This window comes from Methylomonas sp. MgM2 (assembly GCF_054172045.1).
Genome location: NZ_JBSYXO010000002.1, coordinates 286,552 through 330,704 on the forward strand (window position 1 = coordinate 286,552; position 44,153 = coordinate 330,704).

The 44,153-nt window shown below is 53.5% G+C and carries 42 protein-coding genes and 1 riboswitch (1 of these 43 running past the window's edge); of the genes, 19 read left to right on the plus strand and 23 right to left on the minus strand.

Annotated elements, in window-relative coordinates:
- From ACW73I_RS02995 to lpdA, 4 genes are all read left to right on the plus strand, one after another.
- Positions 1-56, plus strand: partial view of a protein adenylyltransferase SelO gene (locus tag ACW73I_RS02995; protein WP_458027725.1) — the final stretch only. 1,540 nt of this gene lie to the left of the window's left edge; only the last 56 of its 1,596 coding nucleotides appear in the window; its start codon lies beyond the left edge, outside the window; it ends in the stop codon at positions 54-56.
- 77 nt (positions 57-133) lie between these two features.
- Complete coding sequence (aceE, locus tag ACW73I_RS03000) at positions 134-2,806, plus strand: pyruvate dehydrogenase (acetyl-transferring), homodimeric type (protein ID WP_458027726.1); 2,673 nt, start codon at positions 134-136, stop codon at positions 2,804-2,806.
- A gap of 13 nt (positions 2,807-2,819) precedes the next feature.
- Complete coding sequence (gene aceF / locus ACW73I_RS03005) at positions 2,820-4,112, plus strand: dihydrolipoyllysine-residue acetyltransferase (RefSeq protein WP_458027727.1); 1,293 nt, start codon at positions 2,820-2,822, stop codon at positions 4,110-4,112.
- Positions 4,113-4,222: 110 nt separating this feature from the next.
- On the plus strand, positions 4,223-5,638 hold the full coding sequence (gene lpdA, locus ACW73I_RS03010) for a dihydrolipoyl dehydrogenase (protein WP_458027728.1): 1,416 nt from the start codon (positions 4,223-4,225) through the stop codon (positions 5,636-5,638).
- Positions 5,639-5,707: 69 nt separating this feature from the next.
- Here the strand turns inward: lpdA and ACW73I_RS03015 are convergent, their stop codons facing one another.
- Positions 5,708-6,358 (minus strand): glutathione S-transferase family protein, encoded by a 651-nt coding sequence (locus ACW73I_RS03015; protein WP_458027729.1) that lies wholly within the window; start codon positions 6,356-6,358, stop codon positions 5,708-5,710.
- 110 nt (positions 6,359-6,468) lie between these two features.
- On the opposite strand from ACW73I_RS03015, the gene ACW73I_RS03020 reads away from it, so the two are divergent.
- Both ACW73I_RS03020 and ACW73I_RS03025 read left to right on the plus strand, forming a co-directional pair.
- Positions 6,469-7,065 carry a TetR/AcrR family transcriptional regulator gene (locus ACW73I_RS03020; protein ID WP_458027730.1) on the plus strand — a complete coding sequence of 199 codons (597 nt, stop codon included), beginning with the start codon at positions 6,469-6,471 and terminating at the stop codon, positions 7,063-7,065.
- A gap of 42 nt (positions 7,066-7,107) precedes the next feature.
- Entirely contained in the window at positions 7,108-7,584 is a 477-nt protein-coding gene (locus tag ACW73I_RS03025; RefSeq protein ID WP_458027731.1) for an MEKHLA domain-containing protein, read from the plus strand.
- 447 nt (positions 7,585-8,031) lie between these two features.
- On the opposite strand, the gene ACW73I_RS03030 is transcribed toward ACW73I_RS03025, so the two are convergent.
- Together ACW73I_RS03030 and ACW73I_RS03035 are read right to left on the minus strand one after the other, a co-directional pair.
- Positions 8,032-9,291: a DUF3570 domain-containing protein gene (locus ACW73I_RS03030; RefSeq protein WP_458027732.1), complete on the minus strand. Its 1,260-nt coding sequence runs from the start codon at positions 9,289-9,291 to the stop codon at positions 8,032-8,034.
- Positions 9,278-9,493: a DUF4266 domain-containing protein gene (locus ACW73I_RS03035; RefSeq protein ID WP_458027733.1), complete on the minus strand. Its 216-nt coding sequence runs from the start codon at positions 9,491-9,493 to the stop codon at positions 9,278-9,280. Before ACW73I_RS03035 ends, ACW73I_RS03030 begins: the two co-directional genes overlap by 14 nt.
- 913 nt (positions 9,494-10,406) lie before the next feature.
- Here ACW73I_RS03035 and ACW73I_RS03040 point away from each other — a divergent pair.
- From ACW73I_RS03040 to ACW73I_RS03070, 7 genes are all read left to right on the plus strand, one after another.
- The gene (locus ACW73I_RS03040) at positions 10,407-11,315 is read left to right on the plus strand and encodes an FAD:protein FMN transferase (protein WP_458027734.1); all 909 of its coding nucleotides are present in this window, start codon (positions 10,407-10,409) and stop codon (positions 11,313-11,315) included.
- A gap of 270 nt (positions 11,316-11,585) precedes the next feature.
- Positions 11,586-14,540 (plus strand): CheR family methyltransferase, encoded by a 2,955-nt coding sequence (locus ACW73I_RS03045; RefSeq protein ID WP_458027735.1) that lies wholly within the window; start codon positions 11,586-11,588, stop codon positions 14,538-14,540.
- Positions 14,537-16,384, plus strand: coding sequence for a PAS domain-containing sensor histidine kinase (locus ACW73I_RS03050; protein ID WP_458027736.1), 1,848 nt, complete (start codon positions 14,537-14,539; stop codon positions 16,382-16,384). Before ACW73I_RS03045 ends, ACW73I_RS03050 begins: the two co-directional genes overlap by 4 nt.
- Positions 16,365-17,003, plus strand: a complete 639-nt coding sequence (locus tag ACW73I_RS03055; RefSeq protein ID WP_458027737.1) for a response regulator transcription factor — start codon at positions 16,365-16,367, stop codon at positions 17,001-17,003. The genes ACW73I_RS03050 and ACW73I_RS03055 overlap by 20 nt, the downstream gene beginning before the upstream one ends.
- Before the next feature lie 686 nt (positions 17,004-17,689).
- On the plus strand, positions 17,690-18,283 hold the full coding sequence (locus ACW73I_RS03060; RefSeq protein ID WP_458027738.1) for a hypothetical protein: 594 nt from the start codon (positions 17,690-17,692) through the stop codon (positions 18,281-18,283).
- Positions 18,284-18,641: 358 nt separating this feature from the next.
- Entirely contained in the window at positions 18,642-19,601 is a 960-nt protein-coding gene (locus ACW73I_RS03065; RefSeq protein WP_458027739.1) for a thiamine pyrophosphate-dependent dehydrogenase E1 component subunit alpha, read from the plus strand.
- Between the two features lie 11 nt (positions 19,602-19,612).
- Positions 19,613-20,572, plus strand: coding sequence for an alpha-ketoacid dehydrogenase subunit beta (locus tag ACW73I_RS03070; protein WP_458027740.1), 960 nt, complete (start codon positions 19,613-19,615; stop codon positions 20,570-20,572).
- Positions 20,573-20,767: 195 nt separating this feature from the next.
- Here ACW73I_RS03070 and ACW73I_RS03075 read toward each other — a convergent pair whose 3' ends face one another.
- The 16 genes from ACW73I_RS03075 to ACW73I_RS03150 form a co-directional block, all read right to left on the minus strand.
- Positions 20,768-21,154: a cytochrome-c oxidase gene (locus ACW73I_RS03075; protein ID WP_458027741.1), complete on the minus strand. Its 387-nt coding sequence runs from the start codon at positions 21,152-21,154 to the stop codon at positions 20,768-20,770.
- A 123-nt stretch (positions 21,155-21,277) separates the two neighbouring features.
- Positions 21,278-22,627, minus strand: a complete 1,350-nt coding sequence (locus ACW73I_RS03080) for a GAF domain-containing protein (protein WP_458027742.1) — start codon at positions 22,625-22,627, stop codon at positions 21,278-21,280.
- Positions 22,615-23,112 carry a hypothetical protein gene (locus ACW73I_RS03085; protein ID WP_458027743.1) on the minus strand — a complete coding sequence of 166 codons (498 nt, stop codon included), beginning with the start codon at positions 23,110-23,112 and terminating at the stop codon, positions 22,615-22,617. Before ACW73I_RS03085 ends, ACW73I_RS03080 begins: the two co-directional genes overlap by 13 nt.
- Before the next feature lie 744 nt (positions 23,113-23,856).
- Positions 23,857-26,127, minus strand: coding sequence for a cytochrome c peroxidase (locus ACW73I_RS03090; RefSeq protein WP_458027744.1), 2,271 nt, complete (start codon positions 26,125-26,127; stop codon positions 23,857-23,859).
- Complete coding sequence (locus tag ACW73I_RS03095) at positions 26,124-27,059, minus strand: hypothetical protein (protein WP_458027745.1); 936 nt, start codon at positions 27,057-27,059, stop codon at positions 26,124-26,126. The genes ACW73I_RS03090 and ACW73I_RS03095 overlap by 4 nt, the downstream gene beginning before the upstream one ends.
- A gap of 228 nt (positions 27,060-27,287) precedes the next feature.
- Positions 27,288-28,175, minus strand: coding sequence for a hypothetical protein (locus ACW73I_RS03100; protein WP_458027746.1), 888 nt, complete (start codon positions 28,173-28,175; stop codon positions 27,288-27,290).
- 87 nt (positions 28,176-28,262) lie between these two features.
- Entirely contained in the window at positions 28,263-29,030 is a 768-nt protein-coding gene (locus ACW73I_RS03105) for a YkgJ family cysteine cluster protein (RefSeq protein ID WP_458027747.1), read from the minus strand.
- A 134-nt stretch (positions 29,031-29,164) separates the two neighbouring features.
- On the minus strand, positions 29,165-29,935 hold the full coding sequence (locus ACW73I_RS03110; RefSeq protein WP_458027748.1) for a DNRLRE domain-containing protein: 771 nt from the start codon (positions 29,933-29,935) through the stop codon (positions 29,165-29,167).
- A 142-nt stretch (positions 29,936-30,077) separates the two neighbouring features.
- Positions 30,078-30,848 (minus strand): hypothetical protein, encoded by a 771-nt coding sequence (locus ACW73I_RS03115; protein WP_458027749.1) that lies wholly within the window; start codon positions 30,846-30,848, stop codon positions 30,078-30,080.
- Positions 30,849-31,123: 275 nt separating this feature from the next.
- Complete coding sequence (locus tag ACW73I_RS03120; RefSeq protein ID WP_458027750.1) at positions 31,124-31,942, minus strand: DUF6923 family protein; 819 nt, start codon at positions 31,940-31,942, stop codon at positions 31,124-31,126.
- A gap of 25 nt (positions 31,943-31,967) precedes the next feature.
- Positions 31,968-32,885 (minus strand): VPLPA-CTERM sorting domain-containing protein, encoded by a 918-nt coding sequence (locus ACW73I_RS03125; RefSeq protein WP_458027751.1) that lies wholly within the window; start codon positions 32,883-32,885, stop codon positions 31,968-31,970.
- A gap of 41 nt (positions 32,886-32,926) precedes the next feature.
- Entirely contained in the window at positions 32,927-33,736 is an 810-nt protein-coding gene (locus ACW73I_RS03130) for a VPLPA-CTERM sorting domain-containing protein (RefSeq protein ID WP_458027752.1), read from the minus strand.
- Positions 33,737-34,063: 327 nt separating this feature from the next.
- Entirely contained in the window at positions 34,064-35,089 is a 1,026-nt protein-coding gene (locus ACW73I_RS03135; RefSeq protein ID WP_458027753.1) for a hypothetical protein, read from the minus strand.
- Between the two features lie 57 nt (positions 35,090-35,146).
- The gene (locus ACW73I_RS03140; RefSeq protein ID WP_458027754.1) at positions 35,147-37,006 is read right to left on the minus strand and encodes a methyltransferase; all 1,860 of its coding nucleotides are present in this window, start codon (positions 37,004-37,006) and stop codon (positions 35,147-35,149) included.
- A gap of 16 nt (positions 37,007-37,022) precedes the next feature.
- Complete coding sequence (locus ACW73I_RS03145) at positions 37,023-37,430, minus strand: group III truncated hemoglobin (protein WP_458027755.1); 408 nt, start codon at positions 37,428-37,430, stop codon at positions 37,023-37,025.
- Positions 37,431-37,606: 176 nt separating this feature from the next.
- On the minus strand, positions 37,607-38,500 hold the full coding sequence (locus ACW73I_RS03150; RefSeq protein WP_458027756.1) for a hypothetical protein: 894 nt from the start codon (positions 38,498-38,500) through the stop codon (positions 37,607-37,609).
- A gap of 362 nt (positions 38,501-38,862) precedes the next feature.
- Positions 38,863-38,942: riboswitch (cyclic di-GMP riboswitch) on the minus strand.
- Positions 38,943-40,079: 1,137 nt separating this feature from the next.
- On the opposite strand from ACW73I_RS03150, the gene tnpA reads away from it, so the two are divergent.
- Together tnpA and ACW73I_RS03160 are read left to right on the plus strand one after the other, a co-directional pair.
- On the plus strand, positions 40,080-40,487 hold the full coding sequence (tnpA, locus tag ACW73I_RS03155; protein WP_458027757.1) for an IS66-like element accessory protein TnpA: 408 nt from the start codon (positions 40,080-40,082) through the stop codon (positions 40,485-40,487).
- 147 nt (positions 40,488-40,634) lie between these two features.
- Positions 40,635-40,874 (plus strand): transposase, encoded by a 240-nt coding sequence (locus ACW73I_RS03160; RefSeq protein WP_458027758.1) that lies wholly within the window; start codon positions 40,635-40,637, stop codon positions 40,872-40,874.
- Between the two features lie 49 nt (positions 40,875-40,923).
- Here the strand turns inward: ACW73I_RS03160 and ACW73I_RS03165 are convergent, their stop codons facing one another.
- The 4 genes from ACW73I_RS03165 to ACW73I_RS03180 form a co-directional block, all read right to left on the minus strand.
- A complete protein-coding gene (locus ACW73I_RS03165; RefSeq protein ID WP_458027759.1) occupies positions 40,924-41,154 on the minus strand; it encodes a DUF1902 domain-containing protein in 231 nt (76 codons plus the stop codon).
- A 95-nt stretch (positions 41,155-41,249) separates the two neighbouring features.
- A complete protein-coding gene (locus ACW73I_RS03170) occupies positions 41,250-41,411 on the minus strand; it encodes a type II toxin-antitoxin system VapC family toxin (RefSeq protein ID WP_458027760.1) in 162 nt (53 codons plus the stop codon).
- Positions 41,402-41,635, minus strand: coding sequence for a type II toxin-antitoxin system VapC family toxin (locus ACW73I_RS03175; protein WP_458027761.1), 234 nt, complete (start codon positions 41,633-41,635; stop codon positions 41,402-41,404). Before ACW73I_RS03175 ends, ACW73I_RS03170 begins: the two co-directional genes overlap by 10 nt.
- Entirely contained in the window at positions 41,632-41,859 is a 228-nt protein-coding gene (locus ACW73I_RS03180) for a hypothetical protein (RefSeq protein WP_458027762.1), read from the minus strand. The genes ACW73I_RS03175 and ACW73I_RS03180 overlap by 4 nt, the downstream gene beginning before the upstream one ends.
- 266 nt (positions 41,860-42,125) lie before the next feature.
- Here ACW73I_RS03180 and ACW73I_RS03185 point away from each other — a divergent pair, with 266 nt between their 5' ends.
- The 4 genes from ACW73I_RS03185 to ACW73I_RS03200 all read left to right on the plus strand — a co-directional run bounded on the left by ACW73I_RS03185 (position 42,126) and on the right by ACW73I_RS03200 (position 43,913).
- Complete coding sequence (locus tag ACW73I_RS03185) at positions 42,126-42,755, plus strand: type IIL restriction-modification enzyme MmeI (RefSeq protein WP_458027763.1); 630 nt, start codon at positions 42,126-42,128, stop codon at positions 42,753-42,755.
- A 42-nt stretch (positions 42,756-42,797) separates the two neighbouring features.
- Positions 42,798-43,271 carry a hypothetical protein gene (locus ACW73I_RS03190; protein WP_458027764.1) on the plus strand — a complete coding sequence of 158 codons (474 nt, stop codon included), beginning with the start codon at positions 42,798-42,800 and terminating at the stop codon, positions 43,269-43,271.
- Between the two features lie 44 nt (positions 43,272-43,315).
- Positions 43,316-43,585 carry a hypothetical protein gene (locus tag ACW73I_RS03195; protein WP_458027765.1) on the plus strand — a complete coding sequence of 90 codons (270 nt, stop codon included), beginning with the start codon at positions 43,316-43,318 and terminating at the stop codon, positions 43,583-43,585.
- Between the two features lie 91 nt (positions 43,586-43,676).
- On the plus strand, positions 43,677-43,913 hold the full coding sequence (locus tag ACW73I_RS03200; protein WP_458027766.1) for a DUF2283 domain-containing protein: 237 nt from the start codon (positions 43,677-43,679) through the stop codon (positions 43,911-43,913).
- The last annotated feature ends 240 nt before the right edge of the window (positions 43,914-44,153 follow it).

Here is a 44,153-nt window from a genome sequence, read left to right on the forward strand (position 1 = left end):
GGCCCGACTGGGCCAAGCAGCGTCCCGGTTGTTCGATGTTATCGTGTAGCTCCTAAACAACAAAAAAACATGCCGAAAACGGTCATTTCGGGTATCCTTTTTGGGCTAATCCAACGATTTTCTAGGTTCCGTAATGAACAACAATACCGATATTGCCGCAAAACACGATATTGATCCTGCAGAAACTCAGGAATGGATGGAGGCACTGCAAGCGGTGATTGAAAAAGAAGGCTGCGAGCGCGCTAGCTTTCTGATCGAAACACTGCTCGAAACCGCCAGAAAAACCGGTCTGGACATTCCCTTTTCGGCCAACACGCCTTACATCAACACCATCCCGGTAGACAATCAACCCAAGTACCCCGGCAACTTCGATATCGAGCGCACCATCCGCTCCTACATACGCTGGAATGCGATCATGATGGTGTTGCGCGCCAACAAACATACCAATGTCGGCGGGCATATCGCGAGTTTCGCATCGGCTACCACCTTATACGATGTCGGACAAAATCATTTCTGGCACGCGGCGTCGGACAAACACGGCGGCGACTTGATATTCACGCAAGGCCACTCGGCTCCGGGCATGTACGCACATGCCTTTTTGCTCGGGCGTCTGAGCGAAGAACAAATGGATAATTTCCGCCAGGAGGTCGGCGGCAACGGTTTGTCATCCTATCCGCATCCTTGGTTGATGCCGGAATTCTGGCAATTCCCGACCGTTTCCATGGGCTTGGGCCCGATCATGGCGATTTACCAGGCCCGTTTCATGATTTACATGCAAGGCAGAGGCCTGGCGAATACCGATGGACGCAAAGTCTGGGCGTTCTTGGGCGACGGCGAGACCGACGAACCGGAAACCTTGGGCGCCATCGGCATGGCCGGCCGCGAAAAACTGGATAATCTGATCTTCGTCGTCAACTGCAACCTGCAACGCCTGGATGGTCCGGTACGCGGCAACGGCAAGATCATACAAGAACTGGAAAGCAATTTCCGCGGCGCCAACTGGAACGTCATCAAAGTCATCTGGGGCCGGCGCTGGGATCCTATTCTGGCGCGCGACAAAGACGGCCTGGTCGTCAAGCGCATGATGGAATGCGTCGACGGCGATTATCAAACCTTCAAATCCAAGGACGGCGCTTACGTACGCGAACATTTCTTCAATACGCCGGAATTGAAAGAATTGGTCAAAGACTATACCGACCGCGACATCTGGGAACTGAATCGCGGAGGGCATGACCCGATAAAGGTCTTCACCGCGTATAACGCGGCCGTTAATCATCGAGGCCAGCCCACCGTGGTTTTGGCGCATACCATCAAAGGTTACGGCATGGGAGAATCCGGCGAGGCCCAGAACATCAGCCATCAACAAAAGAAGATGAGCATGGAATCGATCACGGCTATCCGTAATCGCTACCAATTGCCGATCAGCGACGAAGAATTGCCGAACCTGCCCTATATCCGCATGGCCGAAGATTCCGACGAGTTGAACTATATGCGGCAGCGCCGCGTCGACCTGGGCGGTTATCTGCCGGCGCGAAGAACCAAGTCCTATCCGCTGGAAATCCCGGCTTTGTCGGCTTTCAAAGGCATGCTCGAAGGCACCGGCGAGGGTCATGAAATCTCGACCACGATGGCCTTCGTGCGTATGCTGAACGTCCTGGTCAAAGACAAACAAATCGGCAAGCGCATCGTGCCCATCGTGCCGGACGAATCGCGTACTTTCGGCATGGAGGGCATGTTCCGCCAATTGGGTATCTGGTCGCAGGTCGGCCAACTCTACACGCCGCAAGATGCCGAGCAATTGATGTTCTACAAGGAAGACAAGCACGGTCAAGTGCTGCAAGAAGGCATCAACGAAGCCGGCGGCCTGTGCGATTGGATTGCCGCGGGTACGTCTTATTCGACGCACGGCGTGCCGATGATCCCGTTCTTCATCTATTATTCGATGTTCGGCTTTCAGCGCGTCGGCGATCTGATTTGGGCGGCCGCGGACCAGCGTACCCGCGGTTTCCTGCTGGGCGGCACCGCCGGCAGAACTACCTTGAACGGTGAAGGTTTGCAGCATGAAGACGGCCATAGCCACTTGATCGCGGCGACGGTTCCGAACTGCTATTCCTACGATCCGACTTTCGCCTACGAACTGGCCGTCATCATCCATGACGGCTTGCGCCGTATGTATGTCGATCAGGAAGATATTTTCTATTACATCACGCTGATGAACGAAAATTACGAGCAGCCGGCCATTCCAGGGCCGGTGGAAGCCGATATCCTGAAAGGCATGTATCCCTTCAAAAAGGGGCCGAGCGGCAAAAGGCCTCGCGTACAGTTGCTCGGTTCCGGTACCATATTCATGGAAGTGATCGCCGCGGCGCAACTACTTCGCGACGATTGGGGCGTCGATGCGGACCTGTGGAGTTGCCCAAGCTTTACCGAACTGGGTCGGGACGGTCACGCCTGCGACCGCTGGAACCGTTTGCATCCGACCGAAGCGCAGCGTCTCGCTCACGTCGAGCGTTGCCTGAACGATGCTCAAGGGCCTGTCATCGCCGCGACCGACTACATTCGCGCGTTCGCCGAGCAAATCAGGCCTTGGGTCAAAAAACCGTACACGGTATTGGGCACGGACGGTTTCGGCCGCTCGGATACCCGCGCCAACCTGCGCGGTTTCTTCGAAGTCGATCGATATCACGTCACGGTCGCCGCCTTGCATGCCCTTGCGCTAGCCGGCGAAATTGACCTGTCCAAAGTCGAAGTTGCGATTGCCAAATATAACATCAACCCGGAAGCGACAGCCCCTTGGCTGATATAACGGAAAGCAAACGATGAGTTCTTTAATTGAAGTGAAAGTACCCGATGTCGGTAATGTGCCCGAAATCGACATTGTGGAAGTATTGGTTCATCCCGGCGACGTAGTCGAGCTGGAACAAACTTTGGCGGTCATGGAAACCGATAAGGCCACCATGGACTTGCCCTCAAGCGCTGCCGGCGTGGTCAAGACCGTGCATATCAAACCCGGCGATAAAGTGGCCGAAGGCACCTTGATCGTGACCGTCGAAGCCGGCGATGCTGCGCCGGCGAAACCGGCGCCTGCAGAGTCCGCTCCCGCTCCGGCACCGGCCGAACCGGAGCCCGTCGCGGCTGTCGAAGCGCCGAAAGCGGAAGCGGCGGCGTCGGCTCCGGCACCGGCAGTTTCGATGGTCGGCGGTGAAAACCATAAGCCGCACGCTTCTCCCAGCGTTCGTCTATTCGCTCGCGAGCTGGGCGTCGATCTGGGTAAAGTCTCTGCCGGCAGCGGCCGCAAAGGCCGGATCATGAAAGAGGACGTGAAAGCCTTCGTAAAGCAAGTCATGGCGACCGGAGCGCCGGTATCCGGCGGCGCGGGAATCCCGCCGATTCCGGCGGTCGATTTTTCTCAATTCGGTGAAATCGAGGAAAAACCGCTCAGCAAAATCAAACGTTTGACCGGGCAAAATCTAAGCCGGGTCTGGCTGAATTTACCGCTGGTGACTTATCACGACGAAGTCGCGATCGACGACATGGAAGCCTTCCGTAAATCCGTCAATGCGAGCCAAGGTAAAGACGGCGTTAAAGTCACCGGTTTGGTGTTCATCATGAAGGCGCTGGTTGGAGCGATGCAGCAGTTTCCGTCCTTCAACAGCTCGTTGTCTCCGGAAGGCGATAAGCTGTTCTTGAAAAAATATTTCCACCTCGGTATCGCAGTCGATACGCCCAATGGTTTGGTGGTTCCGGTGATTCGCGATGTCGACAAAAAGGGTATTTTTCAATTATCCAAAGAATTGGCCGATATCAGCGAACTGGCGCGCCAAGGCAAACTCAAGCCTTCGGATATGCAGGGCGGTTGCATGACCATTTCCAGTCTCGGCGGTATAGGCGGCACGGCGTTCACGCCTATCGTCAATGCGCCGGAGGTTGCCATTCTGGGAGTGACCCGCTCGAAAATGCAGCCGGTTTGGAACGGTTCCGCATTTGAACCAAAGCTGATGCTACCCCTGGATATCACCTATGATCATCGAGTCGTCGACGGTGCGGAAGGTGCGCGTTTTATGGAAGCGCTAAAGGCTAACTTAGCGGATATTCGCCGCTTGTTGTTGTAAGCAAGTCGAAAAAACCGTAGGCCGGAATTAATGCTAGCGTTTCCGGCGACTCAGTTGCCGGGGCGTGTTGTGTTTGTTCCGGCTCATACGATTTTTGGGAGTTAAAGGATATGAACAATTCAGTCACACACGTCGAAGTCTTGGTATTGGGAGGCGGTCCCGGCGGTTACACCGCTGCGTTCCGGGCGGCCGACTTAGGTAAACAAGTGGTCTTGGTCGAGCGGCATCCGGTACTGGGTGGTGTCTGTTTAAACGTAGGCTGTATCCCATCCAAGGCTTTGTTACATGTTGCGCAAATCATTCATGAAGCGGATGCGATGGCGGAACACGGCGTTAGTTTCGGCAAACCCGAAGTCGATTTGGAAAAGGTTAGAAGCTGGAAAGAAAGCGTCACTAAGACCTTGAATCAAGGCTTGGCAAAATTGGCCAAGCAACGCAAAGTCGCTGTGATTCACGGTACCGGCAAATTTGCATCGGCCAATAGTTTGGTGATAGATGGCGAAGAAGGTCCGCAAACCATTACTTTCGACCATGCCATCATTGCGGCAGGCTCTCAACCGACCAAAATCCCGGGTTTTCCGCACGACGATCCGCGGGTTTGGGATTCTACCGATGCATTGGCGTTGACATCGGTACCGGAAAAATTGTTGATCGTCGGCGGCGGTATTATCGGTCTGGAAATGGCGACGGTTTACCACGCCCTGGGCTCGAAAATCAGCGTGGTCGAGTTGATGGATCAAATCATTCCCGGCTGCGACAAAGATTTGGTGACGCCGCTGCAACGCAAAATTAAAAAGCAGTACGAAAATCTGTGGTTGAAAACCAGCGTCAAATCGATGGAGCCGCTCGATGCCGGTATCAAGGTCACGATGGAAGGCAAAGACGCACCGGAATCCGAGACTTTTGACGCAGTGCTTGTGGCGGTCGGCCGTCGTCCGAACGGCAAATTGATAGATGCCGAAAAAGCCGGCGTAAGCGTCGACGAGCGAGGCTTCATCCCTGTCGACAAGCAAGGCCGTACCAACGTCGGCCATATTTTTGCGATAGGCGATATCGTCGGAAATCCGATGCTGGCGCATAAAGCCACCCATGAAGGCAAAATCGCCGCGGAAACCATTGCCGGTCACAAAGCCGGTTTCGATGCTTTGACTATTCCATCGGTGGCTTATACCGACCCGGAAGTGGCGTGGATGGGGTTAAGCGAAACTCAAGCCAAAGAACAGGGCGTGGAGTTCGAAAAAGCCGCCTTCCCATGGGCCGCATCCGGTCGTTCATTGGCCTTGGGCCGTAACGAAGGCTTGACCAAAATCCTGACCGACAAGGCGTCCGGCCGAATTATCGGCGCCGGTTTTACCGGTCCGGGCGCCGGCGAATTGGTTGCTGAAGCAGTGCTGGCGCTGGAAATGGGCGCCGACGCCACCGATATCAGCCTGAGCATACATCCGCATCCGACCTTGTCGGAAACGTTTGCATTCGCGGCCGAGATGATAGACGGCACGATTACGGATCTGTATGTGAAGAAATAGTCAAGATTCCCTGGCTATCGACCGGCGAAAGAACGGCCGAACCGATTTTAGGCGGTTCGGCCCGGTTTTTTACCGATTTTTAAAAAACGCTTCCAATGCCGCGGCCCTGTCCTTGGCGACCTGCTGCGCATAGGGTCTGCTCTCGATGGTATCCATATAGCTCGCTATGCCGGGTATGTGTTCCGCAACCAAATTTTGCCCGTAAATCTGCTGGGTAGCGAACGAAACCAATTGCAAATGCGGCCAGGCCACGATGTCGGCTGCGGTAAAATGTTCGCCGAGTGCATAGGGCGATAGTTTCATCAAACGGGCCAAGCCCGTCAGACCGGCTTCAACCTTGGTTTTGACTTCATCTTTTGTTTCTTGAGATACCTTACCGCCGAAGATGGCTTCGCTGTAAATCCTTCGAGCAATCAGTTCGACGTTTAATTCGATGTGCTGAATGAATTCCCGGCATTTAGCGCGTTCGAATGCGTCGCTTGGGTAAAGCGGATGTTCGGGATATTGCTCTTCCAGATATTCCAATATCGCTTGCGATTCCGACAAATAGCCTTCTTCCGTTTTGATGAAAGGGATTTTACCCAGCGGAGAGCGTTTCAGCACCGCGTCGGATTGACCGGGAGGCAGCGCTTCTTCGACGAAACGGATATTCTTTTCAAACAGCGCGAACTTGACTTTGTTGTAATAGTTGCTGATGGCAACGCCGTACAGTGTAATCATGATCTTATCTCCGATGGCTAATAAATTGACGAACTATACAGACCAGTCTGTATGTTGAAATAATACATACCGGTCTGTATAGTTGCAAATTATTTTTAGCCTTCAACCGAATGTCACGAAACCTAGAAGCGCATATATTGGACGTAGCCTCGGATTTGTTTTACCGTCACGGCATCAAAAATACCGGTGTCGATACGATAGTCAAGGCCGCAGGCACGACTAAAATGAGTCTGTATAAATATTATCCTTCCAAGGACGATTTAATTTTGGCGCATTTGCGAAAAAGCCGGGAAGCGGTTCGGCAGCGCCTTATGCAAGGTATTGAAAAACACGCCGAGCCTAAACATAAGATCCTGGCGATTTTCGACGTTTTTACCGATATTCAAGCCAAGCCGACATTTCGCGGTTGCCCGTTTCTGAATGCGGCCGCCGAATTCGCCGATGAAGGCGGGCCGGTACAGCAGGCGGCAGCCGACTACACCGAGTCGTTTCGGAAACTGATCGCCGACCTGGCCCGTCAAGCCGGCATCGAAAAGGCGGATCAGCTGGCCGGCCAACTGGCTTTGCTGGTTGTCGGTGCGATGGCCGCGGAGCAAATGCAAAAGGGTTTGGGGGCGATGATCACCGCCCGTAAGGCGGGCGAAATTCTAATCGCAGCCTCCCAGGCGGAAGGCGGAAACCCGGCCGGTAAAGCTTGCGCCGATTAGCCCCGCGAAACTGCCACGATGACCGGACAAATCGAATCGCCCATGAATTTGCAGCAAGCGCCCTGTCCTGCCAACGGATACCACCAAAGTCACGCGGCCTTATTGCTCGAAAGTTATCAACGTCTGCTGAAACGCCCGCTATTTGAAGCATCAAGCGGGCGCATGTTGGGGCAGGAGGTATTTTGCGCGGAATTTGCATTATTGTCCCACGATACGAAAAGCGATCCGTTATTCAATTATGCAAACAAAACCGCGCTGGATTTGTTTGAGTTGTCATGGCCGGAGCTGATTCGTATGCCATCCCGTCTTTCGGCCGAGCCAATCAATCAAGAAGCGCGCGAGCGGTCCATGGCCGAGGTATTGAAAGTAGGTTACCTGGAGAATTATTCAGGGGTGCGTGTATCAAAGAGCGGTAAGCGCTTTTTGATACAAAACGCAGTCATCTGGAATGTCTACGACGAGCAGGGCGGCTATCACGGCCAAGCGGCCTGGTTCAAGGACTGGATTTGCCTGGGTTAAGACCGGATCGGTTCCGATCATGGGGCACGACTTCTTGGGATATCGTCCGAAATAACTTCCCGATATGGCAATAGTCACCGGGGACGTACCGAGTGAGGATGTCGGCAGCAAGGAAAGGACGCTGCCGTCAAGCCCCATGGAAGGGTTCACGGCGTATGCCCCAGGGTTCGCACCGGCAAAACGGGAAGTTGTTTTTGGCCAAATCCTTGGCATCATCCAGCCATTACTTATTACCGGCCGGCAAATTAACTGCTTCGCAAACCGTCGACTTGGATTAACTGTTCGTCCCCACGCACTGAATGCCGGCAACCCATGCCGGAACCACAAGCACAATTGACGGCAGGACTTTCTGCTAGGTGCTTATCGCGTGGTTTAAGGCGATATTCAAGTAAATGATTAAAATTGAACCTAGGTTAATATTATCAGGGTATAACTGAATTTTGATGGCTAAAATTTTATACTTATCGTGCTATTGAATAAAATATAATCAAAGTCCGTAATATCAGAACCTTGTTGTCCTCCCAATTTCAAATCGGCCGCATGCGAAGTGTATTCAAAACCGGCTTCGAATATAATATTTTGAGCAAGCCGGCTAACGTTTTGCCATTCCCGGCCAAGCCTAAGTCCTCCGCTTAAATTGCCGAAATTAGCTAAACGGTAATCACTGGAATAAAAGCCGTCCGCCCGCGGTGCCGAATAATAATATTGAAAAAATTCGGCATTCGTTTGAGAGTAATAACGTAAACGGGGTACAAGCATCCAGCCGCTGCCTAAGGGTTGACGATAAGCGGCCTCAAAGGTATGCGAAGAAATATCCCAGTTATCGATAAAATAGCGGTAATCAAGATGAACCGACGCATCTAATAAGGAAACATATTGGACCATACCGACAGATACAGACCATTGATTTCGGGTATCCGGACGATTTTCATAATAGACTTGATCGAATCCGCCATTCTGCAGAGTGGTGTGGCTGTTTAAACCCTGAATAAAGACTTTCTTATACGGGTTGGATAGAAAGCCAGCGCCGTGCATAAATTCCGTACTGATTTGTAATAACGTTTGTTTGCTTAAGATCTGAGTGATACCCGTCTGGAGGTAATAATCCGATTTGTCTTCTTTGATGTCGCGCGTTACCGGCTTGACCCGATCAAAATTTTGCCCGAAACCGAAGGATAGGGTCGTCATTTTGCTGTTGAATTCCCGATCGGCTCCGAGCTTGTAGCCATAGGACAGAAAATCCGGTTCGTCGGAACGGCTAAATTGGGCGTGCAGCCCTATGTCGTTGACAAAGAAATCGTATCCCAAATTAAAAGCATAACGGGTTTCCACCATCGATGCGCCTGTCATTACCTGCACCGCGCGTTGCCCGTCTTCGACAGGCCGACTATTGACGCCGTTAATACCCGATGCGCCGGTCGTCATCTCGGCTACCGAATACGGCATGGTCAAAACCGGCGTCGCGCCCGACCAAGTGTCGGTCGTAAAAGCGCCGGCAATTTGTGATGATTCCGAAAGCGTTGCGGTAGAAAAGCCTTGAAAAAGATCGACGGAAACCCTGCCGTCGCTTTCCTGATAATGACCGTATTGCAGGTCGAGTAAAACATTGTCGTTAAGCGGCTTTGCGGCGACCTTAAGCGCTACGCCCGGTAACGCCAGGGCCGATGCGGTCAGCGCTTGTAGCACTCTGGATTTAGTTGCAGCCACAACCTCCCCCTCCGCCGGTATGCCCACCCAACGACGCTTCTTTGCTGGCTTGCACGTGGTGACGTAGCGCGGCTTCCGCGGGAGAAGTTTGTAACGCCATATGAGGTTTGGCCAGGATGCCGCGTTCCCACGGCTTGATGGCGGGTGTGCAACCGCTTAGCAGGGCGATCGCCAGAAATGAAAACGGTAAGCGACTATTCATTTAACAAAACTGAGTTAACCGGGAGCCTTTGATGTTTGTTAGTGCCGTGAACACCACGGCGCATTTTTCGGATCAGGGCTTTTTTTCGTGCGGACCATTTTTATCGAGGCGCTCCCCGGCGGACTGGGGCGGAAGAAAATAAATGCCGGAGAATAATATAAGCAACTTTATATATCATAAAATCATTATTTATTTAATTAGAATGGGTTAGTAATAGAAGGCGGCATTGATTATATTGCTGTTCGTAAATATCAATGTTTGTAACAAAAAATCAAAATAAATGTAAGAGAATTCTGACAACTTTAGTAATAATAGATAATAAATAGGTTATATGGCGCATTGTTCTAAATCATTTAACATAGATTAATTAAAAACAGCCATAATCAGATTTTAGTTATATTTCCATATTAATGTATTGCTATTCATTTGAATTTCATGTGATTGGAAAACCAATTAATTTATAAACGTTGTTTCATTACCGATCAGCTAATTCCGGTTTAAAAACCGGGTAAAAACGAATCAACCGATCAGGTCCGATATTTTTGATATACAACCGAGGATGTGTAATGAAAAAAGTCCAAGAATTGTCTTTGAAACTTGAAGACCGGGAACAGCGTATTGCACCTCATCTTGTAAGTAAAAAGCCGGCTGACATTAACCGGTCGTCCATCAGCATCTGATTTCGGCAATCCATGCCGGAATGACGGGCGCAATTTTCCGCCAGGCGCTCAATCGCTCCGGCCGAACCAGCACATGACCGGGGTGTTGAAGCATTTCACACGGAACGGGTTCCGGCTGAAGTCGCTTCAAACCTTAACCTTTCTTAGAGCCGTTGTTATAGCGCCTTCCCGCCGGTAGGATACATACTCGATTTTTTAAAGAACTGTTTGTTTCATATTTTTCGTCCTATGCCATGTTGAAACTTTTCCGCCATGCTTTCGCTGCGATGGGATCGCCGTGCGAGATTCAAATATATGCCGATACGGGCGGACACCATGCCCGCAAGGTGATCGATACGGTATTGCATGACTTGAACCGCTTAGAGGCCCGGTATTCGCGCTATCGTTCCGATAGCTTTCTAAGCCAAATCAATCAGGTTGCCAAAATCGGAGGCAATATAGAAGTCGACCCAGAAACGGCCAGTTTGTTGAATTATGCGGAAACCTGCTTCGTTCAAAGCGAAGGTTTGTTTGATATTACGTCCGGTCTGTTACGTAAGGTGTGGCGTTTTGATATCGCTTTATTGCCGGACGATCGGGAAATACAGCAGTTATTAAATTGTGTCGGGTGGAACAAACTGCATTGGAAAGCGCCGGTGCTGAGCTTTCTCCAACCGGGGATGGAGCTGGATTTCGGCGGCATCGTTAAGGAATATGCGGCCGACCGGGCAGCGGCGCTATGTCTGGAAGCGGGTATTCGGCATGGCTCGATCAACCTAGGCGGCGATATAAAGATCATAGGCCCGCATCCTGACGGCTCTCCGTGGAAAGTGGGCATCCGCCATCCAAGACGGAAAGGCGGACTGTTGGATAGCTGGTTGTTGCATCAGGGAGGTTTGACCAGCAGCGGCGACTACGAGCGTTGCATTGTCGTGGAAGGGCGGCGCTACGGGCATGTGCTTAATCCGAAAACCGGATGGCCGGTAAAACATTTGGCGTCGGTGAGCGTGGCCGCGGACTTTTGCGTGGTTGCCGGCAGCGCTTCGACGATAGCGATGTTGAAGGAAGCGGATGGGCCGGCTTGGTTGGAGAGTTTGGGTTTGCGTCACTTGTGGGTCGACGTCGATGGAAACATCGGCGGAACGCAATTTACAGCGGCCTAAGTTTCGCGGCTCTATCCCTTTGCCGGCGCATCGATTAAGCGCGTCCGCTTTTCCGGGGCTCGCACAACGCCATACCCGCTTGTGATTACTCGGTTGCGCACGCACGCGCGGCAGGCTGTGCATAACCGTTGATCGGGTACGAAGCGGCGCTAAAAAGGCTTTGCGCCAAGCCGGTGAGCTCATGTATTGTTTGTTTCATTCGATGGAAAGTTTTCGCCATAATACCGGCTGGCCGGCTCTGGAAGGGCTTAAAGAATGGGGGGGCAGGCATTGAAAAACCGAGACGCAAAATCCGAAAAAAACGTTAACCCGAACGATACCACCGAGACACTGACACCGGTGGTCGGCATAGGCGCGTCCGCCGGAGGCCTGGAAGCACTGGAAGCCTTGTTTGCCAATTTACCCGCCGATACCGGTTTGGCCTTTATCGTGGTGACCCATCAGTTGCCCGGTCATATCAGCCTGCTGCCGGAATTGTTGGAAAACTATACCCGGATGCCGGTGGTGATTGCCGAAGACGGCATGCCGCTGCAAGCGGATCAGGTTTTCGTCTGCCCGGCCGGGAAAAATCTGGCCTTGCTGCACCGCAGACTGCACTTAATGGAACCGGGCGAATACAATGCGAACAATCTGCCTATCGACTATTTTCTTCGGTCACTGGCTGAGGACATTCAGGGTTTAAGTATCGGCATCATTCTGTCGGGTACCGGCACCGACGGCACCTTGGGCCTTAAAGCCGTCAAAGGCGTATCTGGCATGACCATGGTGCAGGAGCCCAATACCGCTAAATTCGACGGCATGCCCAGCAGCGCTCTATTGCAGGGAGACGTCGACTTTGTATTGCCCGCGGAACAACTGGGGCATCAGTTGATTAAATACGCCAAAGGAGATTATTTAAAAGGCATGCAATTCGCAGAGGCTGAGAACGGAGTTGATGCGGAGAGCATTCAAAAAATTTTCGTGCTGTTGCGCAATCGAACCGGCAACGATTTTTCCGCCTACAAGCCCACGACGATCAAGCGCCGCATAGCCCGGCGCATGAACATCCATCAAATTAAAAATGCGCCTACTTATGTACGGTTTCTGCAGGAGAATCCGGTCGAGATCGATAAACTGTTCAAGGAGTTGCTGATCAACGTCACCAACTTTTTCCGCGACCAGGAGGCCTTTGACGCGTTGCTGGATAACGCCTTGCCGAAATTGCTGCAAGACAAACCGGACAATTACGAATTCCGGATTTGGGTGGTCGGCTGTGCCAGCGGCGAAGAAGCTTACTCGCTGGCGATCTTGTTTAAGGAAGCCATAGAAAATGCCGGCAAGGCTTTCAATTTTCAGATATTTGCGACAGACCTGGACCAATCGTCCATCAACCGGGCCCGATACGGAACTTACCCGGCCGGCATTGCCGCCGACGTGTCGCCGCAGCGCCTGGAACGTTTCTTCACGCTGATCGACAACCAATATCGCGTCAATCAGAGTCTTCGGGATCGGGTAATCTTCGCGACTCAAAATGTGATTCAGGATCCGCCCTTTACCCATATCGATTTGATCAGCTGCCGAAACCTGCTGATTTATTTGGGCTCGGAATTGCAAAGAACCATCTTTCCGCACCTTTTTTACGCCCTAAACCCGGATGGTATGTTGTTTCTGGGGTCGTCGGAATCGCTCGGTCAGTTTGGCGAACGCTTCTCGGCGATCGACGCCAAATGGAAAATCTATCGGAAAAAACCGGGCCCCCCCGTAAAACTTCCTTTTAAAGTCAGTAGCCTGCCGACGAGCATCGATGAGATGCTCGCAGTGCCGTTTAAGTCGCTGAGCGGCGAATTTCAGCCCGGCAATATCGCCCGGCAAATTGAACGCCTATTGCTGGACCGCTATGCGCCTGCCAGTGTCATTATTAACGAGCACGGCAAGATTATTTATATTCACGGCCGCACCGGTAACTACCTGGAGCCGGCCAGCGGCCAGCCGAACTGGAGTATTCTGGAGATGGCTCGGGAAGGCCTGCACATGCCGCTTTTAACGGCATTGAACAAAGCCACAAAGACCGGCCTCACCGAAGAAATCGTCGCTACCGGGCTGCAAGTCAAAACCAACGGCAATTTCGAAACCATAGACATGACCTTTTGCAAGATCAACGAACCCGAACCCTTGCGGGATTTGTATCTGGTGGCTTTTCACCCGCAGGCGGCGAAACCGGAGCCGCATCCGGCCCCGGTCAAGAAAGACAAGGTTTCGTCGGTAAGCAATAAAGACAAGGAAAAAGAACAGCTTGAACAGGAGCTGTTCTTTACCAAGGAGTCGCTGCGGGCGACCATAGAGCAACTGCAAACCTCCAACGAAGAAATCAAGTCGTCCAACGAAGAGCTGCAATCCACCAATGAGGAATTGCAAAGCTCCAACGAAGAGCTGGAAACTTCCAAGGAGGAAATGCAGTCCCTGAACGAAGAGCTGAATGCGGTCAACAGCGAATTACACATCAAGGTGGAACAGCTGTCCGTCATCAATGACGACATGCAAAATCTGATGAACAGCACCGACATCGCCACCATCTTTTTGGACAACCAATTGAAAATAAAGCGCTTTACCCAACAGGCCCAAAGCATAGTCAAAGTGATCGACAGCGATATCGGCAGATCGTTGGCCGATTTGGTGTCCGTGTTGAAATACGATCATTTGATCGACGATGCCAAGGCGGTGCTGCGAACCCTGGTTCGTAAAGATACCGAGGTAGAAACCTTGGCAGGCGATTGGTATTTGCTGCGCATCCTGCCGTACCGCACCGCGGAAAACATGATAGACGGCCTGGTGATCACCTTTGTGGACATCACCCGGCTGAAAAAAGCCGAGCAAACCGCCCACGCCGCCTACCTTACCACCGCGATCGTCAACAGCATCAATCAGCCCTTGATAGTGCTGGACGATGCATTGCGGGTACTTACCGTCAACAGGGCCTACGGGCAGACCTTTAACTGCAGCCCTGAGCAAGTAAGCGGAAAAGCCTTCTTCGATATTCACCAGGCGGCCTGGCGTTCCGACGGGTTGCGCGACCATTTAATCCGATTATTGGCCGATAAACAGGCATTTGACTGTTTCGGCCATGACGCGGCGTTTCCCGGGGCAGGCAAAAAGCGCTTGCTCATAAACGGGTGCATATTGAAACAGTTGCCCAATAGCCCGGAATCGATCTTGTTGGCTATAGGCAATGCTGCGACGCGGTCATGAGCAACCACGCTGACCGCCTCCGCAGGCAGGCCGAAGCCAGGCTGAGTAAGACCGCCACGGATGTCGGCAAAATGCCTAAAGACAGCCTGCAACAACTGCTATACGAATTTCAGGTTCATCAGATAGAACTGGAATTGCAGAATCAGGAGCTGAAAATCGCGCAGCAGGAATTGCAGCTGTCCCGCGACCACTATGCGCACTTGTACCAGTCCGCACCTATCGGTTACCTGACATTGAACGACAGCGGCCGCATCCTGATGGCCAATCCGGCTGCCACACGATTGCTCGGAGCCGACCCGGCCGAATTGATCGACAAACAATTGGGGCATTTTATTCACGCCGAGGATCAGGACGCTTATTATTTTTTTCTGCAGGATATTTTGCACCAGCATACGGAACGAGTGGCGACGATTCGGCTAAAAGCCCCCGAGGCGAGACCTGCCGAGCTGAATTGTCGGGGCTTTCGAGAATGCGAATGCACGCCGGATAGCTGCGCGTTCAAGGAAATCTTCCGTTACATGGAGTTCCGCGGCGCTTTGCTCGGGATAGAAAATAACCAAATGCTTATCCTTCTGTCCTTCCACGACATCTCCGGAGCCAAAAAAAACCAGGAGGTGATCGCTTGTTTAAATGCGAAGCTGGAGCAACAGGTTTCCGAGCAAAACCTTGCGCTGAGCGAGACTAACCGGGAATTACGCGAAACCATCGTTCAGCTGAAGCTTGCCAAACGACAGCTGAAGGAACGCGAGGCCAAGCTCAATGCCATCTTTAATGCCACCGTGGAAGGCATTATCACCATGGATATGGATACGACCATTGTCTCGGTTAACAGGACGGTGGAAACCATTTTCGGTTATACCGAATCGGAGTTGATAAATTGCGGCATCGACCGGCTGATCATGTTAAAACATCGCGAACACCACGCCGGTTTTCGGCTGTTCAAGTTTATCGGCCAAATCAGGGAGGTCACCGGTAAGCACAAAGACGGCAGCTTGATACCTTTGGAGCTTTCCGCCGCCCAATTTGTTCTGGAAGAGACGAAGTACCTCGCCGTGATCGTGCGCGACATCAGCGAACGTAAATTACAGGAACAGCGCGATCAGCTTCATTTGGACGAGCTGGCGCATGTTACCAGGCTGGGCCTGATGGGCGAATTGGCGTCCGGCATCGCCCACGAAGTCAATCAACCGTTGACCGCCATTGTCAATTACTCCAATGCCTGCCTGAATTTGTTGCGGCACCCCGATTACGACAAGGCGCAACTGCAAGACATCTTGAGCAAATCCAGCCAGCAGGCTTTAAAAGCCGGCCAGATCGTACATCGGATGCGGGATTTGACTAAGGCCGGAGAGATTCAGCGCGCGGCCATCGAAATTAACCGCTTGGTCGGCGATGCATTGGAATTGTGCGCATGGGACATCAGGCAGCGCAGCATCAAAGTGCATGTGCAGTTGGCGAAACATCTGCCGATACTTTGCGCCGATTCGATTCAGATCGAGCAGGTTCTTTTAAATTTGATTAAGAACGGTATGGATGCCTTGCGTCATGTTCCGATATCCAAACCGCGCAAATTGAGCATACAGACGCATTCCACGCACAATGGAGCGATTGAGGTGAGGGTCAAGGACAATGGGCCGGGAATCGACGAGACGGCGCGAGACAAAATTTTAACGCCTTTTTACACGACCAAATCCAGCGGCATGGGCATGGGTTTGTCCATTTGCCGCTCCATTGTTGAAGCGCACGGCGGCACCCTGCGCTTTAACGGCCTGCCCGGAAAGGGGGCGACGTTCTATTTTACTTTGCCGATTGGAGGACAAAACGATGGAAACCAATCCTTTTGAAGCTTCCGTATATCTGGTGGATGATGAGTTTCCCGTGCGGGATTCGCTGACCGTGTTGCTCGAGTCGGCGGGGTGGTCGATCAAAAGCTTTGACTGCGCACGCGCATTTTTAGCCGATTACGATGCCGAAAAACCGGGGTGCCTGATCCTTGACGTCAGAATGCCCGAAATGAGCGGACTTGAGTTGCAGGAGGAATTATTAAAAAAGGGCATTAACATACCGATTATCTTTATCAGCGGCAATGCCGATGTTCCGGATTCGGCGAAAGCGTTCAGAGCCGGTGCGGTGGATTTTTTGGTGAAACCGTTTGACGACAAAGTCATGCTGGAACGGATAGACGAAGCGATAAAAAAAGATATTGCCGAGAGAAAGGAACTGTCTGAAAAACGGCGAATATTACAATGCCTGGAACGTCTGACCTCGCGTGAAATCGAGGTGTTGAGGCTGATTATACATAGCCACAGCAACAAGGCCGCCGCAAAAGTTTTACAGATCAGTCCGCGCACGGTAGAAGCGCATAGAACGAAAGTCATGGAAAAAATGCAAGTCGGCGATATTACCGCGCTGGTAAACTTGCTTGCGAAACATAATCTGCTCGGGATGGAGTCGTTTCTTTAAAAATACCGCCGTTCGGTTCGCTGCGGGAGGTGGCCACGCATTGGAATAAACCGGCTTGTCGGGGGCTTTTCCAATTACACCGATATCGGCTCCGCAATTGCGATGCCGGCCATAGGCAGCGAATGCGCGCGAATAATTTCAAGACAGGCTAATCCGGCTTCTCAAAACCAGCGTCCGCTTGCATGGGGGCTTGACCGCAGCGTCCTCGCTGCCGACATTCTCACTCGGTACGTCCCTAGTGACTATTGCCATATCGGGAAGTTATTTCGGACGATATCCTTATCAGTTAGGTAATGCTACGAATGGAAAGTATGTCATTTGTCCCGGAAAATAAACCGGCGAAGTTAGTCAGCTTTTGACATTGGTATGTCGTCAAAGACTTTGTTGTAGAAGGTCGTTTATGAAATCCGGATCTGTCGAGAAATGCTTACCGGACCGCGCCAATGCGGCTATGCCTTACGGTAATTCGAATACTGGCGAAGGGGGTTTCCCGGTCAAAACTTCAGTCGGCGCGTTTCAAAAAACTCGATTGCATGGGCTTATTCGCAAGTATGAGCTTGAAGAACCCGTTAGGAGCAAAACAGAAATACCGTCGAAAGACCGCTATCCGGTGCGTTTGGGTCTTCAAGTCACATTGTTTCCCCAGTTACCGCGCCAGCCGAATATAAATGAATGAAGGTGAACCCATGAATCGTGCTTTTAAATACGCCAATACTGTAGATGCCGCTGAATCCGGCTTTCGCCAACCGTTTCGAGTGGTCGGGCGGGAAGATAAAAAAAGGGCGGGCAAGAAGCTTCGCGGCCGCTCGGGTAAAACACTTAACGGTTCCAGTGGCGGTGCGGATGCGCCTGCCGCCTTATCAAAACAATACCGCAATTGGAAGGCAAGCATCAATCCGTTTGAATGTCCGAATGCGTCGGCGTTGGGTAGCATCAAGAACGGCGTGATCGATAACAAAATGGCGATTTTGATTTTGGATGAATCCGGGTATATCAAGCACTGTAATAAAACGAGCGCTCTGTTGCTTGATTGGCAACGCACATATTTGTTATCGCGGCACGTTTCAGACATATTTCCGCAGTTAGCAAAAACATCCTTATTCGAAAATATGCATGTCAATTCCAAGATACGTTTTCTGTCGCGCGTAGGCCATCACTTCGATGCGCACGGCCAGCATGGCGAACGTTTTAAATGCGAATTGTTTTTCAACCATAAGGCGTATGCCGGAGCGGATTATCTGCAATTGATCGTCCACCCGCTGAAATTGACGGCATGTTGACGCCGGCATCATTATCGGCCCGCCGTTTAAGCCGTTCAGCATTAGGGCGTGGTCCGCTATTCCCGCCGGATTAAACAAACCGGGAATCCAGGTTCAGGTTGCCGCGCTCCTTTGCGTCTCGGCGGCCTGCGCTGCTGACTTCGGCCGCGGCTGAACCTGTCTTTCATCGGCCGGGCATCGAGACTCCCGCGGTTTCCAACTTCCGAATTTACTGATTTTTTAAGGAATTCTATGGAATTTTTTACGAAATTCCCTCCAGATATTCTTATAAATTGAGCCTGCCGGTAGGACGCAACAGATTTCATTAGGCCTATTCCAGGCGTTCCGCACTAATCCAGTTAATCGTTAGGAGTAAACAATGGGTATGATTCGTACCGAACGCGATCCCTTGAGCCTCTATCAAAGCATGTTGTTAATCCGCGCCTACGAAGAACGCCTGGCAAAACTTTACGCGGCCGGCAATTTTCCCATGACTTGCTCGGCTCTTGGACAGGAGGCTTCGGGCGTCGGCGTGATTCGTGCGTTAGGGGCAGACGACAGGATTCTAACCAACCACCGCAGTTCGGCACATTTGATTGCGCGCGGCGCCGATCCCGGACGGCTGATTGCGGAGGTTACGGGCAAGGCATCCGGCTATTGCGGAGGTAAAAGCGGCACCTTGCATATTTCGGTCAAAGAGCTGGGAATTCTGCTCACTTCGACCATCGTCGGCGGCGAGCTGTCGATGGCGACGGGTGTGGCCTTATCTCAAAAAATGTTGAACAAAGCCGGCATCGTGGTTTGTTTTTTTGGAGACGGCGCGGCTTGCGAGGGCATTTTCCACGAATCGGTCAATCTTGCCTCGGTCTGGGATCTGCCCATTCTTTACGTCTGCGAAAATAACCAATGGCAAGCCTTCGTGCATAGGCGCGAGACCATGCGCGCCGAACATATCTCCGCGTGGGCAAGCGCTTACGGCATGGCCGGATCGACGGTAGACGGCAATGACGTCCAAGCCGTGCTTAGCGCGGCGATAGACGCGGCCGCGCATGTGCGCGAAACCGGCAGGTCCTATTTGCTCGAAACCTATACCTACCGCCGGAAGGGGCATATTTCTTTCGACGACCAATCCTATGTCGACGCCGACGAATTGGCGCATTGGCGGGCGCTGGACCCACTGCGCCGGATGGAAGCGCAATTATTGGCGACAGAATTAACGGCGGATGATTTGGCGGCCTTGCAAGGCGAAGCCGAAACCGCCGTCGATGCGGCGGTCGCGTTTGCCGAGCAATCGCCTTTTCCCGATTTGGCCGCACTGACGGCCGACGTTTACGCTTAACAGGTGCTCCGATGCCGGAAATCACTTATAACGACGCCATCGTTCAAGCCTTGGCCGAAGAAATGCAACGCGACGGCAGCGTGCTGGTTTTCGGCGAAGGCGTTGCCACCATGCAGCCGCAATTGGTCGAGCGGTTCGGCCCGGAACGCGTGCGCAACACGCCGCTGTCCGAAGCCATTATCGCCGGGACTGCCGTAGGTGCCGCCGCCACGGGCCTGCGGCCGGTGGTCGATATGCTGTATGCGCCTTTTTTGACTTATGCGATGGACGCCATCGTCAACAGCGCCGGCAAGTTGCGTTATCTGTCCGGCGGCCAATTCGAATTTCCTATGGTGGTGCTGGCCAAAACAGGGGCCGGCTGGGGCGTGGGTGCACAGCATACGCATAATTTCGAGGCCTGGTTCGTGCATAGTCCGGGCCTTAAGGTTGCGATGCCGTCCAACGCCGCCGACGCCAAAGGTTTGTTGAAAAGCGCCATTCGCGACGACAATCCGGTCTTGTTCTTTAGCGACATGACCCTGGGATTTAATTCTTGCGAGGCGGCCGCCGGTGACGACGCGTTGGTGCCGCTCGGCAAAGCCGCGGTCGTTCGGACGGGTACGGACGTCACGCTGATTTCCTATTCGAAGAGCGTTTCTACCTGCCTGCAAGCCGCGGCCGAACTGCTTACCCATGGCATAAGCGCCGAAGTCATAGACTTGCGCACGCTGAAACCGTTGGATGTTGAGACGCTGTTTGTTTCCGTGCGAAAAACCGGCCGCGCCGTCGTCGTCCAAGAAGCCGGGCCGCTTTGCGGCATTGCGTCCGAAATCAGCGCGACGCTTTCCGAAAACGCCTTCCGGGCGTTGAAAGCGCCGGTTGTTCGGCTTACCGGCCCGGATGTGCCGACGCCGGCGTCCTATGCGCTGGAACAGGCTTTTGTGCCGGGTGCGCCGGCTGTCGTGGCGGCGGTTCTGCGTTTGCTCGAATGAGGCTCTTGGCTCTGCTTAGCCGGCGTCGCCGCGCGCTAAGGGCATATTCCGTTTCGGATAGAGAAAACAAACGGATGGGTCTATCGGAAAAGACCCTGCGGAAGATCGCCGGGACGAGAGGGAATATGCAATGTAAGCGTTTATTTATATTCCCTCCTAAGCTTCTCCCGCGCCTTTTACTCTAGACGCTTTAAGCTAGGCGTCAGGCGCGTGATCGGCAATGTTCCGGCGAAATACATTGAACAGCAACGCCAGAAAACCCAGCGAAACCACGGTAGAGCCGATACCGGCCAGCGGTTCGCCGATCGGTGGATTGCCGCCGTAAATCAATGCGATACCGACCAAGGCGATCGGCAGGCCAAGGTTATGCAGCCAAAAATGCAGCTTGGCCAGCACGTGGTTGGCGAGCTTGGGGAACAGGTGATAAATAATGCCGGAAATGGCCAGGGAAGCCCAGCCTAACAAATTGGCGTGCGCGTGAGTGTCGCGTTGATCGAACGAGTGGCTGGAAGCCATATAAATCCCCAATAAAACGCCGACAATTAAGTAGACTACGGCCAAGCGGATGAAACTGATTGCCATGAGTGTTGCTCCAAAAAAACCGAAGTCTAACATCTCCCGTGACGCTGGCTTTTTAAGAAAACCGGCAACAAATCTTAAATTTTTCGTAAGAACGGAATCTTTGGCCGGGGGGTTGTATGAGACTCATTCGATTTCTTCTAAAGTCAACGGCTGTTCGACTTGCAGCTTGAACACGCCGCGTCCGGCCTTGTGCAGCGAAATGCCGCATCGACGTTCCTCCAAGCGCCGTTTCAGCAATACCAAACGGGTTTCGAGATTGTCGGCAACATCCGGTAGTTTCAGGTCGGTGAGCAAACGCAGTTCGCGATTACTGAATTGCCGGCGTCCGGTATTTTGGAAACTGTGCAACAAATGCCAAAGAATGGCGCCTGCTAATCCTTTAATCAGGTAGGTATCGTCGATAAACACGCTATGATCGCGATGAAAATGCCGAACGCGCATCGGCTTGCCGGCCTTTTGTTGAAACGGCGCTGCGGAATGTAAACGGCGGCTGCCGCTGTCGCCGGTTTCCGGCAATTGCGAAATCGCATGCGCCCATTGTTCCGCGAGTATCACCAAAGCGTCTTCGTCGTCGTAGCCGAAGCGGCTATCCCGGTCGCTTTCGACATAAAGTACGCCGATTAAGCGGTTTTTGGTTTTGATCGGAACGGCCATTTGGCTACGGCATTCCGGAATGCCGGGCATTGGAATCGCCGTATCGAGCAAAGTCGTCAACCCTATTTGTTGCATGCTGGCGCGAATCGCCTTGCCGTAGCCGTATTCGTTAATCATATGGGCGACACGGATGGGCACCTGCATTTGTCCGGCTATGCCGATTACGCCGTGTCCGAGCGGAATTTCCGAACCTATGCCCGCATTTTCGTAGCCGTAGCTGGCAATTGTGAACAGATTGTCGCGCTCCGCATCGTGCATCAAAATGATGGCGTGCCCGATACCGAACTTTTCCGCTAAGGCCTTTATTAATGTGTCGACCAAGCTGTCCATATCGTCGCAGTCCGTTATGGCCGAAATACTTTGGCGCAGCGCCGGCAGCCAATTGCTGCGCTGATCGACGTTGGACAAACACGGCCCCGGTACGCGTTCGATATCCAACACGCGGTATACGTCCGCGCCCAGTAGGCGAAACACGTTCGCCATGCCGGTATGGGCGGCGATACCGGCCAATTTGGCGCGCATGACTTCGAACAGCGGGCCGGACGTCTCGGTATGCAGATACTGAATGTTCAAGCGGTAAATCGCTGCCGTATGCGGATCCGAGACGCTCAACGTCGCGTAAGGGTGATCCAATATGTTGGTTCGGGTTTTGTTGAAGAATTGGTAGGTCAGCGCTATGTGGTCCGGATCGATGTATTGGACTTGCGACAATAGCGAAATATTGGGCACGCCGTCACCCGAGCATGTGGCGATGGCGCTGGGAATGGCGCCGTCGAAACAATTGCGTAAAGATTCCAGTGTCGTTGTTACGGCTGACATTTGAGGATGCTGCCGGCCAAGGGGCCGGGAGTTTGTTCATAGAACTCCGTGGCTTGGGTAATAATCGCCATGCACTTCTCGGCATACAAAAAATGATCGACGAAATCGCGGCTTAAACCGAAGTCGGCGACTTCCTTAGCGAACTGCGAGCAGGCGCGTTCTATCAGCCGGCGTTCGTCGGCCTCGGCCGTTCTTAGTTTTTCAACACGACATTTGATTTGTATGGTTTGCTCGGTCGATGGCAGGCAAAACACCGCGGCCAAACGAAGATGGGGTTTTAGATCGGCTAGCAGCTTTTTAGCGCTGATTTCGGATACGTATAAGCAAAGTTCTAAATTCGACGCATCAAAACGGCAGGCGAGGCCGCGAGCTAGCGACGGATAGCGTTTATCGCCGCAGACCGCTAGATTGATGGAAACGGGCAAACGCAAAAATTCGGCGATTTGCGCGGGGTTGTTTAGGGATTTGTGGCTTGTGGTTTCCATGAAAACTCAAGGTTCGGAGCATCTTGCTGGTAACAGAGAATCCCGATTTTAAGCCGAATTTTGCGTATGGGGTATGCTTTGCATGTTTAACCCGTTGAATGGGAAGTTGAAAATAATCCATTATTTTCAAAACGTGCTGTTCGGAATGAGAGAACCAAAACCTCCGGTCCCTGTATCCAATACTATGAAACATCCTGCAATCAATAGCTTAGCAGGAGTCTTGACGTGTTTCAATCAGCCGGCTGGCGACGTTTTTATTTCGAATAGTGCACGTTTTGGTGTATGAGGAGTTTCAAGGCGGCCAGCAGTCGATTCAAGTTGACAAATAAACTGGACAGTAAAGGTAAATAAGCGCTCGTTCAAAATGTGATGACGCTGCATTAATGGCGGACCTATATATGTGCCGATGTCGGGAACGCATCCTATTTAGCGCGCCTTAAAATTCCGGTTGTCGGCAGCGCGGAATTCGCCAATTAGGCCTAGTGTTTTGGCCGTTTTAGCCGACAATCCGGTTTTTTCGCTTCGACTAGGGTTTGGCCAAAAACAACTTCCCGTTTTGCCGGTGCGAACCCTGGGGCATACCGAATGAGGAAGGCCGTGAACCCTGGGGGCTTGACGGCAGCGTCCTTGCTGCCGACATCCTCACTCGGTGCCTCCCCAGTGACTATTGCCATATCGGGAAGTTATTTTGGACGATATCCTTAGCGCCTGCGCGATGAAACATTCCTCACGTTTTACCGTAGTCTACGGTGCAGCCGATAAAAACGCCGAAATCGGCGTATCGGCTCCATCAGCGCCAACCGCCGGAATTACCATCAGCTCATCCTTGGCCAGATCGGCATTCAGTGGATTGCCCGCGGTCACCTGCAATTCAGTACCGACCTGGCCGTGCGCGATGGTCAATTGCGGATGATCGAACGGCGCACGTTGGTATCTGACCCGCTCATCCGTCAACGAAACCAGAAAATTGCTCAGATCGGTCACGCTTTGATCGGTGCTCAGCAAGGTCGAAAATCCGGCCAGATGAAAATGCAGGGTATCGCTGCCGAAATTACCGTGACGGCCGTAGAACTCAATCACCTGCCGCAAGGTGGCCATGCCGCCGTTGTGCATGTAAGGCCCGGTCAGCTCGATGTTGCGCAGCGTCGGCACTTTGAAAGCGCCGTGCGTGGCAATCGCCATTTTCGAGCCGGCCAGATTGGCCTGAGCCGCCGCCACCGTCGGAATATAAGCCGTCACGGGATTGAGACAGTTTTGATTCCGCAGCACGCCTTCCCGGCTGCCGTCGGCCAGCAACCCATCGGCCGGCAAAAAATAGTCGGGCAAATCGACAGCCAGGCCATAAGCCAATGGGCTGATGAAATCGCAGGTACGAATACTGTCTATACCCGGATCGACAAGCCCCGCCGAATTGCCCAGCAAATACTGGACATACTGCGCGCTGTACGACAAGGGATTGCCGAAATCGTCCTCGCCTCCCAGGCCCGGATCGTCATCGGGATTGACCGCGCCGTTGTTCACAAACCCCAGGTCCATAAACTTCGGCAACTGCCGGATATCGGTATCCCGGGTCACCGTGTTGCCGTATTGATTGATGCCGGCCCGAGCCGCGGCGCCGAAAGGCCCGAAGGCATCCGGCCCGTATGCGATCGGCGTATCCGGCGGCCCGAAACGGGCGCCGGCGGTCGGGGTCAGCAACATGGCGTTGGTCGCCACCGACGCCAAACTTAGCGTCGGACCGGCATGGCAGAGATTGCAATGGTTATGTATGAACAAATCCACGCCGTTTTGCAGCGAAGCCACCAGGGCAGCGGTTTTGGCCGGCGTATCCGCGCTGATATTGCTCCAGGTCGGCTTCATGTTGGCGTCGACAGGGCTCAAGTCGAATGGCGATTGATCGGACACCAGCGTGGATTCGTATAGCTGAATGGCAATGCCGAAAAACATCGAAAAGTTCGCTTCCATCTGATTGTAAGGCGCCCCGCCGGCAGCCGGCGCGCCGAACTTGCTCACTCCGTTGTAAGCCCAATAACGCGGATTGAAGGCCCGGGTGATCATGGTTTTATACAGCGTTTTCAAACCCGGTTTCAGATTGCCGGCGCTGCTCAAACTGAAAGCGCCCAACACGCTGTCTTGCGGATGAACCTGCTGGTATTGCAGCGGTTGCCGCGACAACAACTTACGGCCGATATCCGCCCAAGTCCGCCCTTCGCAACCCATTTCGATGGCGTTGAATACCGGCGGCGCCACCGCTTGCGAAGCCAATGACGAATTGATCAGATGCAGCTTTTGTTTGACCACGCTCCTGGCGTCGAGCTTCACCCAAACGCCGGCATTTTGATCGCGTTCGCCCCAAGGGCTACTGCCGTTAAACACATTATTGGCGCGGCCATCCCAAAAGTTCCGGTGATTGAACACCGCATTGATCACGGTCGGTGCATTGCGCGGTTCGACTTTTCGTACCCCGACTTGACCGACATTAAACACCGGGTCGGCAGAGCGGCTGCACCGGTCGTTTGCTCCGCTGAATTGCGATACGCCGGTAAATTCACCGCTAAAGGTGCCGGCCGATCCCACCACATCGTCGCTGCTGTAAACCACCGGGCTGGCGTTGCTGGTCGGATCGGCGAACCGGTGCAACGGAAAATCCGCCAAACTCAAACTGTAGTTAGGGCCGCCGCCACCGGAAGGCAAACTATCGAAAGTTTGCCCGCCGGCATGGATGCTGTTTTGCCCGGGATTCAGCTGATTCTTGATGCGACTGTCGGCGCCGGCGCTGAAATGGCACGAGGCGCAGGCCTGGCCATCGCTGCCGAGATTCTGATCCCAGAATAAGGCCTTGCCCAACGCAATCGCCATCGTCTTATCCACGACGATAGGATTGGAGCCGTCCAACAGTCCCGGCACCGGTGGCGGCGGCACATTGCGCAAGGACACCGGCACCGGGCCGATCGCCAAACCGGATTGCGCATACAATATGCCCGCGAAGACAACCATTTTGCAGATGCGATTCATGGCCGCCTCGCCGCCCGGCCGAAGCAGGCCCGGAAGCCGCCGGCGCCGAGTAGACGCCGAAACGGTGCCTTCTTCCCGGCGCCGGCCAACACCGGCAAACAGCCGCTTAAGAACAGCCAGATGCCGGCTGGCAGCGGCACGCCGGCAACGCCGGCCGCCGCGCTGACGAAAATCTGCGAATGCCCGCCGGGCTTGGTCAGCTGATTCACCAGATAAGTGACATTGGAGTCAGCCGCCGAACCGAACAGCGATACCAGCCCGCCGGCGGCGATGCGGTTCAGCAGGTCGGGGTTATCGCCCAAATCCCAAAAGCGCGGCGCGCACACATCGTTGCTGCAATTATTGGTGCCGTTGAAATCGCCGCCGGTGTAGCCGTAGATGCCCAAGGTCTGCATGCCGTCTAACAGCGTACTGTAAGCGCCGCCGGCCCCGAATACGGCATTCCAGTTCAGATCGTTGTTGGTCAGGCCCAACGGTCCGGCTGTGGCGGGATTGAACCAGTTATCGTTTGCCAACAACGAAATATTGAAAGCACCGGCGGCCGGCACGTTGAACTGCGGGTTATGCGCCGGCACGCCCAAAATGTCGAAATTGCTATACCACTTGACCGAAACATCGGTGACATGCCAGTTGCCGGCTCCGTATTGGCTGTCGAAACCGGCCTTGATTGGCGCCGTATCGTAAGCCACCAGCAAATCCAGGGTTCGCGGGTACATGATGCCCTGGATGTAGTCCGGCAAGTCCGCCGAAATCTGCATCGCCCCGAAAGCCGACATATCCCGGTCGGCATAGTTCGGGTCGCTGGAAATAAAGGTGTCGGCAACGGCATCGATATTGATGGAGGTATCGGCCCAAGCCGGACCGGTTTGGCCTAATCCGGCCAGGGCGATCGATGCGCTCAGGCGAAAATGCTTGTTGTGCAAGGTAGTCATAAAAAGCCTCTAAACAGATAAAAGTGGGAGATAAGGATTTGGCCAAAAACAACTTCCCGTTTTGCGAGTGCGAACCCTGGGGCATACCGAATGAGGAACGCCGTGAACCCTTCCATGGGGGCTTGACGGCAGCGTCCTTGCTGCCGACATCCTCACTCGGTACGTCCCCAGTGACTATTGCCATATCGGGAAGTTATTTTGGACGATATCCTAAGGAGCCGAGACCAGCTATTCCGTGCGGGTCGCGAACGGATGGCGGCCGGATAGGCCCAGCAGCGTCAGGCAGCCGCTGATGAACAGCCAGATACCGGTCGGAAGCGGCACGGCGGCAATGCCCGCCGCCGCACTGACGAATAATTGCGGATGTGCGCCGTTGGCGCTGCGTTGACTGACGATGTAGCTCACCTCGCTATCCGCTGCCGAGGCGAATAAGGAGACCATTCCGCCGCTGCCGATGATGTCGAACAAATCGGCGTTATCGCCCAAATCCCAGAAGCGCGGCGCGCACACCTCGTTGACGCAATTATTGCCGCCGTTGAAATCGCCGCCGGTGTAGCTATAAATGCCCAGGATTTGCGCGCCGTCCAGCAAATTGCCATAGGCCCCGCCGGTGCCGAACACCGAATCCCAATTCAGATCGGTATTGGCAAAGCCCTTGTCGCCGGCCGATGCCGGGTCGAACCAATCGTTGTGCGTCAACAGCGAAATATTGAACGAACCGGCGGCCGGTACGTTCAGCTGCGGGTTTTGCGGCGCCACGCCGAGAATGTCGTAATTGGAATACCATTTCACCCGCACATCGGTGACATGCCAGTTGCCGGCGCCGAATTCGGCATCCAAGCGGGTTTTAATCGCCGCCGTATCGTAAGCGATCAGCGCATCCATGGTTCTGGGGGTGTTCATACCCTTCTGCGGATTGGCCAGATTCGCCGAAATCCCCATGGCTCCGAAATTGGACCAGTCCCGGTTGGACAACAGCGGATCGCTGTTCAGATAGGTATCGGCGATGGAATCGACGCTCAGTACGGTATCGGCCGAGGCAATGTTGTGCGGACCGAATAGAGCCAGCGCAAGCGCGGTAGCGTGAAAAGAATGTTTACCCGATTTGTCGTTCATTAATGCTCCATCCTTAATTAAAAAAGCGCTATTGGCGTCAGGGCAATCTCTAAAAATCGCAAAAAATCCCCATCCGTCGCCCGGTATTCAATGTAAATCACGCGGCTTAGGAGCCGGGTCTGCCGCCGTGCTGAATTTAATCCGATCGAAAACCCGCCCCATTTCCTGCAGACTGATCTCCGTTATTCTGGCTTGGGCAAACGGTTCGCCTCCGGCCGCCCACTGCGCATGGCAACGCGGATTGGCCAGCGCCAGACTCAAGGCTTGATTTAGCTCGTACAGGACCCAGGCATAAGCGGCATCGCGTAACGCCGATTGCATGGCGTTCTGGATCAGACCGCGAAACAAGCGATGCGGCTCGGAGATGGGAATTTGCTCGATCCGGCCGGCGGCGGCATCCACACAAGCTTGCTTGTCATAACAGGCATGTCCCCGGCAAGCCAGCGGCCGTACCGGATAAATCAAACACGCGCCTTGATGAATGAAAGGGCAGCGCCGCCTCAATTTCACCCGTTGCGCTTCGTCCAGGCCGCACGTTTGCTGATTGGCTTTCGCCACCCGTTTGGCCAGATTGATTTCGCTGTCCGGAAATTTCGCCCAGGCGATATAGCGCGCAATCAACAGCACTTCCGGCGCGCTGGCCGTCACCCGCAAGGTGCAGCAGGTGGCGCAGCCTTTATGACAAGACACGGCCGGGTAAGCACGGGCCTCTATCGCCACATTGCCTTCGAAACTGCTGAAAGCCTGAGACAACAAGGCATCAATCAAATCCTCGCGGCCCCGGCGGTTGGCCAGGGTATCGGCAAACGCTCGCGTTTGCGCGGCAAAAAACTCCAAATTTACGGTTTCATTCATAGTTACGCTCCGGTTTGTAGCTGTTCTTTGAATCTTGTTCAGTTCACCGTAAGGCAACGCCGGCGACCTGGCGCTTCGGTTCTTATGATAGGATGAATCAGGTAGGGTTTTGTCATTCCGAGCTTAGCCAAGCGTTACGGTGTGTAGTTGATTTCGAGTATCGGGCCGGTTCCCAACGAGAGTGGTTCAGCTTCTTTACTATAAAAAGCGCGGAAGGTTGTCGACGACGATTCGTCGTCGTTGATCAATATCCAGCCGTAGTTGGTCGAGGGGGAGTTAAGCCAAGCTTGTATATCGCTTACCATGTTGGCGTGGGACCAGTTGTAGGTGGTATTGAGCGTTTGACTGACTGTCGTGGAGGCGCTTACCGTGCCGCTATAGTCTCCACCTGCGTTATTCCAGCTAGGCGATGAATAGGAATAGGCGTTCCAGGTCGCATCGCCACTGTTGGCCGGAAATCCTCCGCCGGTGCCGCCTATGGTCGTCGCGCTGCTTCCCGTTGTACCTTCTCCCCACATTCCGTTCGTTACTTTATATAGCTTGATGACTCTAGGCGTGGAGTCTCCGCTACCGCCGCCGGAGCCTGCGACTTTTCCCAGCATCAGATGCAAGGTGACGCTATTGATCGACGATGCGTTGCTTAAGGCGCCGCCAAGCACGTCAACGTCGTAGTTGTAAACGTCGAAAAAAACCAATGCCCTCCGAGGCGAGGGGCCTGCGTTTCCACCGGAAAAGATGCCGGGACCGGCTCCGTTGCTATTATTGACGGCATCTTGATAAATCGAAGCGTCTTCGACGTAACCGGAAGACGCATATATGTAAGCCGTATCGGCATGGGCTATCATCGGCTGCAACAGCGAGAAAACGATCAGCGACGGACGGGTAAAACTAAGCTTTTCGAACATAAACGACTCCTGAAATGATTAAAAATGCCATAAACTCGATAGTGCTTTACTTGAAACAGAGCGATACCTCAGACTTTTGCTTTTCCGGTTATACCTTCATCCTCCCGCCCATTGCGGTGTTTTACTATTGTTCCAGCCCGAGTCAGGCGAAAGCCAACACCGCCTTGCGCCGGCCGAACAGGCCCAATCCCGCAGCACTGACAAACAACCACACTGTGCCAGGCAACGGTACTGGGGCCGCGCTGGCGGCGATGGACAATACCGGAGGCGGACCCGGTGGAGTGCTGACGAACAAATAGCCCACGGAACTGTCCGCCGGCGCGCCAAAGATGCTCACTTCCTCTCCGGCTAGAATGTCTCCCACCAGACCGGTGCTTAGATTGAATATCCAGGTGAGTGGATCGCTGCCATCGGCAAAGAAGTAATAGGTGCCCAGTGTCTCCAAGGAATTGGCATTGCTTGGCCCTGGGAGATGCTCCGGCAGAGTATTGTAGGTAACACTTTCGGTCCAGATGTCGTTGCTCATCCAACTGAAAGCGAACCGGCCGGGGTTGATGACGTTGAACCGGGGGTTGTTGGGCCGCACCCCGGCGGTCGGCCAGCGGGAAAACAAGGTGAGGGAAACCCCTTCCACTATCCACGCATTGGCACCGTATAGTTCATCGAACTGGGTTTTAATGAACGAGGTGTCGAAGCCCAGAAGAGCCAGTTGCGTCCGCTCCTGACTAGCTGTAGGCGCGGCAATTTCCATGGCGTAGGGGCCGTAGCCGGTGTCCGGTTCGCCGGAAGAGACGAAAGTGTCCCGGATTGTGCTGCTGGTCAAGGTTACTGCCGCCTGCGCCGGTTCCGCTAACAGAGCCGCGGCAGCCACCGCTAGCACGAATTTCCGGTGATGACAAGGGGACTTGCTCAAATTCATTGTTGATCGCTCGTTGTTGATATCTAGATGTCATGCCAGATAGGAATCCGGCGTTCAGGCTCACGGATGTGAAAGTCTTGCCTTCTGCAGATGGGGTTCCACTCGGCGGCATGTCGGTTTAAATAGCGCTGGTCGTGGTATCCGCCGTGACCAAAATGTTCGGGACAGGACAATATGCCGATCCGAACTAGCAATTTCGCAGTGATGTAGGGCGTACTGGCGCAGGAGACGCATCGACGGTCGCGTACGATGCGCCTCATTCCTCACCGTCAGGCCACTTTTTTCCGTCCGATCACGCCCAATCCCGCCAAGGCGCTGCCGAATAGCCACACCGCTGCGGGCACGGGCACCGGCGCGAGGAACTGAACACCGCGGATGCCGCCCGATGCTGCAAAGGTATTTGCGGTCGAGTTCAGTATTCCAGTCTCCAAGTCGATGTTCGACCATAACAGCGGGCTCGTTGACAATGCGGCCCAGAGAGTCCCGTCGCTGCGGAACGCCAGATCATTGAGGACAATCCCCGAATTACCGATGTTTGTTGCCAGCCCCGTGCTTGTATTTATCGTCATCAGACCGCTGGCCGTACTCCACGCATACAAGGTACCGGTGGGTGAAAACGCCAAGTCTCCAAAAATATCAGGTTTTTCGGTACTCCCGACCAAGGTCGTTTCACCCGTCAGCGGGTTGATGTGATAGAGGTTGCTGGAGATCGTCGGATTGTCGAAGGCGACGGCGAAGAGATCGCCGCTTGGAGCGAAACTAAGGCCGGTGATGGTATGCGATGGCTTGGCAGTACCGTTGTAGTCGAGGGTTGCGACCGCCGTTGCCTGTCCCGTGGCCGGGTCGATGGTGACAAGGGTATTGTCCAAGGAGCCGCCCACGGAATACAAAGTTCCCGACGACGACCTGGCCAATGAATCCAGGCGGCTAATCCCCGCATTGCCCAAGACAGTCCGGGTTCCGGTGGCAGAGTCAAAGGACGCAACAGTCCCGTTGAATGTAACCCCGATCACATCGGCTGAAGCCGATCCAGCAGAGGCAAGCATTCCCGTGTAAACCGGGAAAAGCACACAGAGTAGTTTTTTCATAAGGACATTTCCTCTCAAATCACGCTCAATTCGGAACGACATTGCTGGTGCTGCACGATGTAGGAAGGGATAGAGAAGCCAAGCTCGGCTTGCGCCGACCGAACAAGCCCAAACCCGCCAATGCGCTGCCGAACAACCATGCTGCCGCCGGCAGCGGTACGGCGCTGACCACGTCGAAATTCAGGGTCGGCAAAGCTTGGCCCTGACCGCCGGTAAAGATGATCATGCCCAGCGTGGCACTGGTGCCCATCAGGTACAGCGAGGCGGCCTGATTGTTGCCGCTTGCCGAGGAGGAAAGGATATCGTTGACGAATAGCGAGCTTGCCGTGAGGCCGTAAGACAAGTCAACGTAGCTTGAGCCCGCGATAGTAAAGTTTTCGGACCCCAGCAAGGCTTGGTTCCCGGACCAGGTTGACAATTCCGCCGCCGAGGAGGCGTAGATAGGGTTCAATTGGCGGTCGGTCGGCGTACCCTTGCTTTGTGCCCAGTTATCATTGCCCACCCAGTAAATGTCGAAATTGCCGGCGCCGATACCGAAGCGGGAGTTATTTTGCACGGCATAGGAGGAGGCGAAGGTTAGCGTCGGGTTGGCGATAGTCCAGTTCCCGGCGCCATAGGTGGTGTTCAAAGCGTCAACGGTGGCGCCGATGTTGAACTTGAAGGTTTCATTGGCCGGAGTGGTATGGCCGCCGTTATTGGTGGTGGCCAGGTTGCCTTGCACGGCGCCGGCACCGCCGGCCCAGCCCCAGCCGTCACTGCCATAAGTGCTGAAGACCATGTCGCTGGCACTGGTGCCCGCGCCGCCAAGGCCGCCGGAGCCTGTTATGCTGATACTTTTATGATCCAGCAATGCGGCTTGCACCGGTTGGACCAATATACCCGCCAGCACTGCAATCATCGGCAACAACTTATTGATGGATTTGGGCTGAATTAATACATGCATCACGATTTCCTCGCCCTTAGGCGTTTATTTAAAAAAAATACCTACAAATGCCAACCGCCAAAGCTGAATTGTTCATAGGCAATCCGGCCAACTCTTTCGAGCCCCGCTCCCTTGCGCCGGCCCATAAAGCCAAAACCCGCCACCGCGCTACCGAACAACCACGCCGCCGCCGGTAGCGGCACCGCCGCGGCATTCGCCGATTCCAGATGCGATGTGATGCCGGCTTGAGCGTACAGTTGTTGGGTGGCGCCGGGTGTCAGTGTGAAGAGCCAAATCACGGAGTCTGAGGCCGATTGTCGGTCGTCGAGATAGTCGGTAAAGGTTGCCGCCGAGGCGTAGTCGAAACCGGAAATCGCACCGGTTTCATCCCAGTAGTCGAACAGAATGGCGCTGTTGGCAAATTCGCCATGGGCACTGGCTTGTAAGGCGTAAGTCAAGTTGACGGCAAGGTTGTAGCTGTAAGGGCCGTTGTTAGCGAATTCGAGGCCGAACAACCCGGTATGCAGACTGTCCACGCTGCCCGACACCGCGCTGCCGGTGGCGGTGAACGAACCTGTAAATATGCCGGCGACGGCGCTTGACGCCGGATTGGGGCTGTAGGCCAGACTGTCGCCGTCGCCGCTGACGGTGACATAAAAGCTAGAATCATCGCCGGGTTGCTGGTACGTTCCCAGGATGGTCAGGCCGGTGTTATCGCCCGGCGTTGGATTGGTGCTATCCAAGACTGCGATCGAATAGCTTAGGTCAACGCTGCTGTCGTAGTCGGCGGCAGCCAGTGCCTGATATGCGAAACACAGGCTCAGCGCCAGCGCGATGCCGGTGTTTTGTGGCGTAAAGATCGATGTTTTCATAAGGGTTTCCAACGGTTGAATTCAATATTCAGCTTGCCGTTCGCTCACTGTGCAGGCGTCAAAAACGGGCTTATAGGCGCTTGGAGCACGCCCCGTGCAACCCATTTCCTCGCCGTCGGTGTCAAAAAAATTTGACCGGAACTATCGAGCGTACCGCCGTCCATCAGACCGGCTAACGGCGTCGATAAATTTCGCCGGTAAACCGGCACGGAACCGGCCGTGCTGGTTGTCGACGCGGGGACGATTGGGCCGCCGGCCGGTACAATTGGAAAAACAACACGCATGATGCGTTCTCGCGAATGATGCCAACGGAACAATTCCGCTCGCCTAAACACCCCTGCAAGGCTGCCGATGCCGGTTGCGCCGGCCGTTGAAAGCGAAGCCGAACAAACCGGACAGCATCAGTATCGCGGCGGGCGGAACCGGAACGGCGGCTGGCACGGTAACGACGGTCAAGCTGTTCAGGTTGGACATATAGCGTCCGCCTTTCAGGTCGCCCGGCACCACGATACGGGCGAAGCCGTTGCTGCCCAGCGGACTGCCGATACCGTCGGCGTAAGCCAGCAGATCGTTTTGCTTGCCGTATTGCGGCATGAGCTCTTCGAGCGAGTAGACGGCGGTGTAATTGTCGGTGCCGGTGGCGACGACATAGGAGCGCAACAAGGCCGCCGGATCGTTGGAGATGCCGGCGCTCACCAACAGGTCATACAGGGAAACGCCGGTAAAGCCGGTTGAACCGCCGGTTGCCAACGCGCTGCCGTCAGGCTTTGTAAAAACGCTGGCAGGCGTTAGCGAGCCCGGCAGATCGGCCGCGGTGTAGCCGGCCGGACCGGAAATCTCGCCGCTCAGGCTGAACGAAGCGGCAGCGCCGCCGGGCGCGAAACCTTGCCAGGCTACGTGGCCGATGTTCAAAGCGGTAAGGCTGAAAACGTTGGCTCCGTCCGCCGCGATCAGGCTGGGCGCGGCCAATAGGCCGTTGCTGTCGCTAAAGGCGATGATGTCGTTCTGGGTGCCGAAGCCGCTGCCGAGCAGATTGCCCAAGGCATAAACGATAGTGCCGCTTTTGCCGCTAGCCACGACGTAATCGCGCAGGACGTCGTTTTTGGCGTTCGCGTCTTTGTCCACATAGCCGCTCAAGTAACTGTACAGCGGCACGCCGGTATAAGTATTGCCGCCGGCCGTCACCGTGGCGGTGGCGCCGAAACTTTGCAGGTCGGCGATGCTGAAGCTGGCCGGACTGCCGGCGGTTAGGAAACCGCCCAGGGCAACGTCGGCCTCGGCGGTCGCCGACAAGGCCGATAAAAATACCGACGCGACAGCGGCGGTGCGCAGGCCGGATTTGCTGGTTTGCATAACATTTACCTCTTTCATTTATGTTGAAATTGCGGGCCGGATGAGGTTTTGTCACCCTCAACCGTCCGGCCCGGGCTTTTGCAGCACCATGCCGTACATCGATACGAATGCGTTCGGATGCTGCTCCTCGAAACGCGCCCAATTGCTTAGCTTGGTGCCGCTCGGGTCTTGCGGAAATCCGGCCTGGTAACGGGTCAGCACCGATGCTGGCAGGCCGCGCATGCCCACGAAGCGCAGTCCGAGTTCGGTCAGTTGTCGTTCGATTTGCGGCAGTGTGTAGCGGTGTTCGTTGGCGTGGAATACCAGGTCGCGAAACATGCTGAGGTTGTAGAAGTCGCGCCATTGCAGCAGGGGCTTTAGCTGTTCATGTTCGCCGGCCAGAATGGCTTGCCGCAGTTGCCGCATTCGTTGCGGCGTGGCTTGCCAGCCTCGCTCGGCGATCAGTTGTCTGGCACGGGCCACGCTTTGCCGGGCCGCTTCGCTGTACAGGCTCACCAACATGACGCCGCCGGGCTTAAGCAAGCCGGTCAAAATCCGCCAGCCTTGCAGCGGGTCTTCCAGATGGTGCAGCACGCCGCTGGCAGTGATTAAATCGAAACGTTCGGGCAGGCCGGCCAATTGGGTGATGTCGGCCTGTTTGAAGTCGATGGCGCCGGCCAGGCCGAGTTGTTGGGCCATGCGCTGGGCGTAGGCCAGGCTGGCCCGGCTCAAGTCCAGCGCCAGATAGCGGCCGGTGTGAATTTGTCTGACCAGGGAAATAGGCTCCAGGCCGGTGCCGCAACCGGCGGTCAGCACGGCTACCGGGCCGCCGAACCCCGGCGGCGGGCATATGCCGGGGGCGAAACTTTTCAGCCATTGCGCGGCGGTCATGCGTTGATAGGCGACGGGGTCGTGCTGCCAGCGCGGGAAAGGGTTTTCTTCGTATTGGCGGCGGACTTGTTCGGAGACTTCGCTGCCGATGCGGGTGAGGCTGTCGATTTCCGCCGCCAGAATCCGCTCCGCCAGACAGGCTTGCCATTCCCGTATCAAGGGTTGTAAATAAGTTTTCCAAACGGCGGAAGCGGGCCGGAACAGCGATCGGCAATCGGCTAAATCCAGACCGGAGCGATACAGCGAGTGATAGGCTAGCGCCGCTTGCCACGACGCTTCTGACGGCAGATTCGCGCCGTCTTCCAATTGCCGCCGCAGCGAGCCGACGATAGCCGTTTCCTGTTCGTCCTCGGCGATGGCGTACTCGGTCAACAGGCAATATTCGGCCAGCGCACCGATGAACGCCAATTCGGTCTTGCCCTGCGCGGCTCTATTAGCCGTCCCGGCATAAGTCAGCAGCAGCGCCCTGCGCAACTTGCGTAACGCGATTTCGAATGCCGGTAACGGAATCAAGCTGCCGCGCAACAGCAGCAAAAACAACGGCGTTTGCATCAGCGCCCGCAGTCTGCCCAGACGCAAGGCGCCGGTGATTTGGGCATCGCTGCCCGATACTAAAAGTTCGAAAGCCTGGCTAAACACCGCATCCTTCAATAGCGAGCGGGCGATTACCAGCGCATATTCGCCGATATCGCCCGGTGCCAGCACGGCATGCAATACCCGGCGAAATTCGGCGGAATCCGGCAAATGCGCGTCGCAGGCTTTCAGTAATAGCAAAAAGTGGCCGCGCGCTTCCGGGTCGTTGGGTTGCAACAGCAGCAACCGGATCTGAGAGGCCAGCGCCTCGCCGATATCGCCGTTCCGGTACAGGGCGAAGGCGTAACTCGCCAACGCTTGCCGGTATTGAGGCCATAGCCTGACTTTACGCGAGCCGGTTCCTACGACCGGACGCAATAGCGCCGCCGCCCGGCTATAATGCTGTTGCCGAATCGCCTGCACGCTTTCGCCGAACAATCGGTTCCAAACCGGAAATTGCGGGTTCTGGCTCATCGCTAAACCGAGGTCCTTAATCGCCTGGATTGACGCAAGACGTCGTCTTTGCCGGCTGGTATTCGAAGAACATGCCGACCTTAAAACTTTCCGCCATATGTTCGGCGCGGGCGATGGCGCGATCCGCCGCTTTCGCCGGCAGCACGTCCCTGGCCGTTTGCCGAAAATGCGCGAGCCAAATATCGAAATGTTCGATTTTCAACGGCAACCGGGTATGGACGGGATAAGGCCTGCCATGATAGCGGTCGGTGTTTAGCAGTGTCCGCGACCAGAAGTTTTCAACGATGCGATGATGTTCGTCCCAATCATGGATGGCCCCGTCAAAAATGGCCTTTAAGCTTTCATCGGCCGCCGCCTTTTCATAGAAGCGGCGCACCAATTCGGCGATTTGCCGCTCGCTGACTTCAGTGTTGTCGATATTCATCGATGCCCCTGCATAACAAATGATTTAAGCCTTCGGCCGCATACCCCTGGAAAAAAGCGCCGCAATAGGGCAGCGGCGCAAGCACAGCATACAGGCTGCCGATGGCAAGAGGCCGTTATGTTTTGAGCATCCGGAACGGGGTACATGACGGTAGCTCTGTTTTGCATGAAGGAGTCTTAAACCGACGGACCGTCGGGCAATCCGCGTTGTTTTGAGATACCCAAAACAGACATCAAGGCGCCTAGGAACAGCCAGGCGGCACTGGGTAGCGGCACCGGTGCCGGCCCGGCTTCGGCACTGATGAAGATTTGCGGATGGGCGCCGGGCTTGGTGAGCTGGTTGACCAGATAGACGACTTGGTCGTCGGCCGCGTAACCGTGGAAGGACAAGTAGTCGCCGGCCAGAATGTCGCCGATCACGCCGGAAGTCGTGCTCAGCTCCCAGAAGCGGGGCGCACAGGAATCGGGCACGGAGTAACAATCGGTGGTACCGTTGACGGTGCCGGTCGGATAGAAGAAGGTTCCGGCGGACTGTTGGCCGGCAAACAGATTTTCGTAGGCGCCGCCGGCGCCGTAAACCGAATTCCAGGTCAGGTCAGAGTTGGTCAAACCGGTGGCTCCGGCGCTTGCCGGATTGAACCAACTATCGTCGCTAAAATAAGAGATACCGAAGTAGCCTGAATGAGGAACGTTGAATTGGTTGTTATTGGCTGGTACGCCTTCAATGTCGAAATTGGTGTACCACTTGAGCTTTACATCGGTGACATGCCAGTTGCCCGCGCCGAATTCGGTATCGAAACCGGATTTGATGGCCGCCGTGTTGTACGCGACCAGATTTTCCATGGTCCGTACTTCGCTGATCCCTTGCAAGGGGTCGGCTACAGGCGCGGATATCATCATCGCGCCGTAACTGGACATGTTCGAGTTCGCTTGCAGACTGTAACTGGTTAGAAAGGTGTCCGATACGGCTTCCGCGCTGAGTGTAACCGCGGCAGCTATTTCCGACTGTCCCATCAGCGCCGCGCCGATGGCGGCGGCCAATGCAGATTGTTTGATATGCGGTGTGTTCATATTTAATCTCGTAATAAGGTTCAAAAATTGGCTGGTCTCTCCACGCGGCTTTATCGTTTATTCGATGTCTCCTGTTTCATTCCATACCTCACCTGCTTGGATTTATGGGGTTTTGGGCTGACGCGTCCTGCCTGGATTTATCAGCACCAATGCGTCCTTGCATACACCGGCGTAATGCGGCAGCACTTGCCTGTGCCGCCTGTTTTGTTAACCTGGCGGCGCTATTTGCCTGGTTCCGTCTTTCATTAGTGGGGTATCGAGAAAGGCGGTCTACAGAAAAACATCGTTCCAGCGGTTTAACTTGAAAAGCAGCAGCGGATTGGAGCCGATGGTCTTGGCATCAAGACCCTCCCGTGCTCCCGAGAGGCAATCCGGCTAACTCTAAATTAAGAGTCCCGTGACTTTCCGGCCCAGCCTTGCGGCTGGTGTGGCGATTTGAGTTTCCCATCCTTCTCACCGCATACCTTCTTTTGCTTGCTCTGGTTCACGGGCACGAAACTAATCTTTCCGCGTTAACAAGCCGACGGTATGTTGGTTAATCTCCTCAAGCTAACGATTGGCTTAATGTAAAAAACAGGAAGCGCTTTGCTAAAACCCGGGTGAATGGATGATCCGTTATGTATTTATATACACAACGAATCGATGTGAACAGTAATATATTTCGGAAACAACAGTCAAGCTACAGAATTGTGGTTGTAGCTAAATTTTCGCGTAGACTTGTAATGGGTCGTCGCTCGTGGAAAATTGATGCGATCAATATGTTTATTTATATCAATCAGCTACATTCCGAATACGCTGTGGATAGCCGGATTTTTTGGCTGATTTCGGAAATAATATTTTTTTGATTGGTAGATAATATATTTGTGAAAATATTTCGAGAAATCGGCAAATGCTTTAAGCATTTTTCAGGAGGGAGCGGGGCTAAAAGTCCAATCGGCCGCCGTCCGATTCGCTCGTTTTCATGGCGCGGTGTGACGTTTCAACCGTGCGTGTGTTGATGCGTCGCGGCAGGTCTAATGGCTCCGGTGCTTTGATTTCTTTGATAGGCCGGTTTCTCAGCCAAGTTGACAGATTGTTTCCGGTCGCATGCCAAGTTGGCTTGCGGCGGCTATCCGATTTGTTTTGCTGTGCTTTTCGATTAACTCCAACACCACTTCGCCAAAACTGCCAAGCCGGCTTCAATGCATTTTGGGTTTTCGTTTTCGATTTGTTGGGCTTTTTTTGCGTACATCGCTGGGATCGACGCGGTTCGTTACGCAAAATCTTGATTTGGTCGGAGTGAGAGGATTCGAACCTCCGGCCCCTGCCTCCCGAATGCCTATCTGAGAATATTAGAACTCAATTAAACACGCTGAAACATCCTGTAATCAATAGGTTAGCAGGAGTCTTGACGTGTTTCAATGAGTCAGATTGTGGCGTTTTTTGCTTCGAGTAGTGTACGTTTTGGTGTATGCGGAATTTCAAGGTCGTCAGCAGTCGACCCCTAGTTGACACTTAAGTAAGCGATCTTTTGACCGCGTCTGTATAAGCAGACCGAAAGGAGTGAAGATAGTGTCCACTTATCACAAGGTGGACACCTATGAAGGAACTCAATACGCGATTATCGCGGCCATTAATCGTGGGGCACGGGCGAGACGGCCGTTGCCTTTATGATCCGGAAGCCAAGCGGGAGTTGGTAGAAGTTTGCTTGCAACCGGGTATATCGGTAGCCAAGGTCGCGCTGGAATACGGTATCAATGCCAATCTGCTGCGCAAGTGGATGGGGCATTACCGTGAAACTGGCCATGCTGGTCGGAACAGTTCATTAGCATTGCCGGCTTTTGTACCCGTTCAGTCGCTAAACGCTGAAAAATCGGCTGAGTCGATACTCAACGCGGAGTTGCCCAACGGCGTTAAACTCGCGCTGCCGCGGTTTGCACTCAGCGACCTGCCGCTGATTTTGAAGGCATTGGCCGAACTGCCATGTTCCGTTTCGACGCCGGATTGAAGGTCTACCTGCACCGCGAGCCGGTCGATGGCCGCAAGGCGATCAATGGTTTGGCATTGCTGGTCGAACAAGCCTTAGGCTTGTGAAATGGTTTAATGAACCCGGCCACTTCTAGAAGCAGACTTTATACTGTTAGTAGAGGTGAGCATGACGAACGAAAAAAAACACAACCGACCAAAATATAGTTTGGAATTCAAACAAGATGCCGCCAAGCTGGTTTTGGAAAAAGGATATAGTCAGCAGCAAGCAGCGGATCATTTGGGCGTATCGCTAAGCGCGATGGGACGCTGGGTTCGGGCGGAGCGCAAGCCATCGACGACAAAATTCTTTTGCGAAATCGGACTGAACCAAATTTCGTGGTCGCCTTTTCCTTGGCGGACAAAATAACAGCCTTGGGCTTTGAGCGCCTTTTTAAGTAATGGCGTAAAATCGCCCATTAGTGTGGGTGGGTGCGACTAGCTGTAAAACCATCGAGCAGGAACGGTATTTCTTGTTCCGCCAGTTCTTTATGATTGAGTTCCAGTAATTCAGGGATGACGATTTTAAGCCGCTCCAGCAAACCATCGATGGTATTGGCTTCAATCGCCAAACCGTCGACATCATCACTGGTCGCTACCCACACACCCGCTTCCGAATCCCATGATGCATTGACTTTTAGTGGTTGCATGTTTGAGCCTTTGTTTTCGCTTTTATCGATTATATAACTCACGGGGAAAAATCGACGACATCAAAAATACAGAACGATAAGAGCCTTTTTCAGTTTTACCAGTAAACCCTCACCTCATATTCAGCAAAGGCCTGATCGACGGATACAATCGCCATATTTTCAAGCATTGCCTGGGCAATGATTATGCGGTCGAAAGGGTCTTTGTGGTGTTGCGGTAACTTGCTAAGTTGTCCAATATGCGGCAAATCTATCTGCAATAACCGGATGCCATTCTCTTGGCGGTTTTATTGACCATTTCTTCAACAGTGACGCTTAACTCAAGCTTGCCTAATTGATTTTTGATTTGCATTTCCCAAGCAGACGCGATGCTCAGATAAAAATCGTGTATACCCTCGGCAAATATCGACTTTACGTTTTCGGAGAGTCGATCAACGTCATCATTTAGCCAAAGAAAAGTGTGCGTAACCAGCAATAATTTCATAACTTACCTTCCAGCCAAAAACTATCCGGCAATGGTTCGTCAAAATCCTCGCTGATTTTAATTTTGCCTTTGAACAATCCTAGTTTTAGTCCCGTGCCTGCGGTTGACGTTTCATCCTCGTACATGACAATGACCTTTGCCTTCTGGGCTTTAACCGTTTTCGGCAGTTGCACATGGATTTGATGGTGTTGATCGATTTCGGCGGATATTTCGATGGCTTGCATGGGTGAACTCCTATAAACACTCCGGCATGATCGTTTGTTTTGGCATGGCGACGGAGGCTTGAGTTTGCGCGATGGTTTGATCCAAGACGCTGTTTCATCTCAAAATGGATTATATATCCAATGCTTTGGTGAATTAGAGCTGGATAGTACATAGTCCTCATAAGACGATGTGTTAGCATAACCGTCTGCCATTGAGATACCTTGAAATGCTTTTACCTAAAGCTGCGGTGCTAACTTCGGTATTCCAGTAATGGACAGTTCATCGGATGGAACAAAACCAAATCAATAACAATAACAAAACCATGACCGCAACGCTCAACATCAACACGATTCGCAAACGCGCCGCCGAATTCGCCAAGGAATATGCCGATAAAACCTACGAATCGGGTTTCGACCAGAAATTCGTCAATCACCTTTGCCGGGTGTTCGGTATTTCCGATTATCGTCTGGTGGACTTCCAAACCCGCGTCAAAAAAATCGGCAACAAAAGCGGCCGTATCGACGCGTTCTTGCCGGGCAAATTGCTGGTGGAAATGAAATCGGCCAATGAAAATTTGGACAAGGCCTATGTGCAAGCCACCGAATATTTGCCCGGTTTGAAAGACGAAGAATTGCCGCGCTATATTTTGGTCAGCGATTTTGCCAACTTGCACCTTTACGACCGGCAAACCAAAGCGCCCAGGCTGGAAATCAAGCTGGCCGATTTTCCGCAAAACATCGAGCCCTTCCTGTTTCTGGCCGAACTTTACGACCCGCTCGCCATGCCACCTGAATTGCTGAAAGCCCATGCCGAACTGGACAAAGCCGTCGATGCCGCCTACGGCTACAAGGGCAAAAAAGACGATGCGGCCAGAGTGGCGTTTTTGTTTGGCTTGTATCAAAAGCTTTCCGTTTAGGAATCATCTGAAGCGGTTTTGAAAAAGAATCCATGAAAAATTATGAATATTAAACGTACCATATTCTATGTTTTTATTATGTCATTCCCGGTAATTGTTATAACCGTTTATATTTTTCTACTTCCGGATGCACTGTTATTATGGAAAGAAAATACTGGCGAATTCGGTGACAGCTTTGGGGTAATTAATGTCTTATTTACTGGGCTGGCTTTTTCTGGTTTGATTGTTGCCATTTTGCAACAGCAGGAAGAGATTAAAATTCAAAGAGATGCGAACAAAAAAGCCGAAGAAATCCAAAATAACGCGATAAAAATCAGTGCATATTCCGAACTGCTTAAAGAATATAATGGTCAGATTCAAGCGCTACAAATCTTAATTTCTGAGGCAACGCTAAATCGGGAAAAGGGTATTACAGGTGCGGCAAGAATTAGGAGCGCGCTAAACAACAAACCTCCCTACAAACACCCACAAGCTGGCAAACTTGATAAGTTAATCGAAAAAAACAAGCGATATTGAGTGAATTAGAAAATTTGTTAACTAAAAACGAGCTTTAAATTACCATGCAAATCACCGACGAACTGATGCCCCTGGCACTACTGAAATTTACCGATACTCTGTTGCATAAACCAAGCATTACGACAAATCACATCATGGAACAGAAAACCTTCATAGTGACGGAATATTTGGCTTATCGCGCCGAGTTGCGCAAGTTTGATTTACCGATCATTGAACACCTTGTGCGTTATGGCCAGGAGCGTTATTTTGATACCGAAACGGGGCGGCGGATTGTGATTGGCGAACATAATCAGCATTTGGTCATGGTTGCGTAGGAAGAGAACGATACTGCGATCACACCTGTCACGATTCACGCCACCAGCCGCCAACAAGTTAAATTTAGAATCAATACCGGGAGATTTATTCATGAGTAATACAAAAATGCATTATTTTCCTGAGCAGGATGTTATCCATATTGCGATTGGCGAAGGCGAGGAGTTTGAGAGCGTTGAGTTAAGCCCCAATATCACCGCGGAACTGGATGCCGAAGGCGATTTAATTGGCGTGGAAATACTAAACGCCAGTTTGTTTCTGAGTGACTATATTTTAGAAACGACGCAAGCGAAGTTGCTGCAATTGCAACTGGGCCGCCATGCGGCATAGCCGTTTTTCGATGAACGACAAAAAATCATGCAAATCACCGCCGAATTGGATAGTCAACACTTCAAAAAACGTTAACGCTCCATAAACCCCATATAGCCACAGCAGTGTAAAACGGTGAGACTGTTAGGCAATCAACACGAGGAGATTGCCGATGACAGAATTCCCCCAATCCGAAGCCACGCTGACGGTTGCTCAGCGGCGGTGGCTTGAGCATATCAAACGGCAACGGCGCTCAGGCTT

Excerpts from the sequence above, each read along its gene's own strand:
- ACW73I_RS03065 (WP_458027739.1), top strand. The coding sequence starts at position 18,642 with ATGGGTATGATTCGTACCGAACGCGATCCCTTGAGCCTCTATCAAAGC.
- ACW73I_RS03200 (WP_458027766.1), top strand. The coding sequence starts at position 43,677 with ATGAGTAATACAAAAATGCATTATTTTCCTGAGCAGGATGTTATCCAT.
- aceE (WP_458027726.1), top strand. The coding sequence starts at position 134 with ATGAACAACAATACCGATATTGCCGCAAAACACGATATTGATCCTGCA.
- ACW73I_RS03085 (WP_458027743.1), bottom strand. The coding sequence starts at position 23,112 with ATGGAAACCACAAGCCACAAATCCCTAAACAACCCCGCGCAAATCGCC.
- ACW73I_RS03165 (WP_458027759.1), bottom strand. The coding sequence starts at position 41,154 with ATGCAACCACTAAAAGTCAATGCATCATGGGATTCGGAAGCGGGTGTG.
- ACW73I_RS03140 (WP_458027754.1), bottom strand. The coding sequence starts at position 37,006 with ATGAGCCAGAACCCGCAATTTCCGGTTTGGAACCGATTGTTCGGCGAA.
- ACW73I_RS03025 (WP_458027731.1), top strand. The coding sequence starts at position 7,108 with ATGAATTTGCAGCAAGCGCCCTGTCCTGCCAACGGATACCACCAAAGT.
- ACW73I_RS03080 (WP_458027742.1), bottom strand. The coding sequence starts at position 22,627 with ATGTCAGCCGTAACAACGACACTGGAATCTTTACGCAATTGTTTCGAC.
- ACW73I_RS03100 (WP_458027746.1), bottom strand. The coding sequence starts at position 28,175 with ATGAACGACAAATCGGGTAAACATTCTTTTCACGCTACCGCGCTTGCG.
- ACW73I_RS03180 (WP_458027762.1), bottom strand. The coding sequence starts at position 41,859 with ATGCAAGCCATCGAAATATCCGCCGAAATCGATCAACACCATCAAATC.
- ACW73I_RS03125 (WP_458027751.1), bottom strand. The coding sequence starts at position 32,885 with ATGCATGTATTAATTCAGCCCAAATCCATCAATAAGTTGTTGCCGATG.
- ACW73I_RS03175 (WP_458027761.1), bottom strand. The coding sequence starts at position 41,635 with ATGAAATTATTGCTGGTTACGCACACTTTTCTTTGGCTAAATGATGAC.
- ACW73I_RS03145 (WP_458027755.1), bottom strand. The coding sequence starts at position 37,430 with ATGAATATCGACAACACTGAAGTCAGCGAGCGGCAAATCGCCGAATTG.
- ACW73I_RS03020 (WP_458027730.1), top strand. The coding sequence starts at position 6,469 with ATGTCACGAAACCTAGAAGCGCATATATTGGACGTAGCCTCGGATTTG.
- ACW73I_RS03055 (WP_458027737.1), top strand. The coding sequence starts at position 16,365 with ATGGAAACCAATCCTTTTGAAGCTTCCGTATATCTGGTGGATGATGAG.
- ACW73I_RS03050 (WP_458027736.1), top strand. The coding sequence starts at position 14,537 with ATGAGCAACCACGCTGACCGCCTCCGCAGGCAGGCCGAAGCCAGGCTG.
- ACW73I_RS03105 (WP_458027747.1), bottom strand. The coding sequence starts at position 29,030 with ATGAATGAAACCGTAAATTTGGAGTTTTTTGCCGCGCAAACGCGAGCG.
- ACW73I_RS03150 (WP_458027756.1), bottom strand. The coding sequence starts at position 38,500 with ATGAACACACCGCATATCAAACAATCTGCATTGGCCGCCGCCATCGGC.
- ACW73I_RS03095 (WP_458027745.1), bottom strand. The coding sequence starts at position 27,059 with ATGACTACCTTGCACAACAAGCATTTTCGCCTGAGCGCATCGATCGCC.
- ACW73I_RS03190 (WP_458027764.1), top strand. The coding sequence starts at position 42,798 with ATGAATATTAAACGTACCATATTCTATGTTTTTATTATGTCATTCCCG.
- ACW73I_RS03090 (WP_458027744.1), bottom strand. The coding sequence starts at position 26,127 with ATGAATCGCATCTGCAAAATGGTTGTCTTCGCGGGCATATTGTATGCG.
- ACW73I_RS03195 (WP_458027765.1), top strand. The coding sequence starts at position 43,316 with ATGCAAATCACCGACGAACTGATGCCCCTGGCACTACTGAAATTTACC.
- ACW73I_RS03070 (WP_458027740.1), top strand. The coding sequence starts at position 19,613 with ATGCCGGAAATCACTTATAACGACGCCATCGTTCAAGCCTTGGCCGAA.
- tnpA (WP_458027757.1), top strand. The coding sequence starts at position 40,080 with ATGAAGGAACTCAATACGCGATTATCGCGGCCATTAATCGTGGGGCAC.
- ACW73I_RS03110 (WP_458027748.1), bottom strand. The coding sequence starts at position 29,935 with ATGTTCGAAAAGCTTAGTTTTACCCGTCCGTCGCTGATCGTTTTCTCG.
- lpdA (WP_458027728.1), top strand. The coding sequence starts at position 4,223 with ATGAACAATTCAGTCACACACGTCGAAGTCTTGGTATTGGGAGGCGGT.
- ACW73I_RS03185 (WP_458027763.1), top strand. The coding sequence starts at position 42,126 with ATGGAACAAAACCAAATCAATAACAATAACAAAACCATGACCGCAACG.
- ACW73I_RS03035 (WP_458027733.1), bottom strand. The coding sequence starts at position 9,493 with ATGAATAGTCGCTTACCGTTTTCATTTCTGGCGATCGCCCTGCTAAGC.
- ACW73I_RS03135 (WP_458027753.1), bottom strand. The coding sequence starts at position 35,089 with ATGCAAACCAGCAAATCCGGCCTGCGCACCGCCGCTGTCGCGTCGGTA.
- ACW73I_RS03120 (WP_458027750.1), bottom strand. The coding sequence starts at position 31,942 with ATGAAAAAACTACTCTGTGTGCTTTTCCCGGTTTACACGGGAATGCTT.
- ACW73I_RS03160 (WP_458027758.1), top strand. The coding sequence starts at position 40,635 with ATGACGAACGAAAAAAAACACAACCGACCAAAATATAGTTTGGAATTC.
- ACW73I_RS03060 (WP_458027738.1), top strand. The coding sequence starts at position 17,690 with ATGAATCGTGCTTTTAAATACGCCAATACTGTAGATGCCGCTGAATCC.
- ACW73I_RS03040 (WP_458027734.1), top strand. The coding sequence starts at position 10,407 with ATGTTGAAACTTTTCCGCCATGCTTTCGCTGCGATGGGATCGCCGTGC.
- ACW73I_RS03075 (WP_458027741.1), bottom strand. The coding sequence starts at position 21,154 with ATGGCAATCAGTTTCATCCGCTTGGCCGTAGTCTACTTAATTGTCGGC.
- aceF (WP_458027727.1), top strand. The coding sequence starts at position 2,820 with ATGAGTTCTTTAATTGAAGTGAAAGTACCCGATGTCGGTAATGTGCCC.
- ACW73I_RS03130 (WP_458027752.1), bottom strand. The coding sequence starts at position 33,736 with ATGAAAACATCGATCTTTACGCCACAAAACACCGGCATCGCGCTGGCG.
- ACW73I_RS03015 (WP_458027729.1), bottom strand. The coding sequence starts at position 6,358 with ATGATTACACTGTACGGCGTTGCCATCAGCAACTATTACAACAAAGTC.